Origin of the sequence: Brevundimonas sp. UBA7838, from assembly GCF_002500885.1 — a bacterium.
Taxonomy (GTDB): domain Bacteria; phylum Pseudomonadota; class Alphaproteobacteria; order Caulobacterales; family Caulobacteraceae; genus Brevundimonas; species Brevundimonas vesicularis_C.
The window spans coordinates 1-57,671 of the sequence record NZ_DLTK01000072.1 but is presented as its reverse complement, the minus strand read 5'-3'; the positions used below and the strand labels follow the sequence as shown (position 1 = coordinate 57,671).

The following is a 57,671-nucleotide window of genomic DNA, read 5'->3' as shown; positions in this document are numbered from 1 at the left end:
TCTGGCCCACGGCCTGGAGCCGCAGATAAAGCTCGCAGACCAGATGCGCCAGATGGCCCAGACCGCTACGTCGGCCCATGCCCACCAGCCATTGTCGATGGATGGCGGCGTCGATGATGGTGTCCAGCCAAAGCAGTCGGCTCAGGTGTGGATGTCGCTCGGTGATGTCGATCAAGCCGCTGTGCGGCGCCTCTGCAATCACGCAGTCGGTCAGGGCTACGACGCCGTGATCCATCTGCTTCATCAACAGGCTGTGCAGGTCGATGAAGTCGCCGGAGACATTGATCTCGGTGATCTGACGCGCCCCGTCTTCCAGCGCGGAATAACGCGCTGAAAAGCCCGAAATCAGAAGGGTGCTGTGAAGCGGGCGGGTGTGCTCGCGCACGATATCGGATCCGGCGGAGACGGTTTTGGGCGGCTCCAGCGCTTTCTGTAGGGCCTCGATCTCTTCGGGAGAGATGCGATCGCGCAGGGACAGTTTCTCGACCAGGGTCGTGATCTTGGGCGCGGCTTGAAGTCTGCTCATTGGGCGCTTTCCATCAGGCTCCAGCCGTCAGGCGCATCGTCGGAAGCGGCTGCGGTGACGCTGACGACCGTCTGACCGTCTGCATCCGTGACGATGACGCTGAAGGCGCGGGTCGTCCAGAAGGAGGCTCCACGATAACGCAGGATTTCGCCTAGAACGGCGACGGCCTCCTCTCTGGCGGCATCGACGCTCTTCAGCTCCTCGCCCTGGTCGTCGCGGATGCAGTCGCCGTTCTGGGTATGGAAAAAGTAGCGCGGCAATCTTTCCTCCTGGCAGCAGCCGAGGGAGGAAGCGGTCACGGGGCCGATTGGTTCAGCCCTCTGTGATCTTTCAGATTTCCTGGTTAAAGGCGCCGATTTCCGGATAGGCGGCCAGGCGGGGTTTGATCTCCTTGCGGAAGAGATCGCGCATGTCGTCTTCCGACCGCATGCTCTCGACCACCACCACCAGTTCCGGCTTGTTGGACGAGGCGCGCACCAGCACCCAGGATCCGTCTTCCAGGTGAACCCGCACGCCGTTGACGGTGATGGCCTCAAGGATCTTGCGGCCCAGGATCTCGCCGCCCGCTTCGGCCAGGTCGGAGTATTCCTTCACGATCCGCTCCAGCACAGCGTACTTCAGCTCGTCGTCGCAATGGGGCGACATGGTCAGGCTGGTCCAGGCGTCGGGCAGGGCCAACTTCAGCTCGCTGAGTTTCTTATCCGAATTGCGGTCCAGCATGGCCAGAACCGCGCCGGCCGCGACCAGGCCGTCGTCATATCCATGCCCCAGATCGCCGGCCATGAAAAAGTGGCCTGACTTCTCGAAGCCGGCCAGTGCGCCCAGTTCGGCGGTCTTGCGCTTGATATAGGAGTGGCCCGTCTTCCAGTAGACCACCTCGGCGCCGTTGGCCTTGAGGATCTCATCGGTCTTGTAGAGGCCGGTCGACTTCACATCGACGACAAAGGTGCTGTCCGGATAGACCTTGGACAGGTCGCGGGCCAGCATCAGGCCGATCTTGTCGGCGAAGATTTCCTCGCCCGTGTCGTCCACCACGCCGCAACGGTCGCCGTCGCCGTCGAAGCCAAGGGCCAGATCGGCGCCCGTCTCACGCACCCGTTGGGTCATCTGCACCAGCATGGCGTGATCTTCCGGGTTCGGATTGTATTTGGGGAAGGTGTAGTCGAGGTCGGTGTCCATCTCGATCACATCGACGCCCATCCGGCGCAAGGCGTCGGGCGCAAAGGCGCCTGCCGTGCCGTTGCCGCAGGCGCAGACCACCTTTAACGGCCGCTTGATCTGAACCTTTGACGCCACGTCGGCCACATAGGTTTCGCGGAAGTCATCGACGCGCGCCAGCTTGCCGCCGGGGCGGGCCACGCCCTCGCCGTTCAAAACGATCTCTTTCAGGCGGCCCATCTCGTCGGGGCCGAAGGTCAGGGGCTTGTTCGCCCCCATCTTCACCCCGGTCCAGCCATTCTCGTTGTGGCTGGCCGTCACCATGGCGACGCACGGCGCACCCAGTTCGAACTGCCCGAAATAGGCCATCGGCGACAAGGCCAGGCCCACGTCCAGAACCTCCATCCCGCCTTCCAGCAGCCCCAGGATCAGGGCCTGTTTGACGCTGAGGCTATAGCCGCGGAAGTCATGGCCAGTGACGATCTTCGGCGCGACGCCGATCTCGTGGACATAGGTGGCCAGGCCAATGCCCAAAGCCTGGATGCCGAGAAGGTTGATCTCTTTCTCCAGGATCCAGCGTGCATCATATTCGCGGAAACCGGTCGGCTTCACGAAAGCCAGGTTTTCGTAATCGGCGCTATTCGGCTTCAGGTCCTGCCTGGGCTTGAGCATTTTGTGCGGCTCAGGCGGCGGAGCGCTTGCGAATGCGGGCGATGCGGCGCAGGCGGCGCCAGAAACGGCCACGCTCCGGTTCGGGATAGGGCTGCAGGTTCTCGACGAACTGATCGGCTGAGGCGCGCCAGCTGAACTTCTCCGCATAGGCGCGCACGACCTTGCGGTCGAGTTCGAGGCAGTCCAGACAGGCGGTCCGGAGGTCCTTGTCGATCGCCCCGGCGTTCGAGCCGGGGATGATGTCGATGGGGCCGTGGGCCGGATAGGCGGCGACCGGAGTGCCGGCGGCCATGGCCTCCAGGATCACCAGCCCGAAGGTGTCGGTCCAGCTGGGGAAGACGAACACATCGGCGTCGCGGAAGCAACGCGCCAGCTCGTCGCCGAACCGGGCGCCGAGGAACTTGGCCTCGGGATATTTCTCCTGAAGCTCCGCACGGGCGGGTCCGTCGCCGACGACGATCTTGGTGCCGGGCAGATCGAGCTGAAGGAAGGATTCGATGTTTTTCTCGACCGCTACGCGCCCGACGTTCAGGAAAAAGGGCCGGGGCCAGTCCTTGCCGCCCAGCTCGTCGTAGATGCGCTCCAGGTCGGGGTTGAACACGTCCGTGTCCACGCCGCGCGACCAAGGGGAAACGTTCTTGAACCCGTGCTCGACCAGTTCGTCGCGCAGGGTCGGCGTCGCCACCATCAGCCGACCCGACGGCTTGTGGAACCATTTCATATAGGCGTAGCCGACCTGGACCGGGATCGGGAAACGGGCTGAGACATATTCGGGGAATTTGGTGTGGTAGCTGGTCGTGAACGGCAGCTTCCATTCCACGCAGATGCGGCGCGTGGCGATGCCGATCGGACCCTCGGTGGCGATATGCACGGCCTCCGGCTCGAAGGCCCGAAGCATTTCGCGGATCTCTTCCTCCGCCCCGAGCGCCAGTCGGATTTCCGGATAGGTCGGGCAGGGAATGGTCTTGAACAGGCTGGGTTCGATGACCTCGACCTCATGGCCCATGCCGCGGCATTCCGCGACCGTGCGGGTCAGGGTGCGGACGACGCCATTGACCTGCGGCTCCCAGGCGTCGGTGGCCAGAACGATGCGCATTGAGGCGGGCGGACCCTGAGCCGTTGAGTAAGGGCGGAACTTCTAGACGGTTCGAATGACGAAGGCGAGACAGCGATTCCATCGTCGCAGTGTGGCTGTCGTTCGGCTTAGGACAGTTGAACGGCATTGTCCCCATCGTGAGCCAAGGCCCCCAGCGTTTCTCGAAGCTGGATATGAGCGGTCATGATCGAGCGGAGCGATAATGCCGGCGATGGTTCGTCTATAAAGTCGCCGCTTTCGAGCATGGCGTCGCGCCAGAGGCCTTGAGGCGTAAGAAAAAGCCACACGGCGCGCAGCGCGCAGCCTGCCTGTTCCAGCGAGGCCGCGCAGGGGGCGTCGTCTGCCATAGACGCAAGGATCAGCGACGCCTTGAGCCATTGCGTCTGTGACCAAAGCCGGGCGCGACCCCTTTGGATGAGGCCTTGGTCGCTCACGGCCTCCACGGCGACTCCGCGTTTCAAGTCGATGCCTTGAAGCCCAGCCTTGAAGAACTTGCGGGCGTTCACGAGGGCGGCGGTGTCGGATGTCAATCGGCTGTAGCGGGCCAGCAGCCAGGCCCGATAGAACAGGTCGCCAGGCGACGCCGGATGATCGATGTCCGATGCGTCTTGCATCAAGCTGACGATCTGGTCTGCAGCCCGGCGCCAGCCTGGATCGGCGCTTATGCCTGCCCAAGCAAGCGCGCCTTCCAGCAGGATGAGAGACTTCGCTTGTTCGGGTGGTTCGTTCTCGTCCCGTAAAAGACGGTCGCGAAAGAGTATGGCGTCGCGCTCCACCGAGGGGGCGCGTGTCGCTGCAAAAATAGCCGCCAAGGCGACAGGCAAGCCGCTATGATCGCCTTGTTCGGGGTGATCGCTGTCCAATGGCACGTGCGGCAGACCTTTTTCGATCACCGCCCGCCATGGTCCAGACCAGTCCTGGCGACCGGCTTCGGCGTAGGCTTCCAGCTGCGCCGCCTGAACTTGAAGTTGAGGCGATGTCGCAATGCGACGCCCGCTCATGCTCAGCAGCGTTTCGAACGCCCCGGACGTCCCCTGTCCCAATGTGCACCAAACGGGAAGCGCAGACTGACGCAACCATGTCGCCAGCCGCTCAGCGCCGCTTATCAAAGACTCTGGGGCGGGCGTTGGAAAATCGAGATGCGTCGGTGACAGTTTCCCGAGCCGCTCGACGACTTTCCTGACGTCCTGGCTGCGCCTCAGGTCTGTGACCAGAACGGCATCGCGTTCCACGATGACGCCCACATCCCGCAGACCGATAACTGCGACCATGACGCCGTCGGATGACCGCACCAAACAGCCCTCGGAGTCTTCCAGAAGATGCAGCCCGACGCTGCCTTCGCCAGAGGCCTGTACGGCGTCCCAGGCCCCGAGGTCGGACCAGGAAAACCGCACGGGAAGGACCGACGCGCGGCTCGTCTTTTCCATCACCGCATAGTCGATCGAAATCTTCGGTGCGTTGGAGAACTGCGGCCCAAGCAACCGGTATCGCCCATTGAATTCCGCATGCGCAAGGGCGTCCCTGGCGGCTGTCATGACTGCGGGCACCTGTTGGGACATTTCCTCGATCAGCACATCTGCGCGCACGATGAAGTTGCCGCTGTTCCACAGATAGCCGCTTTGAATGTGCCGTTCCGCCGTAACCGCATCTGGCTTTTCGACGAAGGCCGCGACTTCCGTGAGGCCTGCCCCGGACGGTTCGATGTAGCCGTAGGCGGAGGACGGTTCTGTCGGCACGACCCCCAGGGTGACGATGCGACCCTTGTCTGCAGCTGCGGCGGCTTCCTGCACTGCTGCGTGAAATGCGCCATGGTCGGGAATGTGGTGGTCGGAGGCGACGAAGAGATTGACGGCTTGCGGGTGCTGTTGGGCGGTCCACAGGGCTGCGACAGCCATTGCGGCGGCGGAATCGCGGCCCTTGGGCTCCAGGAAGACGGTGGCCGTAGCGCCGACTTCATCCAGTTGAGCGAGAATTTCCAGACCATGTTGCGCTCCCCCCACGACGATCAGTTCGCCGCCCTGCTCCATAAGCGGAAGGGCGCGCTCCACCGCGTCTTGGAACAGGGACCGATTGCCAGCCAACGGAATGAACTGCTTGGGGCGTGAGGGGCGAGAAGCGGGCCAGAGCCGCGTGCCCGCCCCACCGCACATGATAACCGGATAAATCATCGCCATGGTCAAAGCTGCTCCGATTGGATCGTGCAAGTCCAGTAGGACGCGTCTTTAGTTTGCGCAGTTGCCGAAATCCATCATTGCGGAGGGGCGCGCAGAGGTTGTTTTGAGCTCGTCGGTCCCGCTTTAAAGCGGCAACACCGTCGTCGACTTCACTTCTTCCAGCACCGCATAGGTCCGTGTTTCGCGCACACCCGGCATGCGCACCAGAACGTCGCCGAGGAAGGCGCGGTAGGCGTCCATGTCGCCGACGCGGGCCTTGATCAGATAGTCGAAGCCGCCGGCGACCATGTGACACTCCAACACCTCAGGCTGGCTGCGCACGGCGGCGGCGAAGGCTTCGAAGACGTCGCCGGTGGTGCGGTCCAGCAAGACTTCGACGAAGATCAGCAGGTCTCGGCCGACCTGGGTCGGGTCGATCATGGCGGCGTAGCCGGTGATGATCTTCTTCTCGCGCAGCCGTTTGACCCGTTCGAAACAGGCGGCGGGCGACAGGTTGCAGCGCCGCGCCAACTCGGCGTTGGAGATGCGGGCGTCTGTCTGGAGCACCCTGAGGATGCGGCGGTCGATGGCGTCGATGTCGATCATCGGAAATCAGGTCTCTGAACCGAACGATCTTCGGCGTGGGTTCGTATCATACGAAGCACCTTCAATGAAGTCCGGCATATACGCCTGAAATCCACAGGATTTGTCGCCGATGACCACCCCCGCCTTCACGCCTTCGAGCCTGGCCGCCTGGGACGGTCTGGACGCGCATAAGTTCCGCGATGAGCGTGAAGCCGTCGCCGCCAACCTGGCCCGCATGCCACTGGACGCCGCTGAGCGCGCCGCCGTGGTCGCGGAAGCCACAGCCCTGGTCGAACACGCCCGGCGCAGCCAGAAAAAGCAGGGGGTGGTCGAGAGCTTCCTTCAGCAGTTCAGCCTGGGCACCCGCGAGGGTCTGGCCCTGATGTGTCTGGCCGAGGCCCTGCTGCGCGTGCCGGACGAGGAGACGCGGGATCGCCTGATCGCCGAGAAGATCGGATCCGCCGATTGGGCGTCGCACCTGGGCCAGTCCGACAGCCTCTTTGTCAACGCCTCGACCTGGGGCCTGATGCTGACAGGGAAGCTGGTCGACGTCGACGACGAGGCGCGCAGCGACCTGCCCGGCTTCCTCAAGCGGATCGCCGGTCGTCTGGGCGAGCCGGTCATCCGCCAGGCGGTGGCCACGGCGGTCAAGATCATGGGCGAGCAATTCGTCGTCGGCCGCACCATTCAAGGGGCGCTGAAACGGTCGAACAAGGAAGGCTGGCTGTGTAGCTTCGACATGCTGGGCGAGGGCGCCCGGACCGTCGCTGACGCCGACCGCTATGAGAAGATTTACGCCGACGCCATCGAGGCGGTCGGCAAGACGTCCAAGGGGCAGGGGTCGGAGCACGGCCACGGCGTCTCGGTGAAACTGTCGGCCCTGTCTCCCCGCTATGAGGCGACGCACGAGGACGACGTGTGGGCGACCCTGTATCCCCGGATCCTGCGCCTGGCCCAGATCGCGGCCAGGTACGACATCAACTACACGATGGACGCCGAGGAGGCGGACCGTCTGGCCCTGTCGCTGAAACTGCTGGACCGGCTGGCGCACGAACCCGGCCTGGGCGGCTGGACCGGCCTGGGTCTGGCGGTTCAGGCCTATCAGAAGCGCGGGCTTGAGACGATCGAGCGGGTCGCCGACCTCGCCCGCCGCTCGGGCCGCCGGCTGATGGTGCGGCTGGTCAAGGGCGCCTATTGGGACACCGAGATCAAGCGCGCCCAAATCTTCGGCCGCACCGACTATCCGGTCTTCACCACCAAGGCGGCGACCGACCTGAACTACCTCGTCTGCGCCAAGGCCATGATCGAGGCCGCGCCGGCGATCTACAGTCAGTTCGCCAGCCACAACGCCCACACCCTGGCCGCCGTGCGGCGCATGGCGCGTGACAAGGGCGTTACGGTCGAACACCAGCGCCTGCACGGCATGGGCGAGGCGCTTTACGACGCCGCACACGAGGCCTGGTCGGACGAGACGGTCATCGTGCGCGCATACGCCCCCGTCGGCGGGCATGAGGAACTTCTGCCCTATCTGGTGCGGCGCCTGCTGGAAAACGGCGCCAACTCCTCCTTCGTCCACGCCCTGCTGGACGAGCGCGTGCCCGCCTCGGCCGTTGCGGCCGATCCCATTTCCCTGGTCGAGCAGGCGCCCGACCGTCACCCCAAGATTCCGGTTCCCAAAGACATGTACGGCGATCGTCAGAACTCCCTCGGCCGCGACTATTCCCAGGCCGCCGACCGTGAAGCCCACGCCAAGGCGCTGGAGCTCGTCGATCGCGAAAAACTGACATCCGGCCCCATCGTGGCTGGCCGCCTGCGCGCCGGGATCAACGCGCAGGACGTGACCAACCCCTTCGACCGGTCGCAGGTGCTGGGCCATGTCTTGGAAGCCGAGCCGGCCGACATCGACGCCGCCGTCGAAGCCGCCGCTGAGGTCCAGGTCCAATGGGACCGTCAGGGCGGCGCCAAACGCGCCATCGTCCTGCGCGCCATGGGCGATGCGCTGGAGGCCGATCTGGACCGCCTGGTCGCCTTGCTGAGCCGCGAAGCGGGCAAGACCCTGAATGACGGCGTCGCCGAGGTGCGCGAGGCCGCCGACTTCTGCCGCTACTACGCCCTGCTGGCCGAGCGCGACTTTACCGCCCCCCAGACCCTGAAGGGGCCGACCGGCGAAACCAATCAACTGATCCTGCACGGACGCGGCGTCTTCGCCTGTATCTCGCCGTGGAACTTCCCTCTGGCCATCTTCACGGGCCAGATCGCTGCGGCTCTCGCCGCCGGCAACGCCGTCCTGGCCAAGCCCGCCGAACAGACCCCCCTGATCGCCGCCGAGGCCGTGCGCCTCTATCACAAGGCCGGGCTGAACCACGACCTGCTGGCCCTGGTCCCAGGGCGCGGCGAGACGGTGGGCGCGGCCCTGGTCACCCACCCCGGAATCGACGGCGTCGCCTTCACCGGGGGCACGGATACAGCCGCCGCCATCAACCGCTCCATCGCCGCCCGGCCCGGCGCCATCATCCCCTTCATCGCCGAGACCGGCGGCCTGAACGGCATGTTCATCGACACCACGGCGCTGAAGGAACAGGTGATCGATGACGTGATCCAGTCGGCCTTCGGCTCGGCCGGCCAGCGCTGCTCGGCCCTGCGCGTCCTCTATGTGCCCAGGGATTCGGCCGACGCCCTGATCGAGGGGCTAAAGGGCGCCCTGGCCGTCCAGACCGTAGGCGATCCCGCCGATCCCAAGACCGACATCGGCCCTGTCATCGACCCGGAATCGCGCCGCGCCCTGGAGGCCCACATCGAGCGCCTGGCCCGCGAAGCCAAGGTGATCATCCGCGCCCACCTGCCACTGGGTTCGGAAAAGGGCGACCTGTTCGCCCCCACCATCGCTGAGATTCCCACGCCCGACTTCCTGGAGCGCGAAGTTTTCGGCCCCATCCTACATATCTACCGCTACGCTCCGTCCGACCTTAAGGCGGTCGCCGGCAAGCTCGCCGCGCGCGGCTACGGCCTGACACTTGGCATCCATAGCCGTATCGAGGCCTTCGCCGCCGAGGTCATCGACCTGGTCCCCGCCGGCAACGTCTACGTCAACCGCTCGATCACCGGCGCGGTGGTCGGCGTCCAGCCCTTCGGCGGCGAAGGGCTGTCAGGTACTGGGCCAAAGGCCGGCGGGCCCAACAGTCTGATCCGCTACGCGGCCGAGAAGGCGATTAGCGTGAATATCGCCGCGCAGGGCGGGGATCCAGCGCTGCTGAACCTTTAGGGGTCAGTTTGAACCCAGCACGATGTTCTTGAGGTATTTCCCGTAATCGCTCTTGCCGAGCTTGGCGGCCAGTACTTCGAGCTTGGCGGCGTCGATGAAGCCCTTCTGGAAGGCGACCTCTTCGGGACAGGCGATCTTGAAGCCTTGACGTTTTTCGAGGACACGGACGAACTCGGCGGCTTCCAGCAAGCTGTCGGGCGTTCCTGTGTCTAGCCAGGCGTAGCCGCGCCCCATGATTTCGACCGACAGATTGCCCTGCTCCAGATAGATTCGGTTGACGTCGGTAATCTCAAGTTCGCCGCGTGGCGAAGGTTTGAGGTCACGGACGATCTCGACTACATCACTGTCATAGAAATAAAGACCCGTGACGGCCCAGTTGGAACGCGGTGCAGCCGGCTTTTCCTCGATCGACAGGGCCCGCATGTTCCCGTCGAACTCGACCACGCCGTACCGTTCCGGATCGTTGACGTGATAGGCGAACACTGTCGCCCCCCCCGACCGGCCCATGGCCGAGGTGAACAGGTCGGTGATGCCGTGGCCGTAATAGATGTTGTCGCCCAGGATCAGGGCCGACGGATTGTCGCCGACGAAGTCCGCGCCGATGATGTAGGCTTGGGCCAGGCCGTCGGGACTGGGCTGGACCGCATACTGGATCTCCATGCCCCACTGCGAGCCGTCGCCCAGCAGGGCCTGGAAGCTGGGCACGTCGCGCGGGGTGGAGATGATCAGCACCTCGCGGATGCCGGCCAGCATCAGGGTCGACAGCGGATAATAGATCATCGGCTTGTCGTAGACCGGCATCAGCTGCTTGGAGGTGACCAGTGTCATCGGATGCAGGCGCGTGCCCGATCCTCCGGCCAGGATGATGCCCTTCATGGGAGGGTCCTTTCGGCGTGGAGTTCGTGGACGATCTCGGCGACGGCGGCCTGCCACGGGCGGGGCGCGATACCGTAGTCACGGGTCAGTTTCTCGGCCGACAGGCGCGAGTTCGACGGGCGCTTGGCCGGGGTCGCGTATTCGGACGCAGGGATGGCCTCGACCGTAGCGGACGGGCCGCCAGTCGCGGCGCTGAGGGCGAAGATCTCGCTGGCCAGCCCGGCCCAGGTGGTCTCGCCGGCGTTGACGAACTGATAGACGCCGGTTGGCGCGTCCGCGTCGGCGATCATTCTGAGGGCGATGGTCTTAAGCGTTTGGGTGATGTCGCGCGCCGAGGTCGGGCAGCCGTGCTGATCGCCCACCACCCGCAGGGCCGGCCGGTCTGCGGCGAGCCGCAGCATGGTCTTGAGGAAGTTGGCGCGGTGCACGCTGAGCACCCAGGCCGTCCTCAGCACGACCGAGCGCGGATTGCCGGCCAGCACCGCCAGTTCGCCCGCCAGTTTCGAGGCGCCATAGACGCCGAGCGGCCCGACCGGATCGGTCTCGACATAGAGACCGTCCTTTGACCCGTCGAACACATAGTCGGTCGAGACCTGGATCAGCGGGATCCTGGCCTCGCGCGTGGCGTCGGCCAGGACTGCCGGCCCCATAGCGTTGGCGGCGAAGGCGGCGGCGACCTCGCTCTCGGCCTTGTCCACGGCGGTGTGGGCGCCGGAGTTGATCACGGCGGCGAAGGGGGTGGCGGCGAAGGCGGCGCGCACCGAGGCGGCGTCGCCCAGATCCAGTTCCGCCCGCGTCGGCGCGTGCAGCACAACTTCTTCGGGCCAGGCGGCGGCCTGGAGCTCCAGTCCCACCTGACCGGCCCCACCCGTGATCAGGATGTGGATCGGATCAGCCATTGGCGACACCCAGACGCTGGGTCGAATAGCGGCCGTCAAGGATGTCCTGCCACCACGCCTGGTTCTCCAGATACCAGGCCACCGTCTGTTCGATGCCCTGTTCAAAGGTCACAGACGGGGTCCAGTCCAGATCGGAGCGGATTTTGGACGCATCGATGGCGTAGCGATGGTCGTGGCCCGGCCGGTCGGTCACATAGGTGATCTGATCGGCGTATTGCCCCTCGGCCTTGGGCCGCAGCCGGTCAAGGATCGAGCAGATGGCGGTGACTACCTCAATGTTCTTCCGCTCGGCATTGCCGCCGACATTATAGGTCTCGCCGGGCGTGCCGGTCTCGAACACGGCCTGAAGCGCGCGGGCGTGGTCGTCGACGAACAGCCAGTCGCGCACGTTCGACCCGTCGCCATAGACCGGCAGGGGCTCGCCGTTCAGAGCCCGGATGATGATCAGCGGGATCAGCTTCTCGGGGAAATGATAGGGACCGTAGTTGTTGGAGCAGTTGGTCACCAGCACCGGCAAGCCGTAGGTATGCCCCCAGGCCCGCACCAGATGGTCCGAACCCGCCTTGGACGCTGAATAGGGCGAGCGCGGATCATAAGGTGTGGTCTCGGTGAAAAAGCCGTCCTCTCCCAGCGAGCCAAACACCTCGTCGGTCGAGATGTGGTGGAAGCGGAACGCCGCCTTGGCGTCCTCGTCCAGGCCGCGCCAGTAACCCAGTGCCTGGTTCAGCATGACGAAGGTGCCGACCATATTGGTCTGGATGAACTCACCCGGCCCGTCGATCGACCGATCAACATGGCTCTCGGCCGCCAGGTGGGCGACCACGTCCGGCCTGAATTCTTGCAGGGCCTTGGACACCGCGTCTGCGTCGCAGATGTCAGCCTGAATGAAGCTGTAGCGATTGCTGGATGACGCCGGCTCCAGCGAACTCAGCATGCCAGCATAGGTCAGCTTGTCGAACACCAGAACTTCGTGATCGGTGTGCTCGATCAGACGCCGCGCTAGGGCCGAGCCGATGAATCCAGCCCCGCCGGTGATCAGAATACGCATGCATCCTCTTTTCTTGAAGCATAACATCCGCCCAGACCTTTAGAAATTTTCGGTTTTCTCTTCCCGAAAACACTGATGTCTCGTCATGGGCGCGCTTTAAAACAATAAAAGCTATTTCCAGCTTTCGCTTAATCTATGCAGGTTTTGCAAAAAAAACCGCCGCATATCGCAGAACCATGACACTGTCTATGAATTCTGATAGCCCGTGGATCAAGCTGTCTTCCTCATTCGAGGACCGCACTCGGCTGGAGCCCAAGATTTTCTCGCAGCATTTCAGAACGTATTGAACACCAGTCATGCCGCCCGCCTCGCCGAACTCGGCGGCGTAGCTGGTGTGGAGATCCTCGACGATATATTGGCCGCCGGGCTTGAGGTGAGGCAGCAGGGTTTGCAGGCCGATGATCTGGTGCGACCAGATGTGGGATCCGTCCTCCACGATCAGGTCAAAGGGGCCGTTCTGCTCGGCGAAGGCCTTCAAGGCCGCGGCGTCGGATTGATCGACCAGTTGAATTCGGATCCGGTCGCCCGTGACGTTCAGGGCGCTTTCCGCAATGTCCAAACCATAGATGGTCGCGCTAGGAAAATACTCTTCCCACATGCGTATCGACGCCCCCTTTTGGACGCCGATCTCCAGAACCTTTCGAACTTCCGTCCGTTCCAGCATCGAGAACCGTTCGTAGACCCGAAGGTAGTCATGCCCTTTGCCGGGCTCGCCCCTTTTCCCATCGACGGCCTTGTCCGTCCGGTATTTGAGACCGAGTTCATTGAGCAATGACATTCAGAAAGCCTCTAGTTTCATTTCGCGAACTATTGGCGCCGGTTGCGATAATATCAAGCAACAAGCTCAGTGCTTCGGCCCGCTTCTCGCGCGCGAGCGTTGCGCGATGGCGCCGAGGTCACTAGGATCGTCCTGCGGGGAAAAATGAACGTTCGTGGAACCATCGACGACATGACCAACCCCTATGTCGGCCTTGAGGACCGCGCGTTCTGGAAGCTGGCCGTCGCTTCGCGAAGTCTGTTCGATCTGGCGGAGCTTTGGAAGCCCAAGTTCGACCTGAAGATGTCCGATCAGTTCGTGACTTTCGGATCCTGTTTCGCGCAACATATCGGACGGGCTTTGGCGGCGAGGGGTTTTGCCTGGTTCAATGGCGAGCCCGCGCCTCGGGGGCTGTCGGCGTCGAGCGCCAAGAGTTTCAACTATAACGTCTTTTCGGCGCGAACGGGCAATATCTACACCACGTCCATTCTCGCCCAATGGGTCGAATGGGCGGCCGGCTCGCGCGCCTTGCCGGACGAAGTCTGGGAAAACGACGGCCGATTCTACGACCCCTTCCGTCCTGCGGTGGAGCCTGGTGGATTCGGTTCGGCCGAAGAGATGCAGGCTAGCCGAAAGGTCGCGGTTATGGCCCTCAAGACCTGCATCGAGCAGGCGGACTATTTCGTCTTCACGCTGGGCCTGACGGAAAGCTGGCGAAACACCGAGACGGGTTACGAATACCCCATGTGCCCGGGAACCGTGGCGGGAGTTTTCGACGAAAGGACGCATGCGTTCGACAACCATACGGTGATGGATGCCCTGACCAATATCGAGTCAGCCATGGACCAGATGAAGGTCCTCAATCCAGACCTGAGGTTCATCCTCACCGTATCGCCCGTGCCGCTGACCGCCACGAAATCCGGCGGCCACGTCATGGTCGCCACCATGGAGTCAAAATCCGTACTGCGCGCCGTGGCGGGGCAGTTGTCGCGACAGCGGCCGGACGTGGACTATTTCCCATCCTATGAGATCATAAACAGCCCCGTCACCAAGGCGGTATTCTTCGAACCCAATCAGAGGGACGTGAATCCGAGCGGCGTCGATTTCGTCATGGACAACTTCTTCAAGGGCGTTTCGGCCGCTGAGGGGGGTCCCAAAGAGGAAGTGAAAAAAGCGCCTTCGAAAATCGAGGATCATGCGACGGCGGATGTAGACGACGTGGTGTGTGAAGAGGTGCTGCTGCAATCCTTCAAGGATGTCGCGTGAGTATGCCAAAAATATGCTTTTTGGGTTCCAGCTATATTGGTGCGGTCTATTCGGCCTATAAGCTGGGGACGCCGGGTGATGAGTTTTACGACATCGATTTCTATGGTCACAGCAACGGCGGTTTTCCGAATGTCGATATCGTCGATAATCAAATCGTTAATGTGCGTTTCAAGTCGAGAGTAAATCCGCAGCCTAAAACTGGAATCATTGCGAAGATAAAGCGTCTTTTTGGCGAAAGGCCGGTTCAGCCCCGTGGCGTCGATTCGTATGACGCATTCGTCATATACGCAGATCTTCCATCACCTCAGGATGCCCAAAGAGCTTTCACCGCTGCGCGCAAGGCCCAGTGCTCCGCGCAGGTCTGCAACCGTGTAATTATCGACTTGGTGAAGGGGGCGGATGCCTACAGAATTTCTGAAACCCTCAAATCTTTGACGGGCAAGCCGACGGTGCTTCTTTCAGCAAACGTCGTTTCAACGACCATCCTGAAGATGGACGATGCGCGTTTTAGTGAAATCCAAGCCATGATGCAGGAGGCTTTGGGCGATCATGACTATGTGGCCTTCCCTCGTGTTCTTTTCGACGATCTTCATCGGCCCGTAGGCGATTTCTACCGGGGTTCAATCCTGCTGACAGGTGAAAAGGCTGTTGAGAACGCTGGCCATGATTATCACCACATGAACGAGAAAGGCGGGCGTGAAGTCCTCAACGCCGTCCTTCGCCATCTGGATCTGAAGTTCGGTCTTCAGAGTAGGGCGGCCTAGAAGTTGTCATGCCCCGCCACGGTGAGGGGCGAAGGGTGAGACATGTTAAACAGGCGCGCAGTTGTAGCGGGTTGGGGCTTTCTTTCTGCGGTTCCGAGCGCCGCATGCGCGCGGCCGTCGGAGGAGCCCGCCTCACCCGCGCTTTTCGGCGCGAGAGCCGGTCGTCTGTCCCGCGCGGAGGCCATCCGGAATGTCGCCGCGCTGAAGGCGGCGTTCGAGAGCGGCCGGCTTATCGACGGGGGTGGAGCAACCTATGAAATCCACGGCGAGTTGCGGATCACGGCGCCGCCTCGCCTGCGTCGCCTGACCCTGCGGCAGACATCTGTCGATCCCAAGCTGGAGAAGACCGTCGTTCTGGATGGGCTGAGCGCTGGTCAAATCGTCATAGAAGACTTCGTCATAGACTTGGCCGATCTTCAACAGGATGGCGGCATGGGGCAGTGCTCCGCCCTTCAGATCAGCAATTGCGCGTCAGCCGTCCTGACTCGGGTGACCGTCCGCAACGCCGGCGCCATCACCGGCATCAAGATCATCGCCACGCCCGGCGCTGTGCTTCGCGACATCGTCATTCAAGATTTCAAACCGCGTTTCCTGCGAGAGCCCGAAAACGACGTTTGCCAAGGTGTCGAGTTTCAGCTGTGCCGCGGTTTCTCCATCTCAAACGCCAGGGTGTCGGGGCTTGTCGCCCAATGGCCCGGCCGACCGGCGCTGTCTCGGCAGTATTCCAGAGGCGTCGTCTGTGGGTCTTCCACGGGCGGCCGGATCGCGAAATCGAGCATCGGTCCAGGTGTCGAGCAGGGCGTGGACATCAGCGGCCGTGGAAACCTTCGGATATCGGTCGTCGGCAACCGAATTCTGGACGCCGGCACCTGGGGCGTGAAATGCGCGAACTGGTTCAACGACATCATCATTGCCGACAACCAGATCATCCGGCCGGGGTGCGCAGGCATCACCTGCTCGGCCCCGGGAGACGCAAATGGCGACCTGCCGGGCGATGTTCAGATCACCGGCAATGAGATCGTCAATCCGGGCGCAAGCGGTCTTTGGCGCGCGTCGGAGCCGGCCGGGATCATACTTTACGCCCGACAAGAGGCCGGCACGGCGGCGCCTTATGGCGTCGTAGCCCGTCGGAACCGGATCATCGACGATCAGTCCGCCCGGACAATGACGCGGGCCTTCGATTCGATAATGGTTGGACCGTCGGGCGCCGGGCCGACCCGCGCCTGGCTGACGTCTCGCGCGGATCGTCCCAACATCGAGTTCGACAATTTGGCTTCTGGTTTCACCATCGAAAGAAGCCGCGGATGGCAATCGGGCTGATGTCAGTATGCCTTGTCTCCGGTCAGCTGCCGGATGGCTTGCAGTTGCTTTTTTTGCAGCACGACCATTTCGGCCAGATGGCGCTCGATCTGCGCCAGCACGGCTGAATCAGGGGAGGATTTTATAGGGGTCGCCATGGGAAGTTGTCCGACTGAATGGGTGATGAGAGCATGACAAACGCCTTTTTAAGGCTAAGGTTCAACCGCCCCCGATCAGTGCGTCTACCTCCGTCTTGAAATCGACCGTGGCCTGACGACACTCGGCGAGAGCGTCCGGATAGGCGACCGCCTGACTGAGGTAGCGCCGCCATTCGGCGGCCTCGCACAGGACGGGGGTGTGTTTGAACCGATACATCTTCGACATGTTCGGGATGGCCAAAACCCGTCGACCCAAAAGGGTCGCCCAATAGGCGCCGTGATAGGAGTTTGTGATCACGGTTTCAGCTGACGCCAGAAAATTCAGAACCGAATCGATGTCTTCCTCGGCGTTGGTCATCATTGGATGGCCGTCGATCGGGATCGGAATTCGCTTGTGCGCGTAGAGCACCACATCCTGTGTCGGCGCGGCGGGCTGGTCGAACTGGGGCAACATGCAGCTAACGCAGGGCGTCCAGCGAAATTCCGTCCCGAAATCGCGGAGGCCGACAAGATCGAAGGCTTCGAGATAGGTCGGCAAGGCGCCGTCATAGGGGGAAACGAAACCGCCCTTGCGGTCGACGATCAGACTTTCTCCGACGCCCCAGGCGACGAGACTGGACAGGCGAGAGCGCTGGGCCGCCAAAACTGTCATGGCGGCGTCGAACGTCGCCGCAATCAATCCTCCCCCGCCGAGAATGACGTGACCACCCGGCGGTAGGGCGGATTCGATTTCGAGGATGTCCTGACGGTCTCCCTTCAAATCGGGAAAATACCGATCCGGCGAACAGAACCAGTCGCCGACGTTGGTCCGGTCAGAGCGAAAGACGGAAGTGATCGTCATCGGGCAGAAAACTCGTAGACGCGTTCGCGGGGGCCATGGGGCACGATCCCGACGAGACGATACCCCGCGCTGTCGGCCTTGGAGACAAGCTGCGCCGACGTCAGGTCGTTGAACCACCCATGTGTTCTGCGGTCGCGCCCGTGGTCAAGGTCTGTCGGATTGTAGGTGATGATCGCGCGGGGCCAGCGTTTCGCCATGGCCGCTAGCAGGCGTTCAGGCTGATGTATGTATTCCAGAACACCCAGCATCGTCGCGACGTCCGCTTCGACGCCAGGCATGTCGTCGCCGTTGAGATCCACGATGATCGTACGGCCGTCGCGGGCGACGAGGTCGGCGGGCAGATACGTCGCTCCATTCGCCAGTTCGTGTTCCAGATCCATTGCGCCGCAGCCGAGATCCAACACCGACGCCCCGGCCGGGATCAGGCTCGCGACGACTGCGGCGCGGGAGCGCCATGCGGACTTGAGGTTGGACGCCTGGGCCCATCGCAAGGTGTCGGACGCGCCGCTGTCCATCAGACTGCGAGTGTCTGCGGCCCGCTCTTGCGCCGTTTTCGCCGAGTAGGCCGCGTGCGGGCCCTTTCCGGGCGTCGTCTGGTCAAGTTCTGCCAGGCGGTTTCGCCGTGCGGACAGGTTGTCCTTCCTCTGATCGTCTTCGGAATCGTGGAACCGCTCCCGGCTGGCCTGAAGGTGTTCAATAAGGGGGATGATCGGAGGGCTGAAATTCCGGTTGAAGACGCAGCATAATTCCGGCGGCAGATAGTCGACGACTACGCCGTCTTCGCCGTGACGATGTCGTTTGGCGACTTTCTCCAGACAATGCTGGTCCCAGAGTTTCGGCGACCTTGCCTGTTCCGCCGCCCATTCCTCCAGGAAACGCACGGCGCCGGGCGTGTCGTTGATCAGGACCGTGCCGCTGATGATCGCCTCACCTTGGTGGCCGGCAAGAGCCACGTCGCTTTCATAGCCTCGCAGATAGGACCAGGGATTCGCGTGAACCACCGCATCCACGTCGATGTAGAGAAGCGGGCCACGCAGGCGCTTTCTCTCTTCCAGCAAAAAGGCGGGCTTGCACTGCACCGAGGCGAGCCAGTCCCGAGGTTCGATCGCGGTCAAGGCCAGGGGCAACCCCAATGCCTCGATCGAGCCCTTCATGCGTCTGGCCTCCTCGACATAGAGCGCGTCCAGCGTATGGAAGCCGACGATGGTCCCGGGCGTGTCGTCGAAGGCGTCGGGCGCTTGCTCCCGCAAGAGATCGAACCAGCGGCGATCGCCGGGCGCCTCGTAGTCGTGGGTCTCCAAGATGTCGAACAGGGCGGGAGCCAGTCGAAACTGGCGCGCGATGCGCCGCGCGGCGCGAGGCGCGAGAGACCCTGACGCCAGCTTCTCCCTAAAGCCGGCCGCCGCCGTATCCGGTTCATGGTTCAGCAAGCCCGCAAACCCCTTGCGAAGGTCCAGGCCGGTGAAGCTGGCCAAGGCCAGTTGGGCGAGATGCGGCCTTCGAAGGATGTCTTCGTGACGAAGCAGAAGGACGCCAGCCGCTTTTCGGGCGGTCGCTTCGGCGACGCCATGCTGAAAGAGAAGGCCCGGCGCGGCCAAGGTGACGATCTTGCGGGCCACGTGAAGGGCGTGATCATACCCCGTCGTGTAGGGCGCGTCGGTGTTTCCGTCCTGTTCGACCAGGCTGTCGCGAGGGTCGCGGACACAGATGACGACCCGCGTGTCTGCGCGTTCCTGATCCGACCAGCTTCGAATCTTCTTCAGACCCAGCAGATCACCGGAGGCCGTGGTGACCAAGGTCCGGTCGGCAGCGAAATCGGTGGAGAAGGCGGAGCTGGATACGACCTCTACCGCCTGGCTCGCGCTTCTTCGGAGCAGCCGTCCAAGAAGAGGAAGAGTCTGCGCGCTTGGCCCGCAGAGAATGATTCGACGACACGGCGCAGGATGGACCATGAGCGCTTGTCGCCGGATCGCGTTCGCGCTTCAAGGGTGTGGGGTGAGCCGCCGCCAGGGAATCATCATGACGCGCAGAATTCTTCTGGCCAGGCCGCGCCTCGACTGTTCTTTCAAACAAGGCCCGGTTCCGGACGTGGTCGGACCCCCGCTCAATCCGATCCTGCGTGAGTTCGGGCGTTTCCTGGATCAGATCCAGACTTTCCATGAGGCCCGAGGCGACACGGTCGTCGTCGATGAACAGCCTCTATGGCGCTTCGAACTGTCCGAACTTCAGGCTCTGGCCGTCGCTTTCGACAGAGTCTATTTTCCGCACAAGCTGCGACGGCAGTTCCCGATCGGAACGAACGCCTGGTTCTACAAGAATGCGCCCCTGGCCGGCTTTATGACGGCCGATCCCGCCGGCTGGGGCGCGTCCCTGTCCTTCCTGCCGCCGCCCGTGTCGCCAAGCGAGGTTGCGGATCAAGGCTACGCGGTCCTGCGGGAACGGATTTCCCGCAACGAATCGGTCTTTACGCAGCCCGCCCTGACGGGACCGCCTGTCTCCGGCGCGTATGATCTGTTTCTCTGCCAACTGCCCCACGATGAGACCATCCGGTTCCATTCGGACGTCGGGGTGTCCGAGGCGCTGGCGGCGGTGCTCGCGCACTGTCGGGCCGTGGGACGGCGGCTGGTCGTCAAGGGACATCCCGCCAACCGCAAGTCGATGGAGCCTCTCAGGGCGATGACCTCGGCCTATCCCGGGGCGGCGTGGGTCGATGACGTGTCGATTCACGCCTGCATCGCGGGGGCGGCTTGCGTCTTCACTGTCAACTCGGGCTCTGGAATGGAAGTTCTGCTGCACGATCGTCCGTTGATCCGGTTCGGGCGCGCGGAATATGACGCGGTCGTTGACCAGGCGGCCATCGACGACATCGCTTCGGCGCGAGGCAGGACGAGCACCACGCGTGAGCGCGCAGCCTTCATCCACGCCTATCTGTCGCGCTGCCTGGCGATCGATGATCCAGAGAGTTTCGAAACCGTTCTGGGCTGATGTGACGACCACGCGGCTTGCCCACAAACCGGCGAAGGCGTATGGCCACCTTCTTCGGGGCGGAGCCCAGATCGCTTGATGTTTCACAGTGCTTGAAAGACTCTCCGCCGGACGGGTTCGTCACAAGGTCTTGGCCTGATGATCGTCAAATCGGTCACCCATCACGTCAACATCGTCATTTCGCTCATATTGCGCGAGATCATCACGCGATACGGCCGCCGCGGCTTGGGCTTCTTTTGGCTGGTCGGCGAGCCATTGATGTTCACGATTGCCATCATCATCCTGTGGTCGTTCATCAAGGCACCCTACCAGCACGGCATCCGGATTGCGCCGTTCGTGATGACGGGATACATGTGCCTGATTATGTTCAGGCACATGGTGTCGTACAGCATGGCCGCCGCAAGCGGGAACTCTGGTCTATTGTACCACAAGACCATAAGTATCCTACACGTCTACATGGCGCGGTATGCGCTGGAGTTCTGTGGTTCGACTCTGGCGTTCTTCATCATCTATGTCGCGCTCGTGTTCCTGGGCCAGGTCGGTCCGCCGCAGAACCTTCTGCTTGTCTATTGGGGATGGTTCTCGCTTTTCATTCTGTCGATGGGCATCGCCATGGTGTTGAGCGCGCTAGCGGCCGAGTTCGAAATTCTGGAGCGCATCGTGCCGATCATGCTATATGCGGTTTTGCCCTTCTCGGGCGTTTTTGCGATGGCTGCCTGGATTCCGCCCAGCTATCGGGCCGTCTATCTGGCCATGCCCTTGCCGCATCCCGTCGAAATGATCCGCGCGGGTGTATTTGGCGAGTTCGTCGAGACGCATTATAGTCTTCTTTATCCCGCGTTCTGCGGCGGTATTCTCATTCTGTTTGGATTGTTGCTGCTCGCTCGTGCGAAGGAGCATCTGGATGCCGACTAGGCGTATCGATAGAGAGGCGCCGTCGGCGACTAGATTGCATGGCTGAATCACGGATCACTTATCTCGGCCCGACCGAGGGCGATCGTCCGCCCTCCGGTGGTGCTCGACCGCATGCGCTATGGAAGCGCGTGCCGCTGGCGTTCTTGGTCGTGGTGGCCTTGCCGACGCTCGCGACGGCCATCTACTTCCTGTTTATCGCTTCGCCGCGCTACGTTTCAGAAGCCCGCTTCATCGTCCGCGCTGCGTCTCAGGAGCAGCCCTCGACATTAGGCGTCGCCTTGCAGGGCGTCGGCCTGTCGTCCAATGCCACCGATGCCTTCGCCGTGCATGAATATATTCAGTCGCGCGACTCCCTCAGCGATCTGTCAAAATCCTTCGACGTCGCTGCGGTTCTGGCTCGGCCGGGTGTGGATCTGTTGTCTCGTTATCCGAAATTTGGCGCTGACACCTCTCGTGAAGGCCTGTTTAAAGCGCTGCAGAAGTTCGTCACGGTCGGCTACGAATCTTCGACCGGCATCAGCACGTTGCGTGTCCAGGCGTTCAATCCTACCGACGCCCAGGCGATCAACGCCGCCATGCTTGACGGTGGCGAGCGCTTGGTCAACCGGCTGAACAACCGCGCGTCAGCCCGAGCCGTTGACGACGCGGAACGCGCGGTCATCGAAGCTGAACAACGTCTTCGCAATGTGCAGTCGCGGCTGAATATGTTCAGGAATCGCGAAGGGATCGTCGATCCGATGTCGGCGGCAGCGGAAAATACCGGCATCATCTCCGAACTGTCCACCACCATAGCCACGCTTCAGGCTGAGCGGGCGCAGATTTCCAGCCAGGCGCCGCAAAGCCCGCAACTGCCGTCGATCGACGCACGCCTTGCTGCATTCCGCGGTCAGTTGGCTATCGAGCGGCAAAAGGTGGCTGGAAACGCCGGGTCGCTGGCCACCAAGGTCGGGGGCTATGAAGCCCTGGAGGCCGAGCGCACCATGGCGGACCGTGCGCTTGCCGCCGCCAGTGCGGGTCTGGACTCCGCGCGCATCGATGCACGACGTCAGAAGCTGTATCTGGAGCGGGTTGTGAATCCCAGCCGCCCAGACGCCCCAAGCCAACCTCGCCGTCTTATGGCCATCCTGGTCGTCTTCATCACAACGATGTTGATTTACGGAATTGGATGGCTGGTCTGGGCCGGACTTAGAGAGCACCGACAAGTTTGACGCGCGAAGCACCAGGCGGTGTCGGTCTAGAGGTGTCAGGTCTGGGAAAGACCTATAAGCACGCTCCTGGCGGGAAGCCGCTGTTCTCCAATCTATCTTTCACCGTCGGACGACAAGACCGGCTGGCGATTCTCGGCCGTAACGGTCAGGGCAAATCGACGTTGATCAAGATCCTGGGCGGGGCGCTGGGTTCGTCGGAAGGCAGGATCGATTGGCGTATGACCAATTCTTGGCCGATCGGCTTTTCAGGCGGATTTCAGGGCAGCCTGTCCGGACGTGACAACATCAGGTTTTTATCCCGGCTCTACAACCGCGATTTCGACGAGATGTTGCGCCGGGTCGACGGCTTTGCCGAACTGGGGTCGAAGCTGGCGCTGCCGGTGAAGCACTATTCGTCGGGGATGCGGGCCCGCCTCGCCTTCGGGCTGTCGCTGACGATCGAGTTCGACTGCTATCTCATCGATGAGTTGGTGGCTGTGGGCGACGCGCGCTTCCAGCGCAAATGCCGCGAGGAACTGTTCGAACATCGTGCAGATCGCGCCTTCATCATGGCGTCGCATGACATGCGGTTGATCGAGAAACATTGTCAGCGCGTCCTCATCATCGAAAGCGGGCGGGTGAAGATGTTCGACGACGTGCGTGAGGCCATCGACATCTACAGCTGGCTCCGCGCCTCATGAGCGAGATTTTCAAACTGGGCGTGCTGCTTCTGCCGTCGCCGACCGAGGCGGCGTGGCGCGATGCCGTGCTCGAGGCGTCGGCCAATGCTGGATACGCCGTATCAAAATCGGTGGACCGCCTGTCTTCCACCAATGCGGTCGGACATGTGCTGATCGTGAGCGACGCGGCCGAAGCGCGCGCGTTCGGCGATGCGGAGTGGGTGGTCCTGACCGCCGGCCTGCAGACGACGGTGGACACGATGCTGGGGCGCATGTCGCATGCGGTCGAAAAGGGCTACAAGCTGCTGGCTGGGCAACTCGCCGCCCAGGCTTGGCTCCTGGAGAAAGGCGCGCAGTCTCTCGACTCGTCCGCCGAGGCGCTGGATTTTCCCGGCTTGGGGGGGCTGGTCCGCTCCGCGAACATCTCCGAGCCTTCGCCGCGCGCCGACGCCGGGCCCCTGGCGGTCTATGATCGGCCGATCCCCGCGCCAGGCGCGGCCGCCGAATGGCCCATAGGCGTTTTCATCTTCAAGAATCCCGCCAAGGCGGGGTTCGCGCCGCCAAACGTCGATCTGACGGGACGCGGACGCGTGGTGGTTCACGGTCCCCGCTACGACCTTCCCGCGGGGCGATGGCGCATCACGGCCCGTTTCGCGGTCGAGACCGAAGGCAGCGATCTCTATCTCAAGTTCGAGTGGGGCGTCGGCGAGGATCTGGAGACGCTGGAGGTCATGCTGCAGAAGTCGGGCGGCTATGAGGTCGTGCTTGACCATGGCTGGACCTTCCCCGGCCCGGCGGAGCTCAGGGTCTGGGCGTCCAACGCGCATTTCGTGGGGCAGATGGAGTTCCAAGGCGGTCGGGTCGAGCGCCTTGCAGACAAGCCCGAAGCCGACTGATCCATACGCCCGGCCGGCCATTAGCCCGCCGGGCGTCGCCGCATTCGTCAATCAGAGATCGACGAGAGGTCGTCCGTCGTAGGCGAAGGGGCTTTCGAATTGCGACAGAAGTGGCAAGCTCTTGTCCTTGTCCGACAGAACCGGACCCGTCGTCGGCAAGGGCCAGTCTATCCCCAGAGCCGGATCGCTCCACAAGACGCCGCCGTCGCAGTCCGGCGCGTATCCGTCGGAGCACTTGTAGGCGATTTCGGCGTCAGGCGTCAGGGTGACGAAGGCGTGGCCGAAACCGACAGGGATGAACAGCTGGTCGCCGTTGTCCTCGGTCAGTTCCGCCGCGACATGCTTACCGTAGGTGGGCGAACCCCTTCTGAGGTCGACGGCGTAATCCAGGACCGCACCCTTCAGGCATCTGACCAGCTTGTCCTGAGCGTGAGGGGGGCGCTGGAAATGAATTCCGCGGATCGTGCCGACAAAGGTGGACCGCGATTGATTGTCTTGGACAAAGGCACAGGTTACGCCGAGCGATTCGTAACGCGTTTGCGACCAGGTTTCGGAAAACCAGCCGCGGTCGTCTCCGAAACGACGGGTTTTGATGAGTTTGACCGGCGAATCCATGATAACTCCGTGAGAATACGTCTCTCTAGGCCGCGCTCTGCGATCTCGGTCAAGTCAAACCGGAGGGAATGTCCGCCTGAGCCGGAGCGGCCGATTTGAAACCTGTTTCTCCTCTCGCCTGGCTGACGGGCCTTTGGGGCGGCCGTTCCAGCCGTGATCTCGACCGCCTGGCCGGGGACGCCGCACGCGATCGAAGAGATTGGGCGGCGGCGGCCGACGCCTACCGGCGCCATCTGATGAAACGGCCCGCACATGCGGCGGTCTGGCTGCGGCTGGGCAACATGCTCAAGGAAAGCGGTCGACTGGAAGAGGCCGATCGTGCCTATTCGGAGGTGAGCCGCTTGATGCCTGACGCAGGGGTGGGGCCGCGAATGCGAGCCGAGCTCAGTCGAAGGCGCGGCGACCGCCTTCAGGCTTGCCGCCACTATATCGAGGCGTGGCGTCGGGATCGGGATCCCGACGCCGGCTTTCATCTCACGCGGGATGATTTGATCGCGTTTCTTGCCCCCGAGCAGTCGAAAGGCCTCGCCGCGCACGAGCGCATCACCGGCGCCGTCGAAGGCCTGCGCGGAGTAGCCATAGAGGGATGGGCCTGGAATCCGGATCGACCCGCCGATCCGGTGGTATTGAACATATCCGTAGGGGGGAGGGTCGTCGGGCGTGTGCAGGCCGATCTCGCCAGACCGGACATCGTGGACCTGGGGCTGTCCGATGTGCCCGTCTGCGGCTTCAGCTTCGGCCTCGGTCCCTTCATCAAAGCCGGCGATGCTCTGAGCGTCGTCGTCGAGCGCGTGGATTCTCACGCGCCCCTGGCGGCCTCTCCGTTCGACATCGGCTCCATGAGAGGGCTCGCTCAGTGGTTGGAACGCGCCGTGCCGCCGCCGACAGAAGCGGGCGGGCCGATGATCTCCATCATCACGCCTGTCCACGATGTCGATCTCGCCTGGTTCGCGGAAACTGTGCAGGGCGTTCTTCGCCAGACCGAAGCGTCTTGGCGATGGATCATCGTAGACGACGGTTCATCGAACGCCGACCTCAAAAACCTGCTGCGCCGAACGGCTGCGCAAGATCACCGCATCACCCTGATCACGACCGACGAGCCCCAGGGAACCGCCGCCGCGATCAATGTCGGATTGAGGGCGGCTGAAGGGGACTATGTTCTTTTCCTGGATCACGACGATCGTCTGGAGCCCGAGGCGATCCGTCTGCTTTCGTTTGCGGCGTCTTCCGGCGCGGACGTCCTCTATGGCGATGAAGCCGTCACGGGACGCGATCTGGACGACCTGAGGTCGATCATGGCGCGACCCGCCTTTTCATGGCGCTATTACCTCAGCCATCCCTATTTCGTTCATCCCGTCTGTGTTCGGCGCACCCTGGCCTTGGCGGGCTGGGACGAAACCTTGCCGGCGTCCGCGGACATCGACTTTGTTCTGCGCATGATCGAGGCGGCGCAAAACATCGCCCATCAGCCCGGCGTTCTCTACCGGTGGCGCACCCATGCGGACAGTTCCGGCCACAGGCTGGAGGACAAAGTGACGGGGGCGACGCTGGCCGCCATGGGCCGCCACCTGCAAAGACGGGGCGCAGCCGCGCGCGTCACGGCCGCCGAGACGTTCAACACCTACCGGCTCGACACCCATGACCCCGGCGGGCGCGTGCTGGTGATCATTCCGACAAAGGATCGCGCCGACCTGCTACGTCAATGTTTGTCGTCCCTTTTCAGCACCTGCAGGGCCGAAGACTTGGACATTGTGGTCATCGACCACGATTCGCGAGAGCCCGAGCTGGCCGAACTTCTAGCCAGCCTGACCCATTGCGTCCGGGTGATGCCTTTCAGCGGGCCTTTCAACTATTCGAAGATGAACAATCTGGCAGTGTCCGCCTTCGCGGGGGACCACCGTTTCGTCCTGTTCCTCAACAACGACATCCAGGCGCTGGACGTTGGCTGGCTCGAGCGGCTGCGCGCGTTGGCCGCTCAGGAAGACGTCGGTGCTGTGGGGCCGATTCTAATCTATCCTGACAACCGCATCCAGCATGCGGGCGTCTTCCTCGGGCCCGGCGGTTATGCCGAACATGCGATGAAGTTCGAGCCTCTGGTCGTGAATGGCCGACGCAATCCCGGCTACAATTGCAGCCTGACGGCGGTTCGAGACTGGTCGGCTGTGACTGGGGCGTGCCTGATGATGAGGACGGACGTGTTTCAGGGCGTCGGCGGGTTCGATGACCGTCTGGCCGTCGGCTTCAACGACACCGATCTATGTCTGCGCGTGCGTGCGCAGGGCCTCAGCGTGATTGTCGACGGCTGGGCGGTGCTCATGCACCACGAATCGGCGACCAGGGCGTCGAGCGGGCAACTCGCGCACCCGGAGGACGCAGCCTGTTTCGCAGCGCGTTGGGCCGGTTTGATCGCGGCTGGGGACCCCTGGTACAATCCGATGCTGTCGCTGGATCGCGATCACCGGGTCGAGCATCCCGATGTCGCAACGCCGCGCTATCGCGTGACGAAAGCGCCTGGAAAGGCCGTCCCATGAAGTCAGGATTGTGGTCGCGACTGACCGCCATGCCCCTTGGACAGGCCGGCGGCCGGCGGCGGGCGAACGTCATACGGCGACAGGCCGAGACGGCGCGTGACCAGGGACGATGGCGCGAGGCGGCGGAGCTGTTCCAGACCCATGCGGGCATGAGGCCCAAACGGGTCGGATCGTGGATACAACTCGGCAACATGCGCAAGCAGGCGGGCGAGCATGAGGCGGCCGAAAGCGCCTATCGTCACGCAATCGCGCTGCGCCCCAATGTGGAGGCTTGGTCGCAGCTCGGCCATCTTCTGCTCACTCAAGGACGGAATGGCGAAGCTGTCGACGCCCTGAAGGCGGCGCTCGACCTCAGTCCCGGACATCGCGTGGCGCGCGAAGGCTTGATCGCGGCCGGGGCGCGCGGTCTTCTTCCGCTAGGCGGCGGGGATCCGGGCGTCCTGAACCGTCTGCTGGTCGTCGCGAGGGACATCGACGACGCCATAGCGGCCGCCGTCGACGCCTCGGTCGCCCCTCTCGCCTTCTATGATCAGTTCTGCCGCGCACGGGCAGTACCCGCGCCGCCCGGCAGGCCGTCAGCCTCGGTCCTCGTCCTGATCGACGGCCGCGGCGTGTCGCCTGACCGACTGCGGGCGAGCCTGCTGTCCTTGGTCGACCAGACGCTGACCACTTGGACAGCCGTCGTCACGCTTGATGGTTCCCTGGAGTCGCATCCGGTCGCTTCGCTGGCCTTGATGGAACCTCGCATTCGATGGTCCGACGACCTCTCACCGACCGGCGACGCGGCCTTCGTCGTGACGACCGACGCCGGCGTCGTCTTTCGGCCGACCGCCTTGGCTTGGCTGGTGTTCGGCGCAGACCGGACAGGCGTCGGCGCGGTCTATTCCGATCACGACCATCTCTCAGAGGCTTGGCCGCAAGGCGAAGTCCGCGCCGATCCCGTCTTCTTCGCCGCACCAGATGTCTATGATCTGAGGACGGTTCCGGACCTACCGGCCGCCGTGCTTTGGAGGCAGGCGCGCGCGCCGTCATCTCCGGACGACGCCTCCGTGAGAGACGCCCTTGCCGCGTTGGCCCAGCAGGGCGACGCCGTCAACATTCCGCTGGTCTTGGCGAGTGTGAAACGGCTGTCGGCCCAAGCCAGGATCGGCCTGCCGTCGGCGGAGGAAGCTGCCGCCGGTTATCTGGAGGTCTTGCGGCGGCCCTCGCCCGTCCACGTCGCATCGACCGTCGATGACAGACCGATAAAGGTTGTCATTCCCACGCGCGACGCCTGCGAAATGCTGGCCGCCTGCATTGACAGCCTGCTCCACAAGGCCCGCCTTCCGGAGCGAGTCAGGATCATGATAGCGGACAATCGAAGCATGGAGGCCGACACGCGCCGGTTCCTTCAAGAAGGCCAGATGAGTGGACGGTTTTCCGTCATGACCGTCGATGAACCTTTCAATTGGGCGCGCATCAACAACCTTGCGGTCGAGGCGTCGTCGGAGCCCAACCTGCTCTTCCTGAACAATGATACGGAAATGCTGACCCAGGGGTGGGACGATCGGATTTCCACATACCTCGCTCAGGACGACGTCGGCCTAGTAGGGGCCCGGTTGCTCTATCCGGACCGAACCCTGCAGCACGGCGGCGTGGTCCTCGGTCTGGGCGGAGGCGCCCCCCGACATGAAGGGCTTGGCGTATTGGAGAGCGACGGCGGCCCCAGCGCGCGATGGCTGAGGACGCGATCTGTGGCCGCTGTCACGGGCGCATTTATCGCGGTTCGACGCCAGACCCATCAGATGCTGGGTGGGTTTGACGAGCTGAACTTCGCCATCGCATACAACGATGTCGATTATTGCCTTCGGGCGCGCAGCCAAGGCATGAAGGTTATTTACGCGGCCGATATCGAGGCCATCCACCACGAATCCCGCACGCGAGGCCTTAACGACACCCGCGGCAAAATGGCTTGGGATCTTGCGGAACTGATGACCCTGAAGCGGATTTGGGGCGACGAGATGATGCGGGATCCAGCAGTGAATTGTCACTGGATAACGGGTTCCGCCCGTCCTTTTGACGGCATCCGGGCTGTGTCGGCTGAACAGGCCACAAACTGGCTGGATAGGGTTGGAATGCGCCGTTCAGGTCAACCGGAGGTGGGTTCGCTTTGAACGGCGGGCCGATGGCCGCTTAGGCGCCGTCGGACCGTATGAGATGATTCTGATAATCCCAATCTCGTTACTACCATCTTGGCGACCAGCCTCAGTGACAGGGTGGGCGCGCCCCTCCAGATACGGAGCGCTTCTGCCCGCCAGATCTCCCATTCCACCGCGCGCCGTGCGCCCTGGCGCACGTCATCGCGTTTGCCGCTGAACACTACTGCCATCAATTCCACGGTCGACCAGAACATGAGCAGGGCCGCGCCGTCCTCTTCACCAGTACCGTCCTGCAATAGCCGGCGCAGGTCGGCGGAGCGATCCAACATCGCGGCGGCGGCATGAACCGAGTCGAGGTCGGGACGCTGGGATCGCGCGACGTCTGCAAGGCTCAGATAGCGAAACCCAGCTTCCGGCGGGGAATCGAGGATCTCGGCCCAACGGGCTTCTGGAGACGCCTCATCAGTGAGGAGCTGCCAGTCGCCGTCTGGTTCCATATGACGATACAGGCCCTGTCGGGTCGGAAGACCATTGAGCGAGAACAATTCGAGGGCGCTCTGTTCGATCTCGTCGAGCAGGACGAAGGCGTCATCTAAGGTCCGGCTGGACGGCGGCGGAGCGTCGGCCGCCGTGACGTCCGGCAGCAAGGCCGCCGTCTCAAGCGAAGGCTTGGACCTTTCCCCCGCGCTGTCGTCAAAAACGCCGTGGCCCATAAGTTTAGTTGACGTTGAGCGTTCCGGTCACCGTGACATCATAGATCACGCGCGTGATCGATTGAACGAACTCGAAGAATTTACGAAGCTCGGCGGAGTTGGCGCGTGGGTTGTAGATGACGTCCTCAGGTCGGATCATGAAGTTGTTGGCCGTGAAGAATCCGGCGGGCTCTGATAGATCCAGCCGATAGATGACCGGCACGCCCTTCGCCATTGGCGGAACGTTTACGCCAAGGGCATGGGCGACCTCTGGACGTTCGAACCTGAACACCAGCACCGCACGCGCGTTACTGGCCTCGCTGTTGAGACCTCCCGCAGCGGCAAGGGCTCCGGCTAGCGTGACGTCGCCGGTTGGCATGTCGACTTGCGACACCCGGCTCAGGGCGCCGAAGGTGGTGTAGCGGCGTGTTTTTGCGACCAGATTGATCTGGTCGCCGGGCGACAGGAAGATGTTGTCGGAAGGCGAGGTGAAAAGCGTCGAGAGGGGGGATGAGAAAGTCTGCCCGTCGCGCACGAGGGTAACGATGATGTCTTCCGGTGGCGTCGTCGGCCCCCCTGCAGCGGCGATGACGTCTAGCGCCGTGCTGACGCCGCGTTTTAAAGGCAAGCGCCCCGGCGTGGTCACTGCGCCCATGACGGTGACGCCATTGCTCGTGTTTTCTTGAACCGACAATATGACCTGGGGATTGACCGCCTTACCGCGGAGTGCCCGTCGGACAGCATCGCCAGCCTCTCCGACGGTCAGTCCGGCAACCCTCACAGAGCCGGCGAAAGGCACCGAGATCAAGCCCGCACGATCCACAACGATCGGAGGCAGTCCCTGATTGGTCGTGGTCGGCGCGCCGCCCGCGCTGTCCGACGATCCGAACAAGGCTCCGCCCGGCTCCAGAACGGCGATGGCCAAGGTGTCCCCGACGGAGATCAGGTCATAGTCACGGGCCGCCGGCGCACGTGTCAGACCGCCGGCCAAAGGGGCCGCAGGCTGTTTGGCCACTTCGGAAACCGCATAATTCAGGTCAACGATGGCGTAGGTCGGATCGGCGGGATTGTCCTGCGACCGCGCAATGGCCCTGGATGAGGGGCCGTCCTGTGGAAGCGTTCCGCAGGATGCAAGGACGATGGGAATTAAGAGAGCGGTGAACTTGCGCATCTGCGTCCGTAATCAAAGCGAGACCTGACATAGAACCAAAGCTCCGCGGCCGCCATAGAAAGCGGAGGCTTGATTAGGTTCAGGCTGCGCGTTCCGCGGCTTCCTTCACCAGGATGTCGTCAAGGGCGGCCTGCCAAAGGTCGCCATAGTCGACATCCGTCCACTGGGGAAACCAGGGACCGCCATTGGTGTAGTGGATGGCCGAAGGCGTGATGTCGGGCTTTTCATACTCACCGACTAGGAAATTCCATTTCAGGTCTAGAGCGCCGATATCCTTGTCGTCCTCGATCCAGCCGAAACGGTGCAGATAGGCGGGGGCGGCCTGGTTGACCACGTCCGGCGTCAAAGCCTTCACGGCCGGATGCCGGCCGTTGAAGATGAGGAAGGAAGACCAGTTTTTGCGCGGATAGACCGTCTGGCCCTTGCCATCCATCTTGACGGGGTTGGCCGGCACATAATCATGCTGAACGACGTATACGGCCTTGGAGGGGTCAAGCGTGTCGAACAGCGCGCTCAGGTCGCCGGTGAAGAGAAAATCGCAATCCACGAACAACGACCAGTCTTCGTAGTGAGCAAGATAGGGCGTCAGAAATCGCGTGAGCGAAAACTCGGTCGAGGCGGAGGAGTCGGCTGGGCGGCTATAAAGCCCCAGTTCGCGGACAGTCGGCTGCTTCAAGGGGCGGACGTCAAGCGCCTGCGACGCATGCTGGAGGATGGAGTGACGGCAGACTTTCCACGCGACGTCTTCGCGTGCGTCGTAGCCGACGAAAACCTTGCGAGGGGTTGGGTGCTGACTCAAAATTCACTCCCGCTGGCACGATGCATTTCAAAATCCGCGATCACGCAGCGACTGACTTCGCCATGCGAGCATGCAAATCTTCAACCTGCTGGTTGAAACGCCTATCGGCTCTGAGCATGCCGTTGGGCGAAACGAAGAACATGTAGACCATGGCGCGCTCGCCGTAGAAAATTTGATGAGAGATCATTCGCGACTCGCCGAACCACACCTCTCCTGGCTCGAAGGCGATCGTGTGGCGCGGCAGGCTGTCCTTGCAGGCGTTCGCGGTCCCGCCCAAAACGGGGCCGCAGATATAGTTGTTGAGCTCGTTCGGATCCTGGCCCGCAAATCGCTCAAGCCCGTGTTTCTCGTAGAGGGTTTCCGCGTAGGTCACGAAATTATGGCTCGTATGCCAGAGCCTCGGGCGCTGATCGAGGTTGCAGAATATCCGAACTTGTTGGAAGTCCTCGGCAATCTGGTGGTTATCCCAGTGAATGTTCTCAAACAGCGTTGTCGTAAGGCGGACGCTGGGGACGACCCGGAAATATTCGTAGGTGGGGAAGCAAATCGAGAACAACTCCAGCGCCGTATCGTGCGCCGTTTTCATCGCGGTGCTGGCGCGGGCGAATAATTCGGGGTCGCCATTGCAAAGGACGTCATAGACCGCACGTCGAACGGGGTCCTCTGTCTCGAAGCTGCCGTAGGCTCCACCGCCATGTTCATCTTCAGTGAACTCTGGACCAGCGCCCTCGAAGAACTTGGTGGAGGTCAATTTCTTCAGCTGTTTGCGCAGTCTGGGATTGTCCACCTTCGTGATATTGCCGGACATCGCCTGAAAGATGTCGAGCTCGATCGGCATCCTGTAATCCTTCAGCAGGATAAGCCGGTTCGCCTCGTAAAGATCAGTGATGCCGTCCGGCCGCTTGCGGATTTCATCAAGCGTCAGCTCGACGAAATAGTCCTCAACATCCGGGTGCCTAACAATTGTGGCCATGGTGCCGCTCCATTCGAGCAATCATTTTATAGAATGAGGCTCGGCCTGCGCTACCCCTTTTCGTTTGGTGGATAGAGACTGATCCGCATTTCTAGAAAAATGCCTTCTCGCGCTGACGGGCGCATTGGCTATAAGCACGAAGTCGACAAAGAGACTTGAGTAATGCAAGCTTCAATAACCCTCGCCAATTTCCCCCCGGAAACGCTGGCGAGAGCGCGACGCCGGATGGATGTCCGGCGCCAGGAGACGCCGGGGATCGTCGTATTAAAGAACCTCGTCTCCCTGCCTCAGTATGACTGCCTGTATGATGTGTCGGGTCGACGGATCGAGGATTCCCGGCGAGTCAACATTCCTCACGACCTCGCCACACCTCATGTGCTGGACCGGGATGAGAGGTCGTCGATCGCGACCGAGCCGCGCACGACGGAGATGCCTCAGGCGTTGGACGTCGTGGAAGAGCCAGTGCTCTTCGTCGGTTCGATCTGGCCTCACTACGGCCATTACATCATAGACGGGATGTCACGTTTTTGGGCGCTGGACGTCGCCCCCGACCTGCCGCTGCTACTGCAGAACCGCCCCGCGGTCCGCAACCACGGCCACGCCTATATTTCCGAGATCCATGCGCGTCTGGCGTTGAGCGCGCGGGGCCTGATCTCACCGGAGCGGCCGACGCTCTTTAAGACCGTCCATTTGGCCAGGCCGTCCTTTCTGCATACGTTCCGGGCCTACGAATGCCATCAGTATCCGCATCTCAAGGTGGCCGCCTCGATCCTAGAGGAGGGGACTGAGGTGCAGTCCCAGAAGGTCTATCTGACGCGGTCGCAACTCAAACCCCATGAACGCGGGGCCGTGCAGGAAGTCGAGATCGAAGATCGGCTGCGGCGTGAGGGCTTCGCCATCGTGGCGCCCGAGCGCGTCGCATTCGCGGACCAGGTCCGCCTGTTCAACCGCGCGAAATGGATTGTCGGAACGATCGGCTCAGCGTTTCACACCAGTCTGTTCGCCGGCCCGGATCCGGACAGGACGCTGTTCACCCTGTGCTGGGAGAAGATCAACCCGCGCTATCTGATGATCGACGAAATTAAGCGCCAGAACTCGATCTACCTGAACTGCGTGTCGGTCGACACGATCGACGCGAGAGACCGGATTTCGAAAACGACGGTCGACGTCGAACTGGCGATGGCCGAACTGGACGCCGCCGGGGCCTTCGCCTGATCAGCGATCCAGCGCCTCTTCGTCGCACATGACCTCGACCCACTCGGAGACATCTGTCTGGGAGGGCCTTTCATCGGCCGCCGCGGCCCTGCTTGTCGCCGGAACCGGATCACGCGGTGCCTCCGATGAGGCGGTCGCGTGTTTCAGGACAAGCCGCATGACGTGATTGACACCGTCTTCGGTCACGTTCCGAAGGTCCTCCGCATAGTATCGCCCGCGAGAGGCGTTGCTGGTGATGATCTCATACGACGGGAAATAGTGCACCTTGGCGTCCGCGTCGGACAGCATGCCTGCCGCCGCCCTTAGCACGGCCTTGGAATAGGTCGTCGCTGAAAGCACGTGAGCGCCCGGCTGGGCGGTCGCAGCCAAGGGAACCGGCGAAACCGTCAGCAGGACTTCCGCCGTCGGATTGACTGATCGCAGATGATCGATGACGGTCTTCATGTCGTCGACGACTTCCATCACCGTCATGTTGTGGAAAACATGCTTTTCGGGGTCGAACACGCCGCCTTCGACGCCGGGGCAGATCGGGAACACCGCGCCGTCTTCACGTGAAAGCCAGCATTCGGTCAGGCCCAAGGTGAAGACGAAGACATCCAGGGTTTCAAACATCTCGCGCACGCGGGCCAGGTGCCAGTCGCGATCGGCCCGCATTTCGAACGCGGACGCGAATCCTCCGGGCTGCACGCTGGGGCGGAAGGGATCGAGCACCGTGCCGTCAGGCTGCGTCCAGACGTCTTCCACAGGACTGAAGCGGCCATAGGCGCGGTCGATCAGCTGCCGCAGCTGGCGCGCTGTGTAGATGTTACCGTACCGCGCGGAATACAGCCCATAGCCCTGAGCCTCGGCTAGCGGCTCGCCGAGCAGGGGATGTCCCGTCTCGGCGACGTAGTAGTTGTAGCCGCTTTTCTTGAGGTGACGCGCAATGTGCTGGGCGAAGCAGCTGCCTGCGGTCGCGACCTTCATTTCGGGGGTGATCTGCAACTCGAGCACGCCGACGGGGTCTATGTCCGCCGGCGCGGGCTGCGCGACCGATCGACGCCAGAAAGCCTTGTCCGGGAATGTGCGGTAGGGGTGAGGCATCAGGATGAGACCTTATTGTCGATCAGCAGCCTTTCCAGCTGCAGCAATATCAGTTCGCCATAATGGGCGTTGGCGTGGGTGGCGTCCGCGCCATAACAGTCAAGCTTGAGAAACCCGTTGTCCTTGGCGGCGTCGGGGCTGTCCACGAAACGGACGCCGAGATCCTCGCACATTCGAGACAGGGCTTGCGACTGAACCGACCAGAGCCGACGGCGCATGTCCGGCGGGCTGACGTTGAGCCTGACCTTTCCCTCGCTTCTGAAATAGCCTTCGGCGTTCTTCTTGATATAGGCGTTGTCGCTCTTGGGCGGTGGGGGATTCAGGTAGAAGGTCTCACCCTTGAAACCCGTCATGTAATGCGCGACTGCACGACGAACACTGCCGACGAAAGCGGTAAAGGCGGCGTTCATCTGGTTCAAGGGAATGATCCGGGCATCCGTAGGCTGGGGGTCGGCCTTGGTTTCGGGCTCGATCAGATCGAAAGGCTCGGCATGTTCGAGCAGGCCCAACGTGTTGTACTGATTGCCGCCGAGCACGCAGACCAGAACATCGGTTTTCCGGGCCTTGGACAGCAAGGCTTCGGCGTCTTGGGGCGATAGGCCCGGAACCACTGCACCGTTGGCCTTCTGCTTCGAAAACCGAGAGGCGTAGAAGTCCAACGGACTGTCGACGTCCTTGCCTGTCTCCTGACGCCGCTTGACCGCTTCGGCTATGGCGGTCGTGTGGCTGTCGCCAAGAATGAAAACCTTGCGTCTCTGCACTTGAGCCTCGCTGTTCCGGCCTGTTCGTCACGCGACGAATTCCATCAAGGGAATCCGTCTTCGATACCTGCTGTCGATCCTAGAGCGAAATCGGATGAGTTGGACTGCGTTCCGCTTGATCCGCACTTCGCTCGGGCCGATCCGGCCCTAGGATTGTTTGCTTCTCTCGCTGCGAGCCCAAACCGCAAGGTCGGCCACGCCGGCTTCAAAGGAAACACGCGCGCGCCATCCGAGCACCTGTTGCGCCTGCGTGACATCCGCGAGCGCGTGTCGAATGTCTCCGGCCCTATAAGCGCCGCTGATGGTCAAGCGGTCCTCAGGCAGGCCGAGATTTTTCAAGATCAGTTCCGCGGCCTGCTGGATGGAAGTCGCCTCGCCCGCGCCGATATTGATGACATGATCGCCAGCCTTGGGCGTGTCGCAAGCGGACACAAAGGCCGCCACGACATCGTCGACAAACACGAAATCGCGGAAGATCGCGCCGTCTTCATAGATCGCCAACGTGGCGCCCTCCATGGCCTGTTGGCAAAAGATCGACAGGACACCCGTATAGGGATTTCGAAGGGACTGGCCCGGTCCATAGACGTTCTGAAGCCGAAGAATGACCACGTCCCACGGCGCGGGCGTCTGCTGCAGCAGATACTCCTGCATTAGTTTTGTGGACCCGTAGACAGAGCCTGGTCGAGGCGGCAGGGCTTCCGATGTGGCCTGCGGCGTCAGCGGCGCGCCGGTGTTGTCGAAAAGATCGAAAACGCCCTGGGCCATGGCGTCGGATGTGCGGGGCGACGGCGCCGAGATGCGACCCTGAGCGTCCGCATAAGCGCCTTCGCCATAGACGGCGCGCGTCGCCGCCAGCACGACGCGTCGCGGGGGCGTCTGCAAGCCCTTCAGGGCTTCGATCAAATTGGCGGTTCCGACCACGTTCACGTCGGCGTAGCGGACCGGTTCGTCAGCGGATTGCCCGGTGCCGGTCTCGGCCGCCAGATGGATCACGATGTTCGGAGAATGGGCGCCCAAGGCTTCGGAAAGCGCAGCCTTGTCCCGCACATCCCCTTTGATGAGGCGCCCGTCCAGTACGAGCTTCGGGGACGGACCATGCACCTGCTCCAGCAGGTTATCGAAGATGGTCACGACCGCGCCGCGTTCGGCCAGGGCCCGCGTCAGGCGCGAGCCGATGAAGCCTGCCCCTCCGGTTATGAATATGCGCGTCCCTTGGAGGTCTTGAATCGTCATCGTTGTCTGCTTTTCAGCTTTCCGGCTTTTGGAGACTGCGTGGACAGTATGCCCAGTAGTTGTCGACGCAGGGCGTCGCGGGAATACCGGGCTGACAGGCGGCTGCGGGCGGCGCTGACGGTGCCTGACCGCAGATCCTTGTTCAGGATCAAGGCCCGAAGGGCTTCATACCATGCCTGTTCGTCCGCGGCGAGCAGACCGGCCCCATCCGCACAGGCGCGATGATAGACGGGCAGATCGGCCGCCACGACGGCCAGGCCCGCATAGGTGTATTCGACCCATTTAGTGTCCGCCTTGCAGCGGTTGAACGGCGTATCCTCCAACGGCGCGATCCCGACCCACCATCCAAGTTCGCTAAGGCGCGCGAGGAACAGCGAATAGTTGGGAACACCGCGATGGTGTCCGACCCGCGATCCGAATTCCGACAGAGACTGGGTGGCCCCGATGGTGCCGAAAGTTTCGAATCTGAGGTCGGGAATCTCCCTCATCAACCGGCGCACCGCCGGCAGAACCAGATCCAGATCGGCGCCGTGTCCGCCTGTCGCCATATAGCCGATCACGGGGCCGGTCGCCGGCCGGCTTGTCAGCAGGCTTTCGGAATCCATCGAGCAATAGATGTCGCCGGCGATGATCGGAGTCGTGATCCCTGAGGATTTCAGAGCCGCTGCCAAGGCGGCGGTGGAGGCGTAGACGAAATCGCTGGCCTCCATGTCGGCGCGCAACGCCGCCAGGCGTTCGGGGGCATTATAGTGCTCGAACTTGGACCGGCCGAGGCTTTCCGGCACATGAAGCAGATCATCGTCGATGTGGAACACCACCGGCTTGCAGGCCCGACGCGCGGCGGCGATCAGCCCTTGCGCCAAGCCCGAGGTGTAGCGCGACAGGACCAGTACGTCCGCCTGATGGGCTTCCCACAACGCCTGACACACGACCGGGTCAGTCCATGCCGGATCGTGTCCGACCATGGCCAGAACGACGTCGCCCGCCGCGATGCTGTCGGCCAGAGGTTGGGCGAAACTGATGTGTTGGGTCGCGCCCACGGTGTCGCAGACCACCAAAATGCTAAGGCTTGGAGATCGAGAGGCCATCAGCATCCTCCTCTGTCTGGGCGCGCGAGACTCTCTTGGCCGCCGCCGGGGCGGGCCACCGCCGCGACGCCGTCTCCATCAGATCTAGGAACCGTCCACGGACGTCATCGACATCCCTGGGCATGCCCAGACCGCGCAGATATCGGTCCTGGCGCTCAAGGATCATCTCGGGACGATCCAAGGCGTCACGACGAAACGCCAGCCAGTCGTCGAGAGCGCTGATCATGGTCAGCCCGTCATAATGCCGCGTGTCCATCATGCCGTCCTGATCGCGCCAGACGGCCGTGGGAATCCCGGCCATAACCATGTCGATGACGACGGAAGACGGCGCTGACACGCCATAGCGATAGGCGCCCAGATTGGTCCGATAGATCGGATTGTTCGCCAGCACCACGTTGTCCGGCAGCGTCAGCTTGTTTTTCAGGACATACTGGCCCCCGGGATGAGGGCGAAGCGCCACCTTCTTCCCGTCGGATTCGACGGCCTCGCAGAAGTCGAAGAAGACGTCCATGAAGCTGGCTTTGAAATCGCCGCTGGCGCTCAGACGCACGGAATGGAGATTTTCGCAGATCAGGCCCTCCGCCGAGGGCGAACGCTGGACGTCTGGGCGCTGAAGCACGAGTCCTGGCCCGGTCACGACCAGTTTTGGCTTTTCCGATGAGGCCATTGACGCCATGCCGTCTTCGTCCAACCAGCCGGCCACGATGTCGGCGCCGAAGCGGACGTTTCGGCCATGCGCCTTGTCATGTTCGCGGTTCTGCAGAAAGCCGACGCACTCGAAACCATGCTGCAGGGTGACGGTGACGAAGCCGGCCGGTGCGATGCGGAACACATTGTGGACCTCATGATGCGCCGACAGATTGGATTCGCTGGCCGCGATCAGGGCGCCGTGCCGTGGGCTGAGCCACTGAAACGCACTCTCGACGCCGTCATACACGAAGACTTCGGCTGAGATATCGTCCGCTAGTTTGTCGATTTCGACGCCCCAAACCTTCTGCTTGTCCCGCACATGGAAACGGTCCGAAATCAGGAATGCGACGGCGACGTCCATTTCTTTGGCGGCCAGCATCGCGAGGGGACGAACGATATTCACGTCCTGCAGCAGATTAAGAACGAACACCACGTATCTGCGGTTCATGGGCGCGCACCGTGAACGGCGTCGAAGGCGCGACCTGCCGGTCTGTTCAAGAAGGGCGCGTCGAGTTCGGAGTGATAGATACGGATTCCTGGAAACAGGCGTTGAACGGCGTCCTCAATCAGATTGACGCTGTCGATATAGGCCGAAACCGTCGCCCTTGCGCCGTCATTGGGGCGAAAGACATTCAGGGGATGACCGGGAAGGGCATCGTCTAACCGCAACGCATCGACGGCCTTGCCCGAAGGCGAGGTCGCTGGTGTCAGAACCTGACGCAGCTCGGAGTGAAGCGCCTGTTTGGCGGCAGCGCTAAATTGCACCTGTGCGCCATTCTCGTCGGTGAAGAACCGAACATCATAATTGAGTTTCGGAGCGTTGACTTGACCCGCGATAGACAGATGTCCCAGGCGTTGCGCGGCCTTGTGGCAGTCTACCGGGCTGCGTGAGCCGTGCAGGACCCCGGTCAGGGTTTCCGAGGACGATCGCGCTGCAGGGAGATCGACGATCAGTTGCAGGAAATCCATCAGCTTTTCGCTTTCTCGATCCGGATCACCCCATGTCGAGAGGGTGTTCGAAAGCGCCCTTGTCGTGGCGCGACGGACCTTTAGACGATTGGACTCTACGTCATCGATGAAGCTGTCGGTTGTGTCGTAGATAAATTCATCCAGCGGCTGGTAGAGCGGATAGCCGGGCGAAAGAACCTGGGCCCCGCCAGTAAGGGCCGTCACGGCGCGATTCAAGGACTTAGCGATACTGAACGCTTGGGCATTTACAGGAATGAAGGCCAGAAGGCTTTGAGCAAGAAGCTCGGTCTCGCGCGCCTGCGACCATTCCTCGACGGAATGGGGAATCGTTAGGCGCGATATGCTCACTAATCCGTCCAGATCGAGGGCGCGGCGGTTCGTGAGTATGCGTAACCTGACGTCAAATCCGCGACGTTGCATCTGCTGCAGGCTGTCGCCGTAAGCGGCCAGGTCTTTCAAACCGATGTGGAAGTTTGGATTGTCACCAACTCCGAACCACAGGACGTCAATGTGGCGCTCGCGCCGTGCCATGGCGAGCTTTTCGTAAGCCAAGTCACCTACAGATTTGGCGTCAAAGGCGTGGAAGGGATCGTTGAGCACATGACCAGGGGTGTTGGGCATGAACCGCTTGACCACCTCATGCATGCGCGGAGTCGAGCAAAGGAAAAAATCACAAAGTTCGCTCATCGTACGCAGCCACTCGCGGTGGCGTACAAATTGACTGTCCCTAGACTGATCAAAGTAGTCATCGAAGACGTCGATGCCGACATACCGACCTTGGGCGCGTATGGCTGTGGCTACGAGGAAGCTTCTTGCATCGTAGCATTTGCTAAAAATATAGGCATCACTTTCCATAGGAATGCGACGGTCGAAGTCGGCGACCTGCATGATTTCGAGCAGGTGGCCGGCTGCTTCAAGCCGAGAGATCATTCGCAAGTAGCGAATTCTCACGCCCGCTAGCGCCATATACTGCTCTGAAGGCGCGACGATCGTGACCCGCATCAGGTCAGCGCCCGCAGGATCGTGACGCGATCAATCATGTCCACGCTTGCCTTCAGGTCGAACGCTCCAGGCGCTGTCAATTCGGAACGCGGCGAGAATGTCTTCGCCTTGGTGTCCGTCGCGGTCAGCGCCGAAGTGCAAAGATGCGTGAACCCGACCTTTAGAGCGCGGAGGCAGAAGTCCAACTCATAGTCCGAATCCGAGCATTCGATGTTGAACCCGTGAAGTTGGCGCCATGCCGCTAGCGGTATCATGGCCGCGCCAAGATCATTGCCCGCCACGGGATAGGTCGCGAGCGGCAGGGCATCCAGAGTCTCCAGCCTTCTAAACGTGACTGCGGGAAACGCACTGAGTGAAATCTGGGCGGGGAAGATGCCGCCGGACTGAAACTGCAGGCGGCGGCCGTCCTGGAATCCGCCTTCCCTCACGATCACGCACCCCGCTGTGGCGACGCCCCGGTGAGATGCCAGAAGATAAAGTGTCTCAAGGGTTCGCGCATCATGCAGGTCAATGCCGGTGCGGCATAGCAAAACCATGTTCACGGGATCGGCGATCGTTTCGACGGCGGTGTTGAGGTCTGAAGCCGCAGATGTTCCCGCAACCGGGACGATCCGGTGCCTGCGCGGAAAACTCTGATCCAGAACAGTTTCTAGCCTAGGGTCGAGCGCTACGCCGGGTCGAAGGATGATCAGGATGTCCAATGCGTTCGCAAGCGTCTGGCGGGCGAGCGTTTCAATCAGAGACGTCGGTGAGTCCGCTGTAGCGCCTGAAATCACAACGGAGATGCGGGCTCGCTTTCTTGTTCTGGACGACAGAGCGGTCCGCAGGACGGGATGGGTGTCATCTGGCGCCACAGGAAAGATCATGCGTGCATCGGTGGTGGGCACGGAGGCACGAAATCTGATGCTTAAGGGGCCGAGCCGACGCTGAGCTTTGCCCGCGACCCCGCCGCCCATAGTCAGTGTGGGCATCATAACAGCCGAACTTGCCGGTTGAAGTGCGGCCAATTCGGCGGCCGCTTGCGGTAGCGACGTCAGCCACCTTGGCATCGATCTTCCGACGTCACTCAATAAGAACGCTCCGGCGCCAGATTCGGGATAGTCGGATTTGAGCGCGAAGAGGGCCTCAATCGTCGGCAAGGAGTCCGCCGAGAGGGTTAGAACTCCAGTAGCCGAACGAAGCGCAACCCTATCGGCACAGGACGTCAAAATGCGCGCCAAGTAGCGGTTAGCTGCTGTCTCTTCTTTGTCGAGATCATCTTGTAGTGGCCTCATCGAGAGGCCCAAATCCGACAACCATGTGAGCACGGGACCAGAGAATATCTTCTCTGCTCCATGCGCGGCCTCCAGATCGACGGCGATGGTTCCGATTGCGAAGGCTCCATCATGGCGGGCCACCGCGAGTTTCTGAAACAGTAATGATTCCAGATGCTCACGCCGATCGGCGCTGGATTGCCCCCAATCCATCGCCGCAATTTCAGCGTTGTGCGGACCGTTTCGCAACAGACTTGGAAAACCAATCAGATCCCCGCCCGTCAGACGTCCGGTCGGCGCTGCGTAGACGATCAGAATTGGCTGATAGGGGTTCCATAGGGCCGCATCGACTAGTTCACGGCCACCATCCAGCGCGGCTTCCCCCACAAGACGCATCTTGCCAGATTCCGTAACCTGAAGCAGTCGAACGACGTGTTTTTCACTTTGCTCGAAACGAAGGCGTACCATTCCGTCGTTTACGAACCATCCATCCGTCAATCGGGGAATTGTATGGGCCTGATGCGCTGGCTCTGCCGGAATCTCTCGGGCTGCTCTACCGAGTTTCGCACTAACCGAGACTTGGTCCTTGGCGCTCAGAAGTCCGAGGCGATGCAGAGCGTGATGCAGCGACGCGGGCAAGGGCTCTGTCCGGTCGTCGTAGACATCGGCCAACAGCCCAACGGTCACTCCTCCTACTTGAGCCAAGGCTCGGCCTGGGCGGCCCTTTAAGGTTCGCGAGGATAGCCAGTCGTATGCGGGCGTGACGGTTGGTGGAGATTCAGGACGCCGTGGTCGCGGCTTGAACGGAATGACTTCGCGTGCTGCTTCTTGCGTTGTGAAGGCACGACGTCCCTCTGCTGCGCCATGGCGGATGAAGTGCAGCAAGGGGTTCAAGCCGGCCTCCGCAACATCACTGTAAGCCCGGAGGTAGGCGGCAGAATCAAAATCTGGGCCTGCAGGCTCGCCGCTGAAGGCGCCTATTTTTAGGTAATGTAGTGCAGCGGTCGCCGGCAGCTGCTTCTCGTCTAAGTGTTTTCGAGCATAAGCCGAAGCCTCGAACAATGGGCTTTGGAGAATTTCTGCAGCATCTCTGAAATCTGCCTCGCTAGTCTTCACGCCTTTCAACCCAATCCGTTTCATAGGCTCGCGGCCTTCGCCACGAAGTATGAAATGGACAAGAGGATTCATCCCCGAAGATCGAACGTCCGAATAGCGGTCCATATACCAGCGGGAGTCGAACCCTGGGCCAGGCTTGCGCCCCTCGCTACCGCCGTGGGCTACGAAATGCTCAAGTGGATCCAACTCGGCTTCGGCGACGTCGGGATAGCGGGCGAGATACCAGTCAGGATCGAATAGCCCGCTTTCTAAAATCACGGTGGCAGGGTCATAAGAGGATCTGCTCATGCGCAGGCTTAGCTTGCGTCGCCATCTCGCAAGCCGCCTACGGATGGACGGTTTTTGATCACTGTTCTTGTGTTCGTTCATGCGCCGACAAGTCTCTTCAGTACCAGTGATTGCCGCCGCCGCGACAAGGAGCCGCCATGTTGCGATGCGTTAGCCGTTGATCCTTGATCCTTGATCCTAACCAGACCAAATCACCATGGGTAGGGCTTTTGGCTATAATCAGACGCCGAGGCGGGCATACACTTTTGAAATGGCGGATGCGTAGTTTTCAGGACTGAATCGTTGCGCCTGCAGGCGGCCTTTTTGGCTCAGCTCGTTTCTCAACGAAGTGTCCCCATCGACTTGACGGATGGCGTCTCGGATAGAGCTGATGTCATATGGATCGATACTTAGCGCGGCGTTTCCAGCGACTTCTGGTAAAGAGCCTGCGTTGGACGTAATGACGGGGGCGCCAAGCAGCATGGCCTCTAAAACGGGCAGGCCAAATCCTTCATAGAGCGACGGAAATACAACACCCCTTGCGCCTCTAATCAAACTCACCAACAGGTGAAAGGGCATGTAGGGGAAGCGCCGTATGCGGTCGCTTCGGACGTTCGAATCGAATGTGAGTTGCTCTAGAAAGGCGTTTTCGTCAGCATCAAGCCAACCTCGGCCACCCACGATTACTAGAGGCGCATCGACTCTTGACGTCAGGTGCGCCTCTATCAGACGGGCAAGATTTTTTTTTGGTTCGACGGCGCCAAAGTATAAAAAATATCCTTGCCAGCCTAGCCCCAAGGTCTCTTCGATATCTAAAATCGCGTCCTCTTGCGATTTATCAATCAAATCAGTCGGAAGTGATACGGCTTGATAAGTATTTGTAATCCGGTCTTCATTGACGTCTAGTATCTCAATCAAATCCCGACGTGTGGTTTCTGAAACGACAACTATATGGTCTGCACGGTCAACGGCTGTTTGGCACAGGCGCAGGTAGGTCGATGTATCGTCTGTCGTTGTATGAGGCAGGCGCAGGGGAATCAGATCGTGTACTGTTAGCAGATTAATTGCTTTCGGGGCATGTAGAGGCAGCGGGCAGGTCCAGTGCATCACGTCCGGAGAATTGCTGTGCGTGCTCCTTCGAAAGGATACGGGTGTGACGCTTCCGTACTTCTGAAAAGCGCGACCTGCGATCGAATATAAGTCCCGCGTAGACCACGCCCCGTTGATTGGTGGGCGTCCACCATTTTCATTCGACCAGATCACCAGATCGCTCAACGGTATGAATTCAGCCGTTCGTCCGAAACGGGAGGTCAATGTCCGACGCCAGCGACTTCTCTTGTCGATTCGGCTTCGTGGCGGCGGTCCATCAGCGATGGCTGCTGTATTTGCCGCGATATTCGATGTCTGGTCAGCGGCCGGGCCATACAAGATGGATGTGTGTCGGCCAGTAGTATTGAGCGCGTGGACTAAATTTCTGCCGTAGGTCGCTATGCCAGACCCCTTGGGAAGGGCCATGTTGAAACCGTCGACACAGACAGATGGTCGTGAAAGTGCTGGCGTAATGGCAAGAGAGGATGAGCGCATCGTGCTTCCTAATCTCTAGATATGCGTTTGATCTGCGTAGCTTAAAACGATAGCCAGCGACGTTAAAAGCATTCGTTCATCCCTGTCGATATTGAGGCACGTACTAACAATGCCGACAGGCGCCTAAATACTAATCCTGCGCCGCCGGATACTAGGCCTGCGCCACCGGCGCCTTGGCCCCGATCTTGATGGCCAGGTCGTCGAAGGCGATCAATTGCGCGGCCAGGGCCTCGAACTGATCCAGCGGCACCATGTTGGGGCCATCCGACGGCGCATTGTCCGGATCCGGGTGCGTCTCCACGAAGACCGCGTCGACGCCGACCGAGACGGCGGCGCGGGCCAGAACCGGCACGAACTCGCGCTGACCGCCCGAAGACGTGCCCTGGCCGCCCGGCTGCTGGACGCTGTGGGTTGCGTCGAACACGACGGGGCATCCGATTTCGCGCAGCACCGGCAGGGCGCGCATATCGCTGACCAGAGTGTTGTAGCCGAAGCTGGCGCCCCGCTCGCAGGCCATGACGTTGGGATTGCCCGCGCCGACCACCTTGGCGATGACGTTCTTCATGTCCCAGGGGGCCAGGAACTGACCCTTCTTGATGTTGATCGCCTTGCCAGTCGCGGCGGCGGCCAGAAGCAGGTCGGTCTGACGGCTCAGGAAGGCCGGGATCTGCAGCACATCGACCACCTCGCCCACCGGGCCGCACTGGGCCTCGGAGTGGACGTCGGTCAGGGTCGGCAGGCCGGTGACCTCGCGGATCTCGGCGAAGATCGGCATGGCCTCCTTTAGGCCGATGCCGCGGGCGGCGCTGGCGCTGGTGCGGTTCGCCTTGTCGAAACTGGTCTTGTAGATAATGCCGACGTTCAGCCGTTCGCCGATTTCCTTCAAGGCATGGGCCGTTTCCAACGCGTGCTGACGGCTTTCCATCTGGCAGGGACCGGCGATAAAGGCGATTCTGGCGCCGCCGCCGATGACGACAGGCGTCCGAAGACCTTCGGACAACGTAATGACAGCGTTGGGACTTTGCATGTGGGCGGCCTAGCATGGTCGCCAGTTGCATGGCCATAGGCAGAGACCCTGTGACTGCCTTCGAGACGCCTTCCCGCGTGACACCACTCCCATCCCCCGCTATTTCCCCGCGCGTGATGAACGAAACAGAACGCCAGTCGGAAGAACGCAGCTGGGAGACGGCGAAGACGCTCGCCGAGGCCTTGCCGTATATTCAGGTCTATGACCGCGAGACCGTGGTCATCAAATACGGCGGCCACGCCATGGGCGAGAGCGCCGTGGCGAGGCAGTTCGCGGCCGACGTGGTGCTGCTGAAGCTGATGGGGGTGAATCCGGTCGTGGTGCACGGCGGCGGGCCGCAGATCAGCGCCATGCTGGAAAAGGCGGGGGTGAAGTCCAGCTTCGTCGATGGCTTGCGGGTCACGGACCCGGCGACGATGGAGGTCGCCGAGATGGTGCTGTCGGGCGCGGTGAACAAGGAGATCGCTCACTGGATCACCATGGCCGGCAAGGAGGCCGACGTGCGCGGCGTCGGTCTGTCGGGCAAGGACGCCGGCCTGCTGACGGTCGAGAAGACGCGCCGGACCAAGCGCGATCCCGACAGCATGATCGAGCACGAGGTGGACCTGGGCTATGTCGGTGAACCGACCAAGGTCGATCCCAAGCTGATCAAGGGCCTGATCGCGTCGGAGACCGAGGACTGGGTGCCGGTCATCGCCCCGATCGGGGTCGCCGAGGACGGACAGACCTACAACGTCAACGCCGACACGGTGGCGGGCGCCATCGCCGGATCGCTGAACGCCAAGCGGATGCTGCTGCTGACCGACGTGCCGGGGGTCAAGGGCGCGGACGGCGACATCATTCGCCAGATGACGCTGGAGGAGGCGCAAGCCCTGATCGACAGCGGCGTCGCCCACGGGGGCATGATCCCCAAGCTGGAGACGGCCATGGCGGCCGTGCGCGCAGGCGTCGAGGCGGTGGTCATCCTGGACGGTCGCCGGCCGCACGCCATGCTGGTCGAGCTGTTCACCGAATTCGGCGCCGGCACCCTGGTGAAGGCGTCTTGAGCGATCACCATTCTGCATCCCTTGGGCACGTGCGGGCCTGGGTGTTCGACATGGACGACACCCTGTATCCACGCGAGCAGGGGTTGATGCGGCTGGTGCAGGCGCGGATCAACGCCTTCGTGGTCGAGGCCGTGGGGCTGGATCCCGAGACGGCGGCGGCGATGCAGCGCCAGTTCCTGGACGAGCACGGCACCACCCTGGCCGGTCTGATGGCCAACTATGCGGTCGATACCGAGCGGTTCCTGCATGAGGTGCACGACGTGCCGCTGGAGGGGGTCGAACCCAATCCGCGTCTGTCGGAACGGTTGAAGATCCTGCCCGGCCGCTGCTACGTCTTCACCAACGGCGCGCGGGAGTATGCGCATCGGGTGCTGGAGCGGATCGGGATCGCCGACTGTTTCGCCGACGTCTTCGCCATCGAGGACGGGGATCTAACGCCCAAGCCGAACCCCGCCACCTTCCGCCGGATGCTGGAACGGTTCGACATCGATCCGCACCAGGCCGCCTTCTTCGAGGACACGCCAAAGAATCTGGAGCCGGCCAAGGCGCTGGGCATGGCCACGGTCCTGATCGGCGACGGCCACGGCAAGCCGCTGGGCGACCACATCGACCATGTGGCCCCCGATCTTCTGGACTTCCTTTCCGACCTGACCTTCAAGGACGCCGCATGACCGATCTGTCGCATCTCGAATCCGTCGTCGAGGCCGCCTGGGAACAGCGCGCCGAGGTGTCCGCCGCCACCCACGGCGAGGTCCGCGACGCCGTCGAAACGGCGCTGGCCCTGCTGGATTCCGGCCAGGCGCGTGTCGCCTCGCGCGGCGCGGACGGCGTCTGGACCACGCATCAGTGGCTGAAAAAGGCGGTGCTGCTGTCCTTCCGCCTGAACGACAACCAGATCATGCGCGCCGGCCCTGCGTCCGTCATGCCGTTGTCGGCGGATCATCCGGCGGCCGTCGGACCCTTCTGGGACAAGGTGCCCAACAAGTTCGGCGACTGGGCCGCCGCCGACTATCAGGCCGCCGGCTTCCGCTCGGTGCCCGGCGCCATCGTTCGTCACGGCGCCCACATCGCCAGGAATGTCGTCCTGATGCCGTCGTTCGTGAACATCGGCGCCTATGTGGACGAGGGTTCGATGGTCGACGCGTGGGCCACGGTCGGCTCGTGCGCCCAGATCGGCAAGAACGTGCACCTGTCGGGCGGCGCGGGCATCGGCGGCGTGCTGGAGCCGTTGCAGGCCAATCCGACCATCATCGAGGATGGCTGTTTCATCGGCGCCCGCGCCGAGGTCGCCGAGGGCGTGATCGTGCGCGAGGGCGCGGTCCTGGCCATGGGCGTCTATCTGTCGGGTTCGACCAAGATCGTGGACCGGGCGACGGGCGAAGTCTTCCGTGGCGAGGTGCCGGCCTATTCGGTCGTGGTGCCGGGTGCGCTGCCTGATCCCAACGGCGGGCCGTCGCTGTACTGCGCCGTCATCGTCAAGCGGGTGGATGCCCAGACGCGGGCCAAGACCGGCGTCAACGAACTGCTGCGCGACTGATCAGGCGGCGATGCGGGCGTCCTGCATCACGGGCGTGTCGAACGTCGCGTGAAGGGTGAAGGTCGATCCCTGGCCCGGGATCGACGCCACCGTGATCTCGCTGTCCATCAGGACGGCCAGGCGTTGGCAGATGCTGAGGCCCAGGCCGGTGCCGCCGAACTTGCGCGTGGACGACCCGTCCACCTGGGAGAAGGGCTGGAACAGGCGCGACAGATCGTCGGCGGCGATGCCGATGCCCGAATCGACGACGCTGATCCCCAGGGCGATGCGGCCGTCGGCGCGGGGTTCGCTTTCGACGACCAGGCGAACCTCGCCTTGCGGCGTGAACTTGATCGCATTGGCCAGAAGATTATGCGTGACCTGCGCCAGGCGCAGCGGGTCCATCTTCAGAAGGGGCGGAAGATCGCCCCGGATTTCAGTCGCGAAAGTCAGGCCACGCGCCTCGGCCTGGGCCTTGAACGGCCCCGTCAGCCGGGTCAGCAGCGTGTCTGTCTCGATGTCGGCGATGTCGAGTTCCATCTTGCCGGACTCGATCTTGGTGATGTCCAGGATATCGTTCAGCAGCACCATCAGCCCCTCGCCCGAAGCGCGGATCACGCTGACGAACTCCTTCTGGCGGTCGCTGAGTTCGGACATCTGAAGCAGTTGCGCCGCGCCCAGCACCCCGTTCATCGGCGTGCGCAGCTCGTGCGAGATGACGCCCAGGAAGTTGGACTTGGCGGCGCTGGCGGCGTCGGCGCGATCGCGCGCGATTTCCAGCTCGGCGATCAGTTCGGCCTGGCGGCGGTTCACGGCCTCAAGGTCGCCGTCCTTCATCTGGGTGATGACAACCTTGATGAACAAGGCCAGCCCCAGGACGGGGACCATGCCCAGCATGACCCAGAAGCCCGGATCGCCCCATAGGCTGATCAGCAGCAAGACCGTCACGATGGAATAGGGCGCCGAGACGATCACCGCTTCTCGCGGCGCGGCGCGCATCTGGGTGAAGACCAGCACGTAACCCGCCATCAGAAGACCTACGCCCAAAGGCACGCCATAGGCGCCGCCATGAACGAAGGCCAAGAGTGGTGCGGCCGCCCAGGCGATGCAGGATACGGTCGCGATCGTCAGCTTGATGCGGTCGTGAAGTCGGCGATCCGATAGCACCAGGCGGCGTTCGACGAAGGTTCGGACCATGCCGATGGACGTGGCGGCGCAAAACCAGGCCACGGCTTCCCGCCAGCCCGTGACCGTGCCCAAGGCAAGCGCCCAACTGGCGATCAGCAGATAACGCATATAGCCAGCGGCAATCACGTATTGCAGAACCGGGCGGCCTGCGGCGGATTGGGGCTGGGTCATCGGATTGCTCTCCAAGGTCAGAGAGCCAGCTTCGATGACGGTCGCCTAACATACGGTGAACGCTAGTCTTTATCGCTATTTGTGTCCGGTATCGTATATTTCGAGGGCAAGAGGATGGGTGGAGGCGGTGCGAAACCGCCTCCACCGAAGGTCAGGCCGTCTTCATCGCGTCGGCGTTGACCGCGGCGTCGGCGATGCCGGTTAGGTCTTCGTCGGTCTGGGATTCCTCCTGCAGGGTCTCGTCCAGCAGGGCGGCGGCGTCCTTCATCCCCAGCACCAGCGCCCAGCGCTTCAGCGTGCCGTAGCGGGTGATCTCATAGTGTTCGACCGCCTGGGCTGCGGCCAGCAGGCCGGCGTCCAGGGCCGGGGTGTCCTTGTATTCTTCCATGATTTCGTCGCCCTCGGCCAGGATGCCTTCGATGGCGTCGCAGGTCTTGCCGCGCGGGGCCTTGCCGATCAGTTCGAAGACCTGTTGCAGGCGTTCGATCTGGCCTTCGGTCTGGTCCTTGTGCTTTTCGAAGGCGGCCTTCAGCTCGGGCGACTGCGCCGCGCGGGCCATCTTGGGCAGGGACTTCAGGATCTTTCGCTCGGCGTAATAGATGTCCTTGAGCGTGTCGTGGAACAGGGTGTCGAGGGTTTTCTCGGCCATGGTCGTGTCTCGCTATCTGTGATGGGGCGCAGGCGCGCACCCCGTCACAAGCGATCTTTCGGATTTGCGTTCCTCTGTTCGGTTTCGTGCGAAGGCTTAGACCTCAAGCGCCTCCCGCTCGGCGGCATGCCAGCGCCAGGCGGTGCGAACGATGTCGTCCAACGTTCGCGTCGGCCGCCAGCCCAGAACCTCGCGCGCACGGCTGTTGTCGGCCACCAGACAGGGGGCGTCGCCGGGTCGGCGCGGCGCGGTCTCGACGGGGAAGGGCCGGTTGGTCGTGCGGCGGATGGCGTCGATAAGCTCCCTGACCGTCGTGCCCGCGCCGGTGCCCAGGTTGAAGACCGTCGTCTCGCCGCCGTCGAGCAGGTATTTCAGCGCCCGCACATGGGCGTCGGCGAGGTCCATGACATGGACATAGTCGCGCACCGCCGTGCCGTCGCGGGTGTCATAATCGTCGCCGAACAGCCTGAACCCCTGACGCTGGCCCAGCGCCGTCTGGAGCGCCAGGGGAATGGCGTGGGTTTCAGGGTGGTGGCGCTCGCCGATCCGGCCCTCTTCGTCGGCGCCGGCGGCGTTGAAGTAGCGCAGGCAGACCGAGCGAAAGCCGGCATAGGTCGAATAGTCGGCCAGGGCCTGTTCGACCATCAGCTTGGAGCGGCCATAGGGGTTCAGCGGCGCCTGGGGATGGGCCTCGTCCATCGGCAGATAGACCGGGTCGCCATAGGTGGCGCAGGTCGAGGAGAAGACCATCGCCCCGATCCCGCCGCGCCGCGCCGCCTCGATCAGGGTCAGGGCGCCGACGACATTGTTGTCATAGAAGCGGCCCGGCGCCTTGACCGATTCCCCGACCTCGATCAGGGCGGCGAAATGCAGGACCGCGACGGGCCTGTGTCTGGCGATCACCGCATCCAGACGTGCGCCGTCGCGGATGTCGCCGATCTCAAGCTCGCCCCACTGAACGAAGGCCGCATGGCCGTTCGACAGATTGTCATAGACCACCGGCGTGAAACCGGCCCGGGACAGGGCGAGGCAGGCGTGCGAACCCACATAGCCGGCGCCGCCCGTGACCAGGATGGTGCTGGGCATGCCTGCTCTCCCCTACGACCCTTGCCGGTACAGACACGGGAGCGTGCTGAGGCCTGACGCCCTATCCTAGGCGACAATCGTCGCGAAGGCGCGGCCTCAATCGGTCGTCTGGTCTCGTTTCAGGTCCGGCGGGGTGGCCTCGTCGGTCAGGAGGCGGATGGCCTCCTCCACCGTGACCACAGTCTGGGCCTGCGAGCCCAGGCGACGGATGGCGACCAGGCCCTGTTCGGCTTCCTGGCGGCCGACCACGGCGATGACCGGCACCTTGCCGACCGAGTGTTCGCGCACCTTGTAGCCGACCTTCTCGTTGCGAAGATCGATCTCGGTGCGCAGACCGGCGGCCTTGAACCGGGCCATGACGTCGCGGGCGTAGTCGTCGGCGTCCGAGGTGATGGTGGCCACCACGGCCTGGGTCGGGGCCAGCCACAGGGGGAAGGCGCCGGCGTAGTTCTCGATCATGATGCCGATGAACCGTTCGAACGATCCCAGGATCGCCCGGTGCAGCATGACCGGCCGGTGCTTCTGGCCATCCTCGGCGATGTAGGTCGCGTCCAGACGTTCCGGCAGGACATAGTCCAGCTGGATCGTGCCGCAGGTCCATTCGCGGCCGATGGCGTCCTTGACGATGAAGTCCAGCTTGGGCGCGTAGAAGGCGCCGTCGCCCGGCGTGACCACTGGCTCGGTCCCGGCCGCGCGGGCGGCCTCGGCCATCAGGGCCTCGGCCTTGTCCCAGAATTCTTCCGACCCGGCGCGGTTCTCGGGCCGGGTGCCCAGGCTGATATAGGCGGTCTCCATCCCCAGGTCGGCGTGGACGCTGCGCGCCAGTTTGATGAACTCGGCCGTCTCCTCGACGATCTGGTCCTCGCGGCAGAAGATGTGGGCGTCGTCCTGGGTGAAGCCGCGCACCCGCATCAGGCCGTGCAGCGAACCGGACGGCTCATAGCGGTGGCAGGCGCCGAACTCTGCCATGCGCAGCGGCAGTTCGCGGTACGACCGCTGACCCTGATCGAAGATCTGGACGTGGCCGGGGCAGTTCATCGGCTTGAGCGACAGCTCCTCGCCCTCGACCGTCTCGCAGACGAACATGTTGGGCCGATACTTGTCCCAGTGGCCGCTCTGTTCCCAGAACTTCCGGTCCAGAACCTGGGGCGTCTTGACCTCGACATAGCCGGCGGCGTCCAGGCGGCGGCGCATATAGGCCTCCAGCACGCGCCACAGCACCCAGCCCTTGGGGTGCCAGAAGACCATGCCGCGGCCCTCTTCCTGCATGTGGAAGAGCTCCATCGCCTTGCCGACCTTGCGGTGGTCGCGCTTCTCGGCCTCTTCCAGACGCAGCAGGTGGGCGTCCAGGTCTTCCTTGGTCGCCCAGGCGGTGCCGTAGATGCGCTGCAGCTGTTCGCGCTTCGAGTCGCCACGCCAATAGGCGCCGGCCAGCTTGGTCAGTTTGAACGCCTTGCCGACGTGGCGCGTCGAAGGGAAGTGCGGACCCCGGCACAGGTCGATCCAGTCGCCCTGCTTGTACAGGGTGATCGTCTCGGTCCCCGGCAGGTCGCGGATCAGCTCGGCCTTGAACTTCTCGCCGCGCGCTTCGAAGAAGGTGATCGCCTCGTCGCGGTCCCAGATTTCGCGCTCGAACTTGGCGTCACGATCGACGATCCGGCCCATCTCCTTTTCGATGGCGGCGAAGTCGTCAGTCGAGAAGGGTTCCTCGCGGAAGAAGTCATAGTAGAAGCCGTCCTCAATGGCCGGGCCGATCGTGACCTGGGTGCCGGGGAACAGGGTCTGGACCGCCTCGGCCAGGACGTGGGCCGTGTCGTGACGGATCGTATAGAGGGCGGCGGGATCGTCGCGCATGATCAGGCGGAAGTCGCCGCCCGTCTCCAGCACCCGACCCATGTCGCGTTGCTCGCCATTCAGCTCGGCCAGAACCGCCTTCTTGGCCAGCGACGGCGAGATCGAGGTCGCCACATCGCGCGCCGTCGAGCCGGCCGGATACTGACGCACCGCGCCGTCGGGGAATTTCAGATCGATCATGACTGTTCTTTTTCGTCGGTCTTCAGGGGCGGGACCGGGTCATAGCCCGAACCGCCGAAGGGATGGCATTTACAGAGACGACGCACGGTGAGCCACCCCCCCTTGACCGGACCATGGTGGATCAGGGCGTCGCGCCCATAGTCCGAACAGGTCGGCAGGAACCGGCACTGCTGGCCGATAAGGGGGGACAGTGTCAGCTTGTAGCCCCGATGGGCCGCGCGGACGCCGCGTTCATAGAGAGACATATGTCCCTTCGCCGGGGGCTGGATGGGTTCGCCGCGCTTATCCCCCGTCATCACAGGGGGATCAACCGGTCGTGCCCGTCAGGCCGCGCCGGCGAGGCGAGTTCGAGCGGTCAGGGCGTTATCGACCGCCTCCAGCGTCGCCTCGATGGAGACCAGAGTCGAGGCGTGGCGGGCCGGATAGTCGGCGACCTGTTTCAGCAGGCGCAGGTCCTCGAACCGGCCGCTCGGGCCTTCGCCGCCGGATTTCAGCATGGCGGACATGGCGTCGCGCGCCTCAGTGATCTCTTCGACCGAAGCGCCTATCACAGACTGGCCCAGCACCCCGGCGGCGGCCTGGCCCAGGGCGCAGGCCTTTACGTCCTGAGCAAACTCGGCGACGTGACACTGGTCGTCTAGCGTCACATCCACCGTCGCCCGCGACCCGCACAGCTTCGCCACCCGCTCGCCGGTGCCATCAGGCGCGGTCAGGCGGCCCGCATGCGGCAGGTTCGCCGCCAGCGTCAGGATGCGCGCGCTGTAGAGGTCGTCGATCATGGGACGAAGATAGGCGCTCAATCCTCCCCCGTGAAGCGCAGCGTAATGGGGGAGGGGGACCGCGAAGCGGTGGAGGGGGCGAAGGGCGTGCGGTGGCAGACGTTTCAGATCGAGATTGCGTCCGCCCCCTCCACCCCGCTTCGCGCGGTCCCCCTCCCCCGCTGCGCGGTGGAGGATTTAAAGCGTCAGGACGAGACGCCCATCGGATCGGACTTCCAGAGTCGCATCCGCATAGTCCGTCAGCTTCGGATGGTCCGTCTCCAACGGATGCGTCCAGGCCGCCGTCACCACCATCACATCCGCCCCGGCCGCTTCGCCCGCCCTGATCCCGGCCTCGGCGTCCTCGAACACCAGGCAGTCGGCGATGTCGAAGCCGAGAGCCGCCGCAGCCTTCAGATAGCCGGCGGGGTCGGGCTTGCCGCGTTCGACGTCCTCGGCGGTGATCATGACGGCGGGCGGGGTCACGCCGGCCGCCTTCAATCGAGCCTTCGCCAGGGAGACGGACGCGGAGGTGACGACGGCCCAGCGGTCGGGCGGCAGGCGTTTGACGAAGTTGATGGCGCCGGGAATGGGGGCGACGCCGTCGACGTCCTCGATCTCGCCGCGCTCGACCCAGGCGACCTCGGCGTCCAGGTCGATGTCGGGCAGATTCTGGTTGCGGATGGTGTCGATGGCCCGCACCCCGTGCATGACCGACAGCAGGGCCGCGACGTCCAGGCCGTGACGTCCGGCCCAGCGGGTCCAGACGCGCTCGGCGGCGAGCGTCGAGGTGATCAGGGTGCCGTCCATGTCGAACACCCAATGACGGCTGGCGGCGACGTCATTGCGCCGCGCCACATCAACAAGCACCGGCCTCAATCCCAGTTCGGCATCTGGCTGCCGTCCAGCCCACCCACTTCAAACACCGCCTTGCGGGTGCCCCCTGCCTGCACCGGGAACTCGATCTCGATCACCTTGGCCTTGCGTGCCTGCCGCCACAGGCCACGGTTGTCATCGATGAACATGGCGATGGCTTCATCGGTGTCCGGGCGATGCGCAGCCATGGTACGGGCCGGGGCACCGTCCACGCTGACCTTCACCTGGCAGGCACGGTAGCAGGCCTTGGCAAAGTCGCTGGACTGCAGCACCAGGTAGGCGTGGCGCTTCCACTCGGGGTGATCACGGAACACCAGGTTCACCTGCTTGGCGCCGGTGCTGTCCACTTCCACCCGGTCCTTGCTGTAGATCGCCGCCGAACGCTGCGTACCGCCCTTCACCGGCACCTGGTTGTAATTCCACAAGGCCTGCATGCGGCGCAGCTCGCTGGCGGCAGCCGCCTTCTCACGGACCTCGGCAAAGCCCGGCTCGATGCGCTTGGCGGTGTCCGAATCCGGGTACTGGTCGAGCAGCGCCGCACCATGGATGCGCGCCTTCTCCCAATCGGTGGCGGTGACCGCTGCGTCGTAAAGCTTGCCGATGCCCTCGGCGTCGGCCTCGCGCTTGGCGCGCTCCTGCGCGGCAGCGGCCTCCTGCTGCTGGCGCTCGGCCTCCGGGTTGCTGCAGGCGGCCAGGGCCAGGGCGCAGGCAGTGATCAGGATCAGTCGTTTCATTCGGAAGTCCTTTGCGGGTGCCCTCTGATTCTATCGGCGGCGGATGGCGGATACAGCAACGGCGGGTTTCCCCGCCGTTGCCGGTGACGCAGTGCCTGGTTGCCGGCCAGCGGCCGGCATTGCCGCTTACTTGGCTTCAGCCTTGGCCAGCAGATCCTGCACCGAGGCGGTGGTGATCGGGTGGTAGCCCGGCTTGGCTTTCTCGAAGGCCTGCTTGGCCAGCTCCAGACCCTTCGGGGTCTTCACCAGTTCGGCGTAGATCGGCATGATCAGCTTGCGACGGCCGACGCGCTCGATGAACGCCGCGGCCGCATCATTGGCCTGCTCGTAGCCGCTGCGGATGGCCAGCGGATACCAGCGCATGGCGATCTCGCCGTTCGGGGTGCCGGTGAAGTGGTAGCCCTTGTCCAGCTGCGCCAGCTTCTCGACCGGCTGCGTCTGGCCCAGGCCATCGATGAAGCGCACCCATTCCTGGGTGCCCCACTCGGCGGTGACCTGGTTGGCCGGCAGGCTGCCCGCACCGGAGAACGCGATGCGCGCGGCATCGACGCTGCTGAAGTTGCGCGACTGTGCCTTGGTGGCGAACGACGGGATGCCCGGCTCGTCCAGCCATGCCTTCAGCTCGGCCTCGCTCACCGCCGAGGGGTTCTTCGGCAGCAGGTTCTTCTTCAGGTAGTCGACGAACTGGTCGGTGTTGGCGCTCTGGAAGGCGTGGTCATCGAACCAGCCACGCAGGAACGGATCGAAGGTCTCGCGGCCGAAGCGCTGTTCCAGGAACTCCAGGAACCACGAGCCCTTCACGTAGGCGACCTGGCTCAGGGCCTCGTCGGGGTCACGCTCGTTCAGCGGCGGCAGCGCCAGGGCCTGGTCGGCCGGGCTCATGTCCTTCACTTCGTTGAGCAGATCGGTCTGGTCGATCTCACGCTCCATCTCCGCCATTTCCTGGCCATACAGCGCCTCGGTGATGCGCGCCTGCACGTACGTGGTGAAGCCTTCGTTGAGCCAGATGTCCTTCCAGCTGGCGTTGGTCACCAGGTTGCCGGACCAGCTGTGTGCCAGCTCATGCGCGACCAGCGACACCAGCGACTTGTCGCCAACGATGACGGTCGGGGTCGCGAAGGTCAGGCGCGGGTTTTCCATGCCACCGAACGGGAACGACGGCGGCAGCACCAGCATGTCGTAGCGGCCCCAGCGGTATTCACCGTACAGGTTCTCGGCGGCACCGATCATCTTCTCGGTGTCCTCGAATTCCTTGGCGGCCTTGTTGACCATGGCCGGCTCGGCCCATACGCCCGAACGCTGGGAAATCGGCTCGAACACCAGGTCGCCGGCAGCAATGGCCAGCAGGTAGGACGGGATCGGCTGCGGCATCTTGAAGGTGTA

52 protein-coding genes (1 of these 52 running past the window's edge) are annotated in these 57,671 nt (G+C 62.7%); 16 read left to right on the top strand and 36 right to left on the bottom strand.

Annotated elements, in window-relative coordinates; all coding sequences use genetic code 11:
• The 6 genes from B3T77_RS05965 to B3T77_RS05940 form a co-directional block, all read right to left on the bottom strand.
• Positions 1-526: the 5' portion of a Crp/Fnr family transcriptional regulator gene (locus B3T77_RS05965; RefSeq protein WP_292078161.1), read on the bottom strand. Its footprint begins 218 nt before the window's first position; only the first 526 of its 744 coding nucleotides appear in the window; its start codon is at positions 524-526; the stop codon falls past the left edge of the window.
• Positions 523-786: a DUF6894 family protein gene (locus tag B3T77_RS05960; protein WP_292078160.1), complete on the bottom strand. Its 264-nt coding sequence runs from the start codon at positions 784-786 to the stop codon at positions 523-525. Before B3T77_RS05960 ends, B3T77_RS05965 begins: the two co-directional genes overlap by 4 nt.
• A 70-nt stretch (positions 787-856) precedes the next feature.
• Positions 857-2,356, bottom strand: coding sequence for a phosphomannomutase/phosphoglucomutase (locus B3T77_RS05955; protein WP_292078159.1), 1,500 nt, complete (start codon positions 2,354-2,356; stop codon positions 857-859).
• Positions 2,357-2,366: 10 nt separating this feature from the next.
• On the bottom strand, positions 2,367-3,452 hold the full coding sequence (locus B3T77_RS05950) for a glycosyltransferase family 4 protein (protein ID WP_292078158.1): 1,086 nt from the start codon (positions 3,450-3,452) through the stop codon (positions 2,367-2,369).
• A gap of 107 nt (positions 3,453-3,559) precedes the next feature.
• A complete protein-coding gene (locus B3T77_RS05945) occupies positions 3,560-5,626 on the bottom strand; it encodes a sugar phosphate nucleotidyltransferase (protein WP_292078157.1) in 2,067 nt (688 codons plus the stop codon).
• Between the two features lie 123 nt (positions 5,627-5,749).
• Complete coding sequence (locus tag B3T77_RS05940; RefSeq protein ID WP_292078156.1) at positions 5,750-6,211, bottom strand: Lrp/AsnC ligand binding domain-containing protein; 462 nt, start codon at positions 6,209-6,211, stop codon at positions 5,750-5,752.
• A 109-nt stretch (positions 6,212-6,320) separates the two neighbouring features.
• On the opposite strand from B3T77_RS05940, the gene putA reads away from it, so the two are divergent.
• Positions 6,321-9,452: a bifunctional proline dehydrogenase/L-glutamate gamma-semialdehyde dehydrogenase PutA gene (putA, locus tag B3T77_RS05935; RefSeq protein WP_292078155.1), complete on the top strand. Its 3,132-nt coding sequence runs from the start codon at positions 6,321-6,323 to the stop codon at positions 9,450-9,452.
• A 3-nt stretch (positions 9,453-9,455) separates the two neighbouring features.
• On the opposite strand, the gene rfbA is transcribed toward putA, so the two are convergent.
• From rfbA to B3T77_RS05915, 4 genes are all read right to left on the bottom strand, one after another.
• Positions 9,456-10,328, bottom strand: coding sequence for a glucose-1-phosphate thymidylyltransferase RfbA (gene rfbA, locus B3T77_RS05930; RefSeq protein ID WP_292078154.1), 873 nt, complete (start codon positions 10,326-10,328; stop codon positions 9,456-9,458).
• Positions 10,325-11,227 carry a dTDP-4-dehydrorhamnose reductase gene (rfbD, locus tag B3T77_RS05925; protein WP_292078153.1) on the bottom strand — a complete coding sequence of 301 codons (903 nt, stop codon included), beginning with the start codon at positions 11,225-11,227 and terminating at the stop codon, positions 10,325-10,327. Before rfbD ends, rfbA begins: the two co-directional genes overlap by 4 nt.
• Positions 11,220-12,275 (bottom strand): dTDP-glucose 4,6-dehydratase, encoded by a 1,056-nt coding sequence (gene rfbB / locus B3T77_RS05920; RefSeq protein WP_292078152.1) that lies wholly within the window; start codon positions 12,273-12,275, stop codon positions 11,220-11,222. Before rfbB ends, rfbD begins: the two co-directional genes overlap by 8 nt.
• 133 nt (positions 12,276-12,408) lie before the next feature.
• Positions 12,409-13,053 carry a class I SAM-dependent methyltransferase gene (locus B3T77_RS05915; RefSeq protein ID WP_292078151.1) on the bottom strand — a complete coding sequence of 215 codons (645 nt, stop codon included), beginning with the start codon at positions 13,051-13,053 and terminating at the stop codon, positions 12,409-12,411.
• Positions 13,054-13,224: 171 nt separating this feature from the next.
• Here B3T77_RS05915 and B3T77_RS05910 point away from each other — a divergent pair, with 171 nt between their 5' ends.
• From B3T77_RS05910 to B3T77_RS05900, 3 genes are read left to right on the top strand one after another with little or no spacing between them, the layout of a single operon-like run.
• Positions 13,225-14,298 carry a GSCFA domain-containing protein gene (locus B3T77_RS05910; protein WP_292078150.1) on the top strand — a complete coding sequence of 358 codons (1,074 nt, stop codon included), beginning with the start codon at positions 13,225-13,227 and terminating at the stop codon, positions 14,296-14,298.
• The gene (locus B3T77_RS05905) at positions 14,295-15,062 is read left to right on the top strand and encodes a hypothetical protein (protein ID WP_292078149.1); all 768 of its coding nucleotides are present in this window, start codon (positions 14,295-14,297) and stop codon (positions 15,060-15,062) included. The genes B3T77_RS05910 and B3T77_RS05905 overlap by 4 nt, the downstream gene beginning before the upstream one ends.
• A 42-nt stretch (positions 15,063-15,104) precedes the next feature.
• Positions 15,105-16,382 carry a right-handed parallel beta-helix repeat-containing protein gene (locus B3T77_RS05900; RefSeq protein ID WP_292078148.1) on the top strand — a complete coding sequence of 426 codons (1,278 nt, stop codon included), beginning with the start codon at positions 15,105-15,107 and terminating at the stop codon, positions 16,380-16,382.
• Between the two features lie 2 nt (positions 16,383-16,384).
• Here the strand turns inward: B3T77_RS05900 and B3T77_RS05895 are convergent, their stop codons facing one another.
• The 3 genes from B3T77_RS05895 to B3T77_RS05885 form a co-directional block, all read right to left on the bottom strand.
• Positions 16,385-16,519 (bottom strand): hypothetical protein, encoded by a 135-nt coding sequence (locus B3T77_RS05895; protein ID WP_292078147.1) that lies wholly within the window; start codon positions 16,517-16,519, stop codon positions 16,385-16,387.
• A gap of 61 nt (positions 16,520-16,580) precedes the next feature.
• Positions 16,581-17,360 carry a hypothetical protein gene (locus B3T77_RS05890; RefSeq protein ID WP_292078146.1) on the bottom strand — a complete coding sequence of 260 codons (780 nt, stop codon included), beginning with the start codon at positions 17,358-17,360 and terminating at the stop codon, positions 16,581-16,583.
• Entirely contained in the window at positions 17,357-18,661 is a 1,305-nt protein-coding gene (locus B3T77_RS05885) for a putative nucleotide-diphospho-sugar transferase (protein ID WP_292078145.1), read from the bottom strand. The genes B3T77_RS05890 and B3T77_RS05885 overlap by 4 nt, the downstream gene beginning before the upstream one ends.
• A gap of 117 nt (positions 18,662-18,778) precedes the next feature.
• Here B3T77_RS05885 and B3T77_RS05880 point away from each other — a divergent pair, with 117 nt between their 5' ends.
• The 6 genes from B3T77_RS05880 (at position 18,779) to B3T77_RS05855 (ending at position 24,023) form a co-directional block, all read left to right on the top strand.
• Entirely contained in the window at positions 18,779-19,483 is a 705-nt protein-coding gene (locus B3T77_RS05880) for a hypothetical protein (RefSeq protein WP_292078144.1), read from the top strand.
• Entirely contained in the window at positions 19,449-20,345 is an 897-nt protein-coding gene (locus B3T77_RS05875) for a hypothetical protein (RefSeq protein WP_292078143.1), read from the top strand. Before B3T77_RS05880 ends, B3T77_RS05875 begins: the two co-directional genes overlap by 35 nt.
• 138 nt (positions 20,346-20,483) lie before the next feature.
• Positions 20,484-21,260, top strand: a complete 777-nt coding sequence (locus tag B3T77_RS05870) for an ABC transporter permease (RefSeq protein WP_292078142.1) — start codon at positions 20,484-20,486, stop codon at positions 21,258-21,260.
• Positions 21,261-21,298: 38 nt separating this feature from the next.
• Positions 21,299-22,468, top strand: a complete 1,170-nt coding sequence (locus tag B3T77_RS05865; protein WP_292078141.1) for a Wzz/FepE/Etk N-terminal domain-containing protein — start codon at positions 21,299-21,301, stop codon at positions 22,466-22,468.
• Positions 22,465-23,148 carry an ABC transporter ATP-binding protein gene (locus tag B3T77_RS05860; RefSeq protein WP_155966191.1) on the top strand — a complete coding sequence of 228 codons (684 nt, stop codon included), beginning with the start codon at positions 22,465-22,467 and terminating at the stop codon, positions 23,146-23,148. The genes B3T77_RS05865 and B3T77_RS05860 overlap by 4 nt, the downstream gene beginning before the upstream one ends.
• On the top strand, positions 23,145-24,023 hold the full coding sequence (locus B3T77_RS05855; RefSeq protein ID WP_292078140.1) for a hypothetical protein: 879 nt from the start codon (positions 23,145-23,147) through the stop codon (positions 24,021-24,023). The genes B3T77_RS05860 and B3T77_RS05855 overlap by 4 nt, the downstream gene beginning before the upstream one ends.
• A gap of 51 nt (positions 24,024-24,074) precedes the next feature.
• Here B3T77_RS05855 and rfbC read toward each other — a convergent pair whose 3' ends face one another.
• Entirely contained in the window at positions 24,075-24,638 is a 564-nt protein-coding gene (rfbC, locus tag B3T77_RS05850; protein ID WP_292078139.1) for a dTDP-4-dehydrorhamnose 3,5-epimerase, read from the bottom strand.
• Between the two features lie 236 nt (positions 24,639-24,874).
• Between rfbC and B3T77_RS05845 the strand changes: the two genes are divergently transcribed.
• Positions 24,875-27,169, top strand: a complete 2,295-nt coding sequence (locus tag B3T77_RS05845) for a glycosyltransferase (protein WP_292078138.1) — start codon at positions 24,875-24,877, stop codon at positions 27,167-27,169.
• Positions 27,166-29,322 carry a glycosyltransferase gene (locus B3T77_RS05840; protein WP_292078137.1) on the top strand — a complete coding sequence of 719 codons (2,157 nt, stop codon included), beginning with the start codon at positions 27,166-27,168 and terminating at the stop codon, positions 29,320-29,322. The genes B3T77_RS05845 and B3T77_RS05840 overlap by 4 nt, the downstream gene beginning before the upstream one ends.
• Here the strand turns inward: B3T77_RS05840 and B3T77_RS05835 are convergent.
• The 4 genes from B3T77_RS05835 to B3T77_RS05820 form a co-directional block, all read right to left on the bottom strand.
• A complete protein-coding gene (locus B3T77_RS05835; RefSeq protein ID WP_292078136.1) occupies positions 29,298-29,954 on the bottom strand; it encodes a hypothetical protein in 657 nt (218 codons plus the stop codon). The two genes, B3T77_RS05840 and B3T77_RS05835, sit on opposite strands and share 25 nt — an antisense overlap.
• A 70-nt stretch (positions 29,955-30,024) precedes the next feature.
• A complete protein-coding gene (locus tag B3T77_RS05830) occupies positions 30,025-30,990 on the bottom strand; it encodes a polysaccharide biosynthesis/export family protein (protein ID WP_292078135.1) in 966 nt (321 codons plus the stop codon).
• A gap of 259 nt (positions 30,991-31,249) precedes the next feature.
• A complete protein-coding gene (locus B3T77_RS05825; protein WP_292078134.1) occupies positions 31,250-31,846 on the bottom strand; it encodes a hypothetical protein in 597 nt (198 codons plus the stop codon).
• A 163-nt stretch (positions 31,847-32,009) separates the two neighbouring features.
• Entirely contained in the window at positions 32,010-32,942 is a 933-nt protein-coding gene (locus B3T77_RS05820; RefSeq protein WP_292078133.1) for a hypothetical protein, read from the bottom strand.
• A 162-nt stretch (positions 32,943-33,104) separates the two neighbouring features.
• Here B3T77_RS05820 and B3T77_RS05815 point away from each other — a divergent pair, with 162 nt between their 5' ends.
• Positions 33,105-34,157, top strand: a complete 1,053-nt coding sequence (locus tag B3T77_RS05815) for a glycosyltransferase family 61 protein (protein ID WP_292078132.1) — start codon at positions 33,105-33,107, stop codon at positions 34,155-34,157.
• Here the strand turns inward: B3T77_RS05815 and B3T77_RS05810 are convergent, their stop codons facing one another.
• From B3T77_RS05810 to kdsA, 9 genes are all read right to left on the bottom strand, one after another.
• Positions 34,158-35,240, bottom strand: a complete 1,083-nt coding sequence (locus tag B3T77_RS05810) for a GSCFA domain-containing protein (RefSeq protein ID WP_292078131.1) — start codon at positions 35,238-35,240, stop codon at positions 34,158-34,160.
• The gene (locus B3T77_RS05805) at positions 35,240-35,899 is read right to left on the bottom strand and encodes a hypothetical protein (RefSeq protein WP_292078130.1); all 660 of its coding nucleotides are present in this window, start codon (positions 35,897-35,899) and stop codon (positions 35,240-35,242) included. Before B3T77_RS05805 ends, B3T77_RS05810 begins: the two co-directional genes overlap by 1 nt.
• A gap of 249 nt (positions 35,900-36,148) precedes the next feature.
• Positions 36,149-37,234, bottom strand: coding sequence for an NAD-dependent epimerase/dehydratase family protein (locus tag B3T77_RS05800; protein ID WP_292078129.1), 1,086 nt, complete (start codon positions 37,232-37,234; stop codon positions 36,149-36,151).
• Positions 37,231-38,322 carry a hypothetical protein gene (locus tag B3T77_RS05795; RefSeq protein ID WP_292078128.1) on the bottom strand — a complete coding sequence of 364 codons (1,092 nt, stop codon included), beginning with the start codon at positions 38,320-38,322 and terminating at the stop codon, positions 37,231-37,233. The genes B3T77_RS05800 and B3T77_RS05795 overlap by 4 nt, the downstream gene beginning before the upstream one ends.
• Positions 38,297-39,460: a hypothetical protein gene (locus B3T77_RS05790; RefSeq protein ID WP_292078127.1), complete on the bottom strand. Its 1,164-nt coding sequence runs from the start codon at positions 39,458-39,460 to the stop codon at positions 38,297-38,299. The genes B3T77_RS05795 and B3T77_RS05790 overlap by 26 nt, the downstream gene beginning before the upstream one ends.
• On the bottom strand, positions 39,457-40,983 hold the full coding sequence (locus tag B3T77_RS05785; protein ID WP_292078126.1) for a hypothetical protein: 1,527 nt from the start codon (positions 40,981-40,983) through the stop codon (positions 39,457-39,459). Before B3T77_RS05785 ends, B3T77_RS05790 begins: the two co-directional genes overlap by 4 nt.
• Positions 40,983-43,721 (bottom strand): hypothetical protein, encoded by a 2,739-nt coding sequence (locus B3T77_RS05780; protein ID WP_292078125.1) that lies wholly within the window; start codon positions 43,719-43,721, stop codon positions 40,983-40,985. Before B3T77_RS05780 ends, B3T77_RS05785 begins: the two co-directional genes overlap by 1 nt.
• A 138-nt stretch (positions 43,722-43,859) precedes the next feature.
• A complete protein-coding gene (locus B3T77_RS05775) occupies positions 43,860-44,894 on the bottom strand; it encodes a glycosyltransferase family 4 protein (protein ID WP_292078124.1) in 1,035 nt (344 codons plus the stop codon).
• A 460-nt stretch (positions 44,895-45,354) separates the two neighbouring features.
• Entirely contained in the window at positions 45,355-46,230 is an 876-nt protein-coding gene (kdsA, locus tag B3T77_RS05770) for a 3-deoxy-8-phosphooctulonate synthase (RefSeq protein ID WP_292078123.1), read from the bottom strand.
• A gap of 116 nt (positions 46,231-46,346) precedes the next feature.
• Here kdsA and argB point away from each other — a divergent pair, with 116 nt between their 5' ends.
• From argB to dapD, 3 genes are read left to right on the top strand one after another with little or no spacing between them, the layout of a single operon-like run.
• Positions 46,347-47,276 (top strand): acetylglutamate kinase, encoded by a 930-nt coding sequence (argB, locus tag B3T77_RS05765; protein ID WP_135194182.1) that lies wholly within the window; start codon positions 46,347-46,349, stop codon positions 47,274-47,276.
• A gap of 29 nt (positions 47,277-47,305) precedes the next feature.
• Positions 47,306-47,947 (top strand): pyrimidine 5'-nucleotidase, encoded by a 642-nt coding sequence (locus B3T77_RS05760; protein WP_292078171.1) that lies wholly within the window; start codon positions 47,306-47,308, stop codon positions 47,945-47,947.
• Positions 47,944-48,813 carry a 2,3,4,5-tetrahydropyridine-2,6-dicarboxylate N-succinyltransferase gene (gene dapD, locus B3T77_RS05755; RefSeq protein ID WP_292078122.1) on the top strand — a complete coding sequence of 290 codons (870 nt, stop codon included), beginning with the start codon at positions 47,944-47,946 and terminating at the stop codon, positions 48,811-48,813. The genes B3T77_RS05760 and dapD overlap by 4 nt, the downstream gene beginning before the upstream one ends.
• On the opposite strand, the gene B3T77_RS05750 is transcribed toward dapD, so the two are convergent.
• The 9 genes from B3T77_RS05750 to B3T77_RS05710 form a co-directional block, all read right to left on the bottom strand.
• The gene (locus B3T77_RS05750; protein WP_292078121.1) at positions 48,814-50,151 is read right to left on the bottom strand and encodes a sensor histidine kinase; all 1,338 of its coding nucleotides are present in this window, start codon (positions 50,149-50,151) and stop codon (positions 48,814-48,816) included.
• A gap of 151 nt (positions 50,152-50,302) precedes the next feature.
• The gene (locus B3T77_RS05745; protein WP_292078120.1) at positions 50,303-50,800 is read right to left on the bottom strand and encodes a ferritin-like domain-containing protein; all 498 of its coding nucleotides are present in this window, start codon (positions 50,798-50,800) and stop codon (positions 50,303-50,305) included.
• Positions 50,801-50,896: 96 nt separating this feature from the next.
• Entirely contained in the window at positions 50,897-51,886 is a 990-nt protein-coding gene (gene galE, locus B3T77_RS05740) for a UDP-glucose 4-epimerase GalE (RefSeq protein WP_292078117.1), read from the bottom strand.
• Positions 51,887-51,982: 96 nt separating this feature from the next.
• The gene (gene thrS / locus B3T77_RS05735; protein WP_292078115.1) at positions 51,983-53,920 is read right to left on the bottom strand and encodes a threonine--tRNA ligase; all 1,938 of its coding nucleotides are present in this window, start codon (positions 53,918-53,920) and stop codon (positions 51,983-51,985) included.
• Positions 53,917-54,165, bottom strand: coding sequence for a membrane protein insertion efficiency factor YidD (yidD, locus tag B3T77_RS05730; RefSeq protein WP_292078113.1), 249 nt, complete (start codon positions 54,163-54,165; stop codon positions 53,917-53,919). The genes thrS and yidD overlap by 4 nt, the downstream gene beginning before the upstream one ends.
• Positions 54,166-54,243: 78 nt before the next feature.
• Positions 54,244-54,699: an iron-sulfur cluster assembly scaffold protein gene (locus B3T77_RS05725; protein WP_292078170.1), complete on the bottom strand. Its 456-nt coding sequence runs from the start codon at positions 54,697-54,699 to the stop codon at positions 54,244-54,246.
• Between the two features lie 177 nt (positions 54,700-54,876).
• A complete protein-coding gene (locus B3T77_RS05720) occupies positions 54,877-55,548 on the bottom strand; it encodes an HAD-IA family hydrolase (RefSeq protein WP_292078111.1) in 672 nt (223 codons plus the stop codon).
• A gap of 5 nt (positions 55,549-55,553) precedes the next feature.
• A complete protein-coding gene (locus B3T77_RS05715; protein WP_292078110.1) occupies positions 55,554-56,288 on the bottom strand; it encodes a hypothetical protein in 735 nt (244 codons plus the stop codon).
• A gap of 126 nt (positions 56,289-56,414) precedes the next feature.
• A partial coding sequence (locus tag B3T77_RS05710) for a M1 family metallopeptidase (RefSeq protein ID WP_292078108.1) occupies positions 56,415-57,671 on the bottom strand: 1,257 nt, incomplete at its 5' end.

Excerpts from the sequence above, each read along its gene's own strand:
- B3T77_RS05900 (WP_292078148.1), top strand. The coding sequence starts at position 15,105 with ATGTTAAACAGGCGCGCAGTTGTAGCGGGTTGGGGCTTTCTTTCTGCG.
- B3T77_RS05715 (WP_292078110.1), bottom strand. The coding sequence starts at position 56,288 with ATGAAACGACTGATCCTGATCACTGCCTGCGCCCTGGCCCTGGCCGCC.
- B3T77_RS05795 (WP_292078128.1), bottom strand. The coding sequence starts at position 38,322 with ATGGCCTCTCGATCTCCAAGCCTTAGCATTTTGGTGGTCTGCGACACC.
- B3T77_RS05745 (WP_292078120.1), bottom strand. The coding sequence starts at position 50,800 with ATGGCCGAGAAAACCCTCGACACCCTGTTCCACGACACGCTCAAGGAC.
- rfbA (WP_292078154.1), bottom strand. The coding sequence starts at position 10,328 with ATGAAGGGCATCATCCTGGCCGGAGGATCGGGCACGCGCCTGCATCCG.
- B3T77_RS05865 (WP_292078141.1), top strand. The coding sequence starts at position 21,299 with ATGGCTGAATCACGGATCACTTATCTCGGCCCGACCGAGGGCGATCGT.
- thrS (WP_292078115.1), bottom strand. The coding sequence starts at position 53,920 with ATGATCGATCTGAAATTCCCCGACGGCGCGGTGCGTCAGTATCCGGCC.
- rfbD (WP_292078153.1), bottom strand. The coding sequence starts at position 11,227 with ATGGCTGATCCGATCCACATCCTGATCACGGGTGGGGCCGGTCAGGTG.
- B3T77_RS05780 (WP_292078125.1), bottom strand. The coding sequence starts at position 43,721 with ATGAACGAACACAAGAACAGTGATCAAAAACCGTCCATCCGTAGGCGG.
- B3T77_RS05890 (WP_292078146.1), bottom strand. The coding sequence starts at position 17,360 with ATGACGATCACTTCCGTCTTTCGCTCTGACCGGACCAACGTCGGCGAC.
- rfbB (WP_292078152.1), bottom strand. The coding sequence starts at position 12,275 with ATGCGTATTCTGATCACCGGCGGGGCTGGATTCATCGGCTCGGCCCTA.
- argB (WP_135194182.1), top strand. The coding sequence starts at position 46,347 with ATGAACGAAACAGAACGCCAGTCGGAAGAACGCAGCTGGGAGACGGCG.
- B3T77_RS05915 (WP_292078151.1), bottom strand. The coding sequence starts at position 13,053 with ATGTCATTGCTCAATGAACTCGGTCTCAAATACCGGACGGACAAGGCC.
- B3T77_RS05895 (WP_292078147.1), bottom strand. The coding sequence starts at position 16,519 with ATGGCGACCCCTATAAAATCCTCCCCTGATTCAGCCGTGCTGGCGCAG.
- B3T77_RS05955 (WP_292078159.1), bottom strand. The coding sequence starts at position 2,356 with ATGCTCAAGCCCAGGCAGGACCTGAAGCCGAATAGCGCCGATTACGAA.
- galE (WP_292078117.1), bottom strand. The coding sequence starts at position 51,886 with ATGCCCAGCACCATCCTGGTCACGGGCGGCGCCGGCTATGTGGGTTCG.
- B3T77_RS05785 (WP_292078126.1), bottom strand. The coding sequence starts at position 40,983 with ATGCGGGTCACGATCGTCGCGCCTTCAGAGCAGTATATGGCGCTAGCG.
- B3T77_RS05845 (WP_292078138.1), top strand. The coding sequence starts at position 24,875 with ATGAAACGGCCCGCACATGCGGCGGTCTGGCTGCGGCTGGGCAACATG.
- yidD (WP_292078113.1), bottom strand. The coding sequence starts at position 54,165 with ATGTCTCTCTATGAACGCGGCGTCCGCGCGGCCCATCGGGGCTACAAG.
- B3T77_RS05950 (WP_292078158.1), bottom strand. The coding sequence starts at position 3,452 with ATGCGCATCGTTCTGGCCACCGACGCCTGGGAGCCGCAGGTCAATGGC.
- B3T77_RS05910 (WP_292078150.1), top strand. The coding sequence starts at position 13,225 with ATGACCAACCCCTATGTCGGCCTTGAGGACCGCGCGTTCTGGAAGCTG.
- B3T77_RS05880 (WP_292078144.1), top strand. The coding sequence starts at position 18,779 with ATGGTTCAGCAAGCCCGCAAACCCCTTGCGAAGGTCCAGGCCGGTGAA.
- rfbC (WP_292078139.1), bottom strand. The coding sequence starts at position 24,638 with ATGGATTCGCCGGTCAAACTCATCAAAACCCGTCGTTTCGGAGACGAC.
- B3T77_RS05945 (WP_292078157.1), bottom strand. The coding sequence starts at position 5,626 with ATGGCGATGATTTATCCGGTTATCATGTGCGGTGGGGCGGGCACGCGG.
- B3T77_RS05800 (WP_292078129.1), bottom strand. The coding sequence starts at position 37,234 with ATGACGATTCAAGACCTCCAAGGGACGCGCATATTCATAACCGGAGGG.
- B3T77_RS05810 (WP_292078131.1), bottom strand. The coding sequence starts at position 35,240 with ATGCCTCACCCCTACCGCACATTCCCGGACAAGGCTTTCTGGCGTCGA.
- B3T77_RS05725 (WP_292078170.1), bottom strand. The coding sequence starts at position 54,699 with ATGATCGACGACCTCTACAGCGCGCGCATCCTGACGCTGGCGGCGAAC.
- B3T77_RS05750 (WP_292078121.1), bottom strand. The coding sequence starts at position 50,151 with ATGACCCAGCCCCAATCCGCCGCAGGCCGCCCGGTTCTGCAATACGTG.
- B3T77_RS05840 (WP_292078137.1), top strand. The coding sequence starts at position 27,166 with ATGAAGTCAGGATTGTGGTCGCGACTGACCGCCATGCCCCTTGGACAG.
- dapD (WP_292078122.1), top strand. The coding sequence starts at position 47,944 with ATGACCGATCTGTCGCATCTCGAATCCGTCGTCGAGGCCGCCTGGGAA.
- B3T77_RS05940 (WP_292078156.1), bottom strand. The coding sequence starts at position 6,211 with ATGATCGACATCGACGCCATCGACCGCCGCATCCTCAGGGTGCTCCAG.
- B3T77_RS05815 (WP_292078132.1), top strand. The coding sequence starts at position 33,105 with ATGCAAGCTTCAATAACCCTCGCCAATTTCCCCCCGGAAACGCTGGCG.
- putA (WP_292078155.1), top strand. The coding sequence starts at position 6,321 with ATGACCACCCCCGCCTTCACGCCTTCGAGCCTGGCCGCCTGGGACGGT.
- B3T77_RS05870 (WP_292078142.1), top strand. The coding sequence starts at position 20,484 with ATGATCGTCAAATCGGTCACCCATCACGTCAACATCGTCATTTCGCTC.
- B3T77_RS05790 (WP_292078127.1), bottom strand. The coding sequence starts at position 39,460 with ATGAACCGCAGATACGTGGTGTTCGTTCTTAATCTGCTGCAGGACGTG.
- B3T77_RS05855 (WP_292078140.1), top strand. The coding sequence starts at position 23,145 with ATGAGCGAGATTTTCAAACTGGGCGTGCTGCTTCTGCCGTCGCCGACC.
- kdsA (WP_292078123.1), bottom strand. The coding sequence starts at position 46,230 with ATGCAAAGTCCCAACGCTGTCATTACGTTGTCCGAAGGTCTTCGGACG.
- B3T77_RS05820 (WP_292078133.1), bottom strand. The coding sequence starts at position 32,942 with ATGGCCACAATTGTTAGGCACCCGGATGTTGAGGACTATTTCGTCGAG.